The sequence below is a fragment of the Paenibacillus sp. CR_12 genome, from assembly GCF_041953985.1.
GTDB lineage: Bacteria > Bacillota > Bacilli > Paenibacillales > Paenibacillaceae > Paenibacillus_AQ > Paenibacillus_AQ lautus_A.
The window spans coordinates 519,045-576,715 of sequence record NZ_JAVFHO010000002.1; the positions used below are offsets into that span (position 1 = coordinate 519,045).

Genomic DNA, 57,671 nt, shown 5'->3' on the forward strand with positions numbered 1-57,671 from the left:
TTCGCCGTATCAAAGAAATTGATGCCAAGCTCCAATGCCTTTTTAATAATAGGACGGCTGCTCTCTTCATTTAACACCCATTGATGCACCCAGCGCTCTGCTACGCCAAATCCCATGCACCCAAGACAGATGCGGGAAACATCGAGACCGGTGTTCCCTAGTTTCGCATACTCCATCATAATCCCTCCTTAGACTTAAGTTTATCACTTGGAGTTAACTCCAGGTCAATACGCAATTAACACTCATGATGTTCCGTTTGACGCTAACCTGCAAAAACAAAAACTCCGCGTTCATCACGGAGTTTTTGCTGCAGGATTGTGTATTGCCAACTTATGAATCGCTTTGAACCGTGGATAACGAAACGAGGACTGGACCGGCAAAGTCCGAAGCTTCCTCGCCTTAATCGTTAATCCCTTTATCGCTTGAGGCTTGAAGATATAGCTCGGCGGAGCCCAGCGGATGCTTGACGAGTTCTCCACTGTAATCGGAAACTTCGCCGGACTCCTCCAGTTCTTTCTTTCCTGCCGACTCAAGCTGCGTCAGGTCATAATTGGCAGGCAGTGCTTCAATGGTGACCTCGTATTCCGGATTGTCGCTTAGAAACAGGCATCCTTCGGCAGCGTCAAAATTGAACTTTTCAAATACGTATAAGGAAAAGCCATCGCCTCCGACTCTACATGGTAGAGTCGGGTTCGCGTTAGAAAGAGATGGATTTTTCATTTTTATCCTGACCTTGCCATAGCATAACCGGGATCAGCAGCAGGGCGAGTATGCTCCCGGCAAAGGAAAGTGCGGCAAAACTGGAATGAGCAACCACCATACCTGAAAGGGCCCCACCTGATGCCCCCGCGAGGGCAATCAATACGTCAACAGACCCTTGCACTTTCGCGCGGTTTGTTGAGGTTGTTGCATCTACGATCAATGCCGTTCCGCTGATCAAGCCAAAATTCCATCCCAACCCTAGAAGAGATAGGGCGACAATCAATACGGTCATGGAATCAGCCGGTGCCATGGCGGCAATGACCCCTGCAAGCAAAAGCGTAACTCCAGAAGCCATTGCCATTGCCTTACGTCCGATTTTATCGACCAGGATACCGGTTATCAGGGATGGAAGATACATCGATCCGATATGAAAACCAATGACAAGCCCCACTTCGCTTAGCCCATGACCATGATGTCTCATATGTACGGGCGTCATGGTCATAATAGTTACCATTATAATTTGCGTTAAGATCATAACCACAGCGCCGATTGCGATTCCACGCTTTCCTGATCCTGCAGTATCCATTTCTTTTGCAGAACCGGCATGCTCATCCGAATTTCCCTGCATGGCTATAGCATTCGCTACCAGCAAAGGATCGGGACGTAGAAAAATTAGCAAAACGATGCCTGCGAGAATATATGCCGCAGCTGCCAATAAAAAGGGTCCGGCCAAACTCGGTATCCCCACCGACAGCGCGAAATCGCCAGTGACGTTGACTAAATTCGGGCCTGCTACTGCACCAAAGGTAGTGAATACCATGGCCGTACTGGCTGCGGTTGCTCGTTGCTTAGAGTTGGCCAGGTCCGTCCCGGCATAGCGTGCCTGCAAATTCGTTGCGGTGCCTGCACCATATATCAATAGTGAGAGTAAGAGCAGAGTCAGGCTATTCAACACGGCTGCTAACACGACTCCAATCGCTCCTATGCCTCCCGCCAGAAAACCGAGTCCCAATCCCAAACTGCGTCCATATCGCTGGGAAAGACGGCCAACCAGCAAGGCCGCGCCTGCTGAGCCTAACGTAAACAGTGCCGTTGGTATACCCGTAAAGTTGTCGGTTCCCAGCATATCCTGAGCCAAAAGCGCCCCTACGGTAATGCCTGCCGCAAGACCAGCGCCCCCGAAAATTTGTGAAACAACAACGATGTTTAGTGTCCGCCGGTACAATTTACGTTGTTTTTCGGGTGAATCCACATAGCCTTGCAGCGAAGCCGGCAGCTTCGTCATGCCTTTTTTCGAATACATTCAAATGACATCCTTCCGTAGGAATACGATAGTTGCCCGTCTGATTACCTTGAATCGCGGCCGGTTCCACAGACCTTAAGCTCTCGTCGTCGTATACCTTCATGATTGGGTGAATTGATAAATTGAAGGAAACTTGTTTCACGAAATGGCCTGCTCTTCGCTGTTTCGCTTATTCGCAAATGCTTCCCAGTCCTGAACCCTCTTGCTTAAGCGAGCCGCATCGATTCCTTTGGACTTTAGCATCTTGATGGCTTGGATAGACATTAAACAGTGAGGACCCCGGCAATAGGCTACGACTTTGGCCTTCGCTGGCAACGCATGTAGCTGTTCGGCCAGCTCTCCTATAGGTATCGAGATAGCGCCAGGAATATGTGCAGCTTCATATTCGTCCTTTGGACGAACATCGATCAGCGTTACTTCCCCTGCTTCCATGCGGCTCATGAGTTCTTCAAACGATACTTCTTCTATATCCGATAGCTGACCCAGGAATTCATTTTTAATATGCTGGACTTCAATAAGTTGTTTTTCAGATAAACCATACAGAGAATCTAAAAAGTGCAAGACTGCGGGATCGGCGATTTCATAAATAACGAAATTCCCTCGTTTCTTATAATCGACTAGCTTGGCATGATGGAGGGTCTGCAAGTGTTGAGAGACATTCGCTATAGACATGGATGTGATTTTCGATATATTTTCTACGCATTTTGGTCCTTGTGTCAAAACATCCAGAATTTCTAAACGTTTTGGGCTGGAGAGGCATTTTCCAATTCGTGTATATTCCTTGTACAATTCGTCTTTAAGCTCTCTTTCGTTCATCGATTCGCCCCCTGAAATAAACTATTCAATTGATATATTGAATAGTTTAAGTGGCATTCTGGTTTGCGTCAATATTCTTTTGGCAAAGAAAACAAGCTGCCGGTTGAATGAACCAGCAGCCTGTTGCCTTGTCGTGTATTCTTGTTTGGAAGAACTCCGCGGTTAGCGCAGCGTGTAATCCCCAATATGTAAAAACAACTAATCGTTTAATCCCTTTCCATTCAGGATATGCGGGATATATTTTTCAACCCTGGACTCTCGTGTTTTGGCTTGCTTGGGTGCGGAGAAATGCAGAATATACGCTCTTTGCCGACCTGGCGTCAATGCTTCAAAAGCCTCTTTTAGGTTAGGCATTTCCTCGAACTTATTTTCCAGCTCTACAGGTATGGTGTAATCCGTATTCTTTTTAAAATTTACTTGCAGACCGGCTTTCTCCACTTCAATGGCTTCCGTAATATAGGCTCTCACGATCAGTTGCATTTCATCTATATCTTGAGCATTGGTAAACCGAATCTGGCGTGCGGCCTGAACGTTCTCCGTTTGCTGGATCAGGATCCCATGGGGATCTTTTAACAATGCGCCTTTGTGAAACAGAAGCGCACAGTAATCCTTAAAACCGTGGATCAACACGATATTTTTACCGTCGAACGTGTAACAAGGATGCATCCACTTAAAATCCTCGGTCAGCCCGCAGTCCAGCGCAATTTCTCTCAATAGCCCGAACTCTTCCTTCCACTTTTTAAGCTTATTAAAATACGGATCAATCTTTGTATTCCTTTCACCTTTTGTCATCAAGGTGCCTCCTCTGCTTTTGGTGGTTCTGGCTTGCTCGTTTGCGGTTCGATATATCTGATCAGTACAATACGGATTCTAATGTACTGGCACAAGCCCCTTTGATCTAAGTAACTCTAATTTCACTAGAGGTATACTTTTTTCAAGTTCGCCATTTGTTACATCCAAGCCCTCACGGTCGACAAACACAATAAAGTCTTCAGTAAGTATGGAGTTGTCGGACCAATTCGTTTCATTTAATGAATAGGCCACTTCCTGCCACAACTTCATACCTTCCTCCCACCAATCATCTGTATTATGCCAAAACATAATAAGATTTCTAAGTTTCTGAATTAGTTCTTGATCTGTAAGTTCTTGTTGGTACTTCCCAGGGTGCTCTCCCGAATTCCAGATGGTCCCATAGTCCTTTTTGTTATCCACTTGCTCATCTCGTATATTTTGCAAGCCAGGTTGGAAAATCGGCGAGTATACCGTGTGAGCTTCATCATGTAGAAAGATGGCAAGAAAACAACAGCTTCTTCTATCTACTAATACTCGGGACACATTACCAATTATCTCTCTTAAAGCTGCTATTAGTCCTTTTTTAACTTCCTCTCGGAGAAGCGCCACGTCTTCAGCCAACATCATCACATAAATTACACCTTTTGTGCCATCTAATACTCGACTGAGAATGCCTTTCTCATCATACTCAAAATAGGTTCGGACCAAGTGATCAAAATAACCTGAATTACTTTCGTATTGAGGCTGATATACTTGGATCAACCGTTCACCCTCATATATGTAATCCTCGTACTGTAATTTATCATTCCGAGCAGAATATTCTATGCATCGCTTGATGAAACCATCGTATATCAAATATTCCTTTATAGAGTCCAATACTCCACGGACATATAATCTAGTGATGATTCGATTGTCTTCGTAGACGGTATAAGCGTATCCATCAATTAATTCATCACAAGCCGAAATGCGAAGTCTATCATGATTATCGAATTCATAATAAGTGTCCGTCTCCTCTTCAGTAATTTCCCCTGGAACCGTACTTTGTCGCCCATACCAATACGGAGAAATATCATAACGTTTGCTTATGGTGTATTCTCTCCTACAAATTGAAGACTCAGCCTCTTCTTTATATAATTTATAATTATCTTGCGCTTCCTTACTTAATTTCAAATAATATTCTTTATCAACCATTTTGGGCTCCTCTTTACATTATGATTGACAAGCAATTCGACACAAAGCTAAATTTCACCTTTTTTGTCCTCTTGCCCTACAGTGATTATTCACAATCTTTTTTTGCTTGATTGTCATAACAAAAAAATAACCTTGGCCAACATAAAGGCCAAGGTTATTGACATACGAGCAATTCGGAGACGATTCACGACGAGCGGAGGCTGCATCGTCCCTTCGGCTCCGATCGGTTTGTTTTTGCGTAAAGGGCTTGCGTTTCTCCCTTACCTACTTCTACTGCTCTCATCGTAATCTAGACGGACAAATAGCCTGGTTAAAGAGCAAATTATGTTGTTTTCTCATACAAATGCTCAGGCACTGCTTGCACGAACGGAGACCACTCGCCAGTCGCGTAAAGATACAGTCGGTGCATGGCCCGCGTACAGGCCGTATAAAGAAGCTTGCGTTCGTTTTCCCTGCCGTAGGTTTCGGACGAAGCATCATAGACCAAGACCGCATCGAACTCGATGCCCTTTGCGAGATATACGGGGACAACCATCACCCCGTTTTGATAGGTGACGGTCTCCTTCGTAATGAGCTGCAAGGCTTCGAATCCCTCCAACTGTAATGATTCCAATGCTTGGCGGCTTTCGGCCGCAGTCTTCGTAATGATGGCAATAGAGTCGATGCCGTCGGCTTTAAGTGCCGCGATGTCTTTAAGCAACTGCGCATCACGTCTCTCTCTGCCTTCAAACCTAGCAAGAACAGGCTTCGGTCCGCTCCTCTCAAAGGGTACGATGTCCGACTCATCGGTAAGCAGTTCTTTCGTGAATTCCACGATCTCCCGTGTAGAACGATAACTGCGCACTAGACGAATCAAGCTTGTATCGCCTTCACCATAAAGCCGAAGCAGAGGCGAATCGTCCCCTTGCAGCTTTGTGGACTGCATGAAGATCGCCTGCCCGAAATCGCCGAGTACCGTCATGCGGGCACGAGGGAATAGTTTCTTGAGATACTCGTATTGAAACGGCGAGTAATCCTGTCCCTCATCGACGAAGACATGCCGAATCTCTGTGTTCGTCCGAACGCCTTCGATCAATTCTTTTAAATACAAATAAGGAGTCGCATCCTCATAGAATAATTCGAGCCGATCCAGCTTTTCTTTGGTTTGCTTGCAGATTTCAGGCCACATAGCAGGGACATCGGATTCCTTCGTTTTTTCCCGATATGCAGCTACATCGCCGAATAATTGGACGTATAAGCCGTGGGCATCGATAAACGATAATTTCCTCACGGTTTGCCTCAGCGGTTTGAAGCTCTTCTTCACGATCCGCTGGCTGAGCAATTCCTCTTCCCGTCCGGCGAAATCAAAGTCGCCTTCATCTCCCCGGCGTTTATTGCTTTTTATCTCGTTCACTACGGCGTAATGCTCGGCAATGTCAAAGACTTCCCGATCCTTGTGCAGCTCGCCGAACACTTCCGCATAGAGCTCCGTATCGAGGTAACTCAGCTCCTCGACTACCCAGGACGCCTTAAGCTCCTTGCGTTCCAGTAGCGATAGCTCCTTCAGCAGCCATTTCTGTAGCTGCTCGACCCGATTGGCCAAGCTCAAGGAAGGGTCGAAGCTGTAAAATTGGGTCCTCATTTCCTCCGCCGTAATCAGATCACGCTCCCGGAAGCGAATGCCTTTGAATAGCATCCCTTCCCGGCCCAGCCACTGCGCATAATTCTGCAAGGCTTTCATGAAAGACTCCGATGCCTTGTATTGAATTCCCTGCAGACGTGTCTCGTAATTCGGGGTTGATTGTGCGGTCAGCACATATTCGATCTGATCAAAGGGATCCTCCAGTCGCAAGGATGGACCCAGCCAGTATTCGAGATATTCCTGCAGCGTCGTCTGCTGCATGTTCTCCTCGCCGAGCTCGGGAAGAACAGAGGATACATAGCTGTTAAAAATCGGATTGGGCGAGAAAAGAACAATCTGGTCAGCCTTCAGCGAATCGCGGTTTTTGTACAGCAAGTACGCCACACGCTGCAAGGCCGCAGAGGTCTTCCCGCTGCCGGCCGCGCCTTGTACGATCAGAAGCCGGCTGCGATCGTTTCGGATGATGGCGTTTTGCTCCCGCTGAATAGTGGATACGATGCTTTTCATCTGTGAATCTGCGCCCTTGGCTAGCATTTGCTGGAGCAGCTCGTCGCCGATCGTCAGGTTCGCATCAAACATATTTCGAATTTGACCGTTGTGAATCTGATACTGACGTTTCAGCTCCATCCTTCCCGAAATCTGCCCCATCGGCGTGATGTATGAGGCCTCGCCTGGGGAGTGGTCGTAGTAAAGACTTGCGATGGGAGTACGCCAATCATACACCAGAAAGTTCATTCCATCTTCATCGATGAAGGATGATACGCCGATATAAATCTGCTCGCTCAGGTTCATGCCGTCTTCCAGAAAATCGACGCGCCCGAAATAGGGAGAAGGCAGCAACTGATTGAAGTTCTTCCATTGCTGGGTCAGAAGCCGCTGCCGGCGTTCCCGTTCGGATAATATCGCGGCCTGTTGTTTGATCGTATAGAATGTTTCTTCGAATTCTTCATCCGTGCTTGTATTGACCGTTACTTCTTCCCAGAATCGTCTGCGAATCTCAGCAGCCTGGTCGCTTAGCCCGGTAACCACAGGTTCCAACTCGCCAATCCTTGCTTTCAGCTTTTCCCTGACCTGTTCCAGCCGTTCTTGTTCTGTCTGCCATTCATTTGCTTCCATGATGTTCTGACACACTCCTTTTACCATTTTATGGGGATAAAAAAGAGCATTGACAAATCAGAGGTCACTGGTGTACAATCAAATTAGGAATAGTAATGATAATGCCAGTTAACTTGATTTTTTTCAATTGCGCTATTGATTATAACATAGCGTCTTTTTCATGTTCAATTATTTTTTATTGTCGCTTGGCTTTTCGGCCAAGCTTTTTTTTATTTCTGCATAAACCGAACTTCTCCGCTCTCCCTCATGATTCCTTGTCCCTTCGCGTATCCACTTCTCACCTACGATCCATCCGTCCGTTTCATCAAGGGAATTTAATAGTACTTAACAAAAAAGCAGCCGATTACGCGTCGGCTGCCTTCTCAATATGGATCTATCGGATTTCTTGCTGTTCATTCACTTGCCTGTGAATAAGTTATTATCATACCCGGTATACATATGAACAATGCGATTAGCCGGTTACGCGATTCACGATTTTCAGTACGGCATCCCTCGTTAATTTGCTTCCGCCAGCAGATATGAGATTTACTGTGGCATGGGCTAAAGTTAATGGAATTTTGCAAAATTTCAATGCCGGACCATCCTTCAAATCGGCAATATATGAATCGGCAATTTGTAAATTGCGGCGTGTGTATTGCTGCATCTCCTTAAATCCCCAACCATCCGGATAGAAGTCGACGCCGCGATGAAGATCCTCTTCTCTATTGCGAAGGATATTTACCGCTTGCAGTCCTCTTCCGAAGGCAATTGCTTTGGTTGAATCAGACTGCGTCCCGTCATGCCAGAGCCAAAGCTCGGATAACATTTCTCCAACCATCCCAGCCACGCTATAAGTATATCTGTCCAAATCCTCTTCCGTGTGGATATTCCACCCGCTTTGAACCCACTGCGCCATATGTAACGACATCTTCGCGATGTAACGATATACGATCGGGGCGCCGGATGACGGACAAAGAAGCGCCCAGTCATCGATCTGCATCGTAACGTCCGGTAATATTTCTTGGTAAGGTGAGAGCAAATGTTGTGTGCGGGTTACCATCATATCCTCGGATTTGAATATATCATGAATGCCCAGCAGCAGTTTCACTTTCAATTCGTCCGTGAGTTCTTTATGGTCCTCGATTTCGTCAATTGCCCTCATGCATAGATAGGCAGATGTAACAGCCTCCTTTAATCCCAGTTCCAAATAACTGATGGGTATATAAAAAGTCCGGCTCGTCTTCTTTAACATGATCATCGCTTCATTCAGGGTAACGTTACTAATGAGTATTCCCTCCAAGTATCAGGCTCAACTTTATATTAATTATTACTATGATAACATACATAGATATGGTTAAAGCAAATTTGCTGACGTCCATCGTTAAAACAAAAAAAGCCGCGATTTCCACGGCTTTCTATGCATGTATAATCTTATCCTATTTAAACACGGCGAACTTAGCAGCTTAGCGGATTCCGTTCTTCTTGTCTTGTTATGCAAATAGCTCCAGGCCAAGAAAGAGCAGCAAACCGCTAACACTCGCATAAGCACTGAGGAAATGTTGATTGGTATCCTTCATATAGCGTCTTTCTACAACGGAACGGAACGCATGCAGAATAGCAACAACAAGAATAATATCCTGATGAGCCCACACTCTCCATTCCAATACATATCTCATAACGAAAATGGCAATGAGGGCAGCGACTACAAGGACGAGCTCTCCAATTAAATGAAATCGATTGATATGCTTATACAGCAGTCCGTCTGACGTGGAGGATACCTTCAGCTTTTTTTTGATCCAAACATACCCGCAAATGAAGATGATTACATACAACATGATTGTCATGAGGAACATTCTTGAGGTCCCCCTTTCAAAAAGTAGCAGTCATTATCAGCTTAACATCTTCATGATAGGTTTTCCACAATTACATGATTATGGAATAAGTTTGATTGTATTGCTGAACACCAGATGTCAAAAAAACCGGCCATGATCCTGGCCGGTTCTTCCGCATGAAAATGTTAAAGCTTAGGTTTGTTGTGCAAGATGTCCGTGATCCGGCGCTTTTTGATTCATGATCGGCACCATGACCAGTGAGCCAAGAAGGAATAATAGTCCTGCCCCGCTATAGATCGTGCTCAGTGAGAAGGCATCCTTTAACGCACCGGCGAAAGACATCGAAATGACCATCATGCCAACGAACATCGGATTCAAAACCCCATTTACCCGTCCGACGATGGAGGCATTGGACCATTTCAGAATCATCGTGCTGATCCCGATATGAATGCAAGGGAACACGAGTCCATTGAGAAATTGAACGGTCAGTGTCAGCGGAATGCTCGTCGAGTACCCGACAATTGTCGTGCAGACAGCGCCAGACAGCATGCCTATGGCAAGAAGTAATTGCGGCGGTACCCTCTTCGCAAAGACGGCTACGATCCCGCCGCCGATCAGCATGGCTGCGCCATTCACCATCAGCAGATATTGCAGGAACTCCTCGCTCCTGCCCAACCGCTCGGTTACGATAAACAGGTTGAGGGCTTGAGCTACGCCAACCGCGAGTCCCGCGAGAATAAACGCGAGTCCAAGCATTCGCAGCACCTGGCTTTGCCACACATAGCGGAAGCCCTCAACGAAATCTCTGCGGAACTGGCCTTTAGCGGCGATGGTCTGCGGCTTCATATTATCCTCCGGCAGACGAACAAGGACGAGTGCGGACAGCAGAAATACCGCGCCCATGATCGCAATCGATGTTTCAAGGCCGAACGTGCTGTAAACGAAGGTGCCAAGCATAGGGCCGAGCACCATGAAGATGGCCATCAGCGATTGGAATAAAGCCATCCCTTGCTGCAGTTGTTCTTCTGCCACATGATACTTAAACAAACGCATGCTTGACGGCTGCGAGAATTGTGAAAGGATAGCCGAGATAAACGCAACGAGGTAGACGGAATGCCAAGAACCGTAATGTATGGTCAGAAGGACAACGAATACCGATACCGCGGATAACAAGTCGCACCAGATCATTGTTCGCTTAGGCCGCCAACGGTCGGCAAATGTACCTCCGATGAACGAAAAAACAAAAATAGGAGCGAATTCTGCTACGCTGATTAACGAGATCGCATATGGATCATTATTCGTTCGATCCGCAACGTACAGGAGAATCGCAAAATTACGTACCCAGATCCCGATCTGCAGGAGCACGCTAGATAATAAAATCGTCTGCAGGAACCGATTGCGAAGCAGGCTTGGTGCTTGGGTGCTTTTATCGTGCCTAGTCAATCTTTTCTACCTCCAATTTGTCAATGAAAATGCATTTCTTGTGTAATGGAATGACTCTCCTTTCATGATCTAATTATACGGACCGCATCATCGTTCACCTCCTACTTAAGACTGAATTTTTACTTATGTAGTTCCGCTGAATTCCGTTCAATTCCAGCTTTTTTTTATATCCATTCTCTCCCTTGTACCCGTTCGGAATCGGGAATTATAATGATGGTACCACGACAGCTCGTTGAATAAACTCCGTAAGCTTGCTTGCATCGATCGGCAGCTTCGGTGAATGGATGCCAACGGAATCCAGAATCTGAAACGGTGTGTATTGAATAAACCAACTGCAGCTTTTATTAAAAATTCACCCCAGGAGGCGTTGAACGTATGATTGAAATTACCACCGAACTTGTACGCCGGTTAATCCATAGTCAATTCCCCCAATGGAAGGATTTAACCATCAACCCAGTGGAAAAAAGCGGACACGATAATCGCACCTATCGGCTGGGTAACGATATGACCGTTCGTCTGCCAAGTCACGAACGCTACGCTTCGGCTGTCGAGAAAGAGCTGACATGGCTCCCGGTCTTCAAACCCCATTTGTCCTTGCCCATTCCGGCTCCGGTTGCAAAAGGAGAGCCAACGGAAGAGTATCCTCTTCCATGGTCGATCAATCGTTGGATTGAAGGCGAAACCGTAACGCATGCCAACATTCGGGATGTTAACGAATTTGCCGAAGACCTCGCTGCATTTTTGAAGGAGCTGGAGGCGATCGACGCAAGCGGCGGCGTGCCGGCGGGCACCCAAAATTTTCATCGCGGAGGAAACCTTGCCGTCTACGACAATGAGACCAGATCCATCATCGAAACGCTTTCCGACGAATACGATCAAGCGCTTTTAACGGAAATTTGGGAACTCTCCCTTACGACAAAATATCAATCCGCACCGATGTGGCTGCACGGCGATGTGGCGGTAGGCAATCTGCTCGTAAAGGATGGACGGCTGTGCGGCGTTATCGACTTCGGGACGATGGGTGTCGGCGATCCTTCAAGCGACCTCGTGATGGCATGGAACTTTTTTGACGACGTCAGCCGCCGGATTTTCCTAAACCGTATGAATTTTGATGATAACACCGTTCATCGTGCACGAGGATGGGCCTTGTGGAAAGCACTCATCACCTTCGCTTGGAACGAGCATGGCTCGGAAGCCTCGGTTTGGGGGAAGCACGTGATGGATGTCATAATCCGAGACTATAAAAACCACGGTTTATGATGATGCTTTCAACGCATACAGCTGCGAAACCGTCCTGTCGAGCCGCTCTTTGATGAGGATCGCTTCCGCATATCGGGCTGGTATGCCTTCATACCCGTAGTAAATACCCGCCAGCCCGCCGGCGATGGCGCCGATCGTATCGGAATCATTCCCTAGATTGGCCGCCTTCTGTACGACTCCTGCAAAATCTGGCGTGTTGAGCAAAATATGCAGTACCCAGCGGAAGGTATGCACCACAAAACCGCTTGCCGGACAATCGGGCTCGGCTTCAATCAAGTGTTCGTATTCGCTTCCCGCCACCTCGGCCATGACGGCAGCCCTTAAGTTTTCACCCTGCAAAAGGCGCCGCGCGATTCGGTTGTACATGAGGCAGGCATCGGCGCACCTTGGATCGTAATGCGTCATCCTCGACTGCAGAATCGTCACTCGTTCCATGTCCGCCGGATCCTTATAGGCCAGAGCCGCCGGCAGGCAGCGCATGAGGGATCCATTCCCGCCGCTTTGCCCCATATCCATATGCGCAACAAAAGCCGCTTCGAGCCAATCCCCCTCGTAGGTTTGAAAAACATGACGGATGATATTCCCGATGTCTTTGGGACGCGATCGATACCATTCCATAAAGAAACGCCCGATCGCTTCCATCGGCTCTGCAGGATTCTCGATAATGCCTGCCGCGACGCAAAGCGTCATCATCGTATCGTCGGTCACTTCTCCCGGTTCCAGATTCCAGACCCCGCCGCCGATGATTTCCGTCAAATAACCGTACTGTGCTTCGATCTCCCGCGTACTCATAAACTCCGTCGTCCCGCCCAAAGCGTCGCCCACGGCCACCCCGTATAGTCCGCCCTTGATGCGATCGAAATATTTGTTGTCCATGCAAACACCTCACATTCTGTCCGTGTAAAACCACTCGCAGCATTATATCAAAGTTATAGAGGCGAATGTCTTCCCACACAAGCGATACTCTGTAAAAAGCAGTAAACCCAGCCTCGGTAACGGACTAGGTTTAGTACTTAAAGTCAGTTTCGCAGTTCATGAAAAGGCTTTAATCCTCAGTATAAATCTGGAAGGTCACGCCGAATTTATCGGTTACATCGCCAAAGCCTGGGCTAAAAGGCGCTTCCTCGAACGGCATATTCACTTGACCCTCTTGCTCCAAGGCTTCAAAAAATCGTTTGGATGTCTCCACGCTGTTCGTTGAAATGCAGATGGTGACCTGTTTGCCTTTCGGAATCGAGGTGCCGGTCGGTGCATCCGAGAACATGAGTTCAGCTTCGCCAATCCGCAGCTTCGCATGTGCGACAAGCTGATTTAATGCATCCGTGTATGTGTTCGGCATTTCCGGCATGTCTCCGTAAGTAATGATGGAAAGGACTTCGGCATCTAAAGCTTGTTCATAGAAGCGGATAGCTTCCCTTGCATTCCCTTCCATATTTAAATAAGGGGTAAGTTTGACTGTCATCCTCAATCAACTCCTTTTTTTCAATCATAGCAAAACAACCAAGAATGGATTTCTTATGGATTGCTATCTTGAAAATCAGGCTAGCCATCCCCTTTATAAAAGCAACCCAAGCGAATAGGCTTGGGTTGCATCGTTTTTTTCAGCATGGATATTAAGCCGTGCACTTTATGAAACCGAAATTTCCTTTTCCATAATATAATCGTCCATCACGAATCCATTCCCGATATCCGCGATTTGTTCCCTCACGGTCCGATAGCCTTTTTTCTCATATACGGCGATGCTGGATTCATTATGTCGATTGACAGTCAGCCAAATATGGCTCAAGCTTCGGTCTTTACACAGCTCTTCCAGGAACACCATCGCTTGACTGGCATAGCCGCGTCCGCGGTGCTCCTTGCTAATGTAAAACTTGCTCAGGAAGAGCTTGTCCTCTTCTTGTCTGACCGACATATAACCGACGGTGGAGGAGTCAGCCGAATGGATCAAGTAATATTCGTAGTCCTGATGCCGGATCTGATCCGTAATCGCCGGGACAGCTTGATATTTGCCGATCATATATTCGATCTGCTCCATAGAAATGATGGATACGTAATATTCGCGCCAAATTTCTGCCGCCAGCCTGGCAACCTCTGCGATTTCTTCCACCGTTTTCACTTGTGTAAATTTCAGTTTCATGACATCTTCCCGCCTCTCCCGGATCGTTGGTTCACGCTCTACTAACATATCATCCGATCCCCGGCAGGTTCAATAACGGTTGGTTAAGCCGGGAAAGATTGTTATCGTAATACTCATCAGGATGATACCTTAAGTCCGTTCTCCCGAGTACATGCTTTCATCCTGCAATCGAACCAATACCTTGCCGTAACGCCCACTCTGCCGGATCGTGACGTTGCCGGACGGATAAGCTTGCTCTAAATAATCCGTTATCAATTTACGCTTCTGATCATCTGGGGCTTGACCATGACCGCGAAGCCAGTTCATGATTTCCTGCAGCGCAGCTTCGCTTGAGACTTCCGTCGTTTTCGTTTCCCGCGTTACAAGGGACTCGTAGGAATATCCTTTGAGGTATAGCAGGTGAAGCAAATACCCGAATTCCATATGTTTCGATCGGTAAGGCTGATCGGTGATGAGCGGCCAGATTTCATTCATCAGGCTGATCTCGGTGGAACCTGCGGGCATACTGATATAACAAAACTCCCGGGCGCATTGCAGTACCTTCTCTACGCTCTGCCAATCCACGATGACCGGGCACATCGAGAGAAAAACGAGATCGAACGCCTGGCTCCACCCTTTGGCCTGTACGTCAATATCTTCAAAACGTTCGGGAACGATCTTCACCTGATCCTGTGGAAAATTTGTTATATTCTCTTTCAGCAGATCGATCAAGGGCTGCGAAGACTCCACGGCCGTTACATCAGCCCCGCGCTCCGCAAACGGAACCGAAAACACGCCCGAAGCGGCCCCGATATCCAGAACGGAGGCATTATCGAATCGAACGCCTTGCCCTTCAAGCCAGTTCATGATGCGCGAAGTCCTTTTTCTCCCTTCTTCATTAAATGATTGCTCATTGAAAGTCCGGGCCTTATGATCAAATGCTCGGGCCGGTTCGATTCCGGCTTTTTTCATTTTGTTGATGACGCTGTCGCCATGTTCCTTCCAAGCTTGTTCCCATATGGCTTCATTAAAAAAATCGTTCAAGACATCCCTCTCGCTTTCCGTTATGGTTTATGGTGCATGGTATTACAATTTTGGATATTACATATCCATAATTGTCGCGCACGAAAAGTATATTACTTCCCGTTTCAGCATACTGACAAAAAGTTAATTACGGATCTACGTTATCCATAATATATGATTCATTCCCCATTTGCAATGCCCTTTTTTGATTAATCTGCGGTTGGCACACTGCCGCTGGCAACATAGCTTGAATAAACCCGCACATAAAAAATGCTCTCCTATTCCACCCATCGTCAGAAATCAATATAGATGTAAAGTTATACAGCCGATCTTCCTCCGGAGGAAAATCGGCTGTGCCTCTGATATTTACTTAGGGATCTTGCGTTGTTGTACTTTGCTAGCCTTACATGTCGGTGACGCGAAGGTAGGAATTCATCCGACACTTCAATGGCAAGATCAGGCTTCGCTTATCATTTGCCGCTCAATTTGCTTCAGTTCATAGAAGTAGCCCTTTTGCTCCATCAGCTCCGAATACGTGCCTGCTTCCATGATTCTGCCTTGATCCATGACCACGATCCGGTCCATTTCTTCCAAACCGGTCAGCCGATGGCATATGAGAATAAGCGTATCATCCTGCGCTTGCGCCAGCAATTGTCTGAAAACGCGCTGCTCGGTGATGTAATCCAGTGAAGACGTCGGTTCGTCTAATAGCCACAAACGCCCTTTCCGGAGCATGGCCCGTGCCAAGGCCAGCCGTTGCTTTTCTCCGTCGGACAAGTTCTCGCCCTTCTCATATACCGCAGCCTCCAGAGATAGATTCGGCAGCTGGACTTTATCCAGTATCGCGGACAACTCATGGTCGTCATGATGTTCGGCATCCAGCAGCAGGTTGTCTCGAATGGTTCCCCGGAAGAAATGACTGTGCTGCAGCACTACATTCGACGCTTGCCAAATGCCCGCTTCATCCAATTCCTGAATCGAAACATCATGCAAACGAATCTCGCCGCTCGTCGGGGTACGCAGCTTGAGCAGCAATTCGACGATCGTTGTTTTCCCTGACCCGCTCGGCCCGACAATGGCCGTTTTGGAACCAGCGGGAAAATGGAGGGATACGTTTTGGAGTGCAGGACGCCATTCATCTTCATATTGGAACGTAACCCTGCGCAGCTCCACCGAAACGGCTTGATTGACGGGTAGAATGCCGCTCGGCTGCGGCGCCATCACATCGGCAGCATGAACGATTTCCGCGAGCCGCTTGGCCGCGTGCTCGCTGTCCTGCTTATAAGCCGGCAGCGTGGCCATTGGCGCCGCCTCTTCGAACACCGTAAGCGAAGCCATGACCAGCATGGCGAGAAACACGCCGGCAAGGGAGCCGTCCATGATCAGATAAGCACCGAGAATCAGCACGCCCCAAGAAATGAGATACGTCACAAAAGTATGCAGCGATTGCCCTCGCAGCAGATGCACGGCAGATGCCTGCTGCTCCGCTGATAAAACTGCCGAGGCATGCTGCAGCAGCTCCTCTCGCTGCTTCAACTGCCCATATACTTTTAAATCACGGAAACCGTAGAGCAGTTCGGTCACTTCCGTGGAAAATGCCGCCCGCTGCCGGCGAACGCGACCATGAATTCTTCTCTGTCCAAGCAATACCAGCGCTGGAACCACAAAAGCCGTTGCCAGCATCCCAACCACAAACAAACAGGCAATCCAGATCGAGAAAGCGGAAGTAAACAACACCGTCGCCAAAAACACCATGACCACGATGATAGGGGGATAAGCAACGCGCAAAAAATAATGCTGCAAGCTTTCTACATCCCCGACGATCCGCGCGAGCAGCTCACCGCTCCGCTTCTTGCCCAGTATCCCTGGCGTTAACGGAACAAGCTTGGCAAAAAAAGACGTGCGCAAACGGCTGAGCAGAGAAAACGTCGCCCGATGGGAATACAAGCGTTCTGCATAGCGGCTGCCCGCCCGCAGCAGACCCAGGATTTTCACCAGAGACGTCAGCACGATCAAGGTATAGAGCGGCGGGGCAAAAACCGTCTGCGAAATGAGGTATCCGCTAAGTGAAAAGAGACATACACCTGCGATGCCGGCTAAGAATCCGCCGATGACGGCCATGGCAATATCCTTGCGTTCCTCAATCATCGCTTTTGTTAGAATAGCCAGCTCATTCATGCGAACCTCCCTTTCCGATGGGCATCCACCATTTCGGCGTATTGCGGCAGCCGAGCAAGAAGCTCTTCATGGCGCCCGCATCCAAGCAGGGCTCCGTTGTCCATAAACAGGATCTTGTCGGCATCTTTTATCGTATACAAGCGGTGCGCAACGGTAATCATCGTCGCTTGGCTTGCAAGCTCGGCAATGGACAGCTGCAGGACGCGTTCGGTCTGGAGATCCAATCCCACGGTGGGCTCGTCAAACAAAATGACGGCAGGCCGCTTCAAAAAAGCGCGCGCCAGCGCAAGCCGCTGCTTTTCGCCGCCTGACAACCCCCTGCCCCCTTCGCCGACGAAGGTGTCATAGCCATGCTCGAGCTCGGCCGCAACCGCGGCAAGTCCGGCAGCTTCCGCCGCCTGCTCGACGTCAGTCCTAGAGACGTCCCTGCCCGCGCCAATCGCAATATTCTCGGCAAACGTGCCGGCAAAGATATATGGATGCTGGGTAATGTAGCTGACATGATCAAACCATGAAGCCTCATCGTCTGAATTAAGCGCCCTTCCGTTCACCAGCACTTCACCTGATACCGGCTTCAGCAGCCCGGCCACGAGATGCAGCAAGGTTGTTTTGCCGGACCCGCTTTTACCGACAATCGCTATATGCTCTCCTGGCTCAAACGATATGGAACCCACCGCAAGCTCGAAGGAATCCGGCGCATACTGAAACCGGACATCTCTCAGCTCGATGGACGGGGGCATTTGAATGAACCCCCCACCGGCTGTCCCCGGCTTGTCCAACGCAATCGTCCAATCTAACTCGCCTGTTCCATCCCTATGATCAGCACCCTCACGTCGAGTGCTTAACGCTTCTTCATCTTGCGTTTCCTCAAGCATCTCTTCCACCTTACGGATCGCCCCCATACTGGTGCGGCCCCCGTGAAAGGCGGTTCCCGTGTTTTTTAACAAACTGTAAAACTCGGGTACCAGCAGCAGGATCAAAAAGGCGGTGTGGAAGGAAAGCGATTTGAAGACCAGGAGCTGAAGCGCCAGCTCAAGCGCAACGATGCCAATGCCCAGCATGACGATGGATTCCAGCATGAAGGTATTGGTGAACGCAATTCGCAAAATGTCCATCGTCGCATCCCGGTACCCCAGGCTGCTGCGTTCGATGTCCTGCTGATGATGGCGAGCACGGCCGAAGAGCTTCAACGAAACGAGTCCTTGCAGAGAGTCGAGAAACGTGCCGGAAAATTCAGCCAACCGCGCGAATTTCTCCTCCGATTTGTTCTTCGTTTTGAGCCCCACCAATACCATGAATATCGGAATAAAGGGAGCGGTAACCAGCATAATGAACCCGGAATTCATATGCTGCGTAAATACTACGGCCAAGATCAGAATAGGAATGATGGCAGCTTCCATCATTCGCGGCACATACTGGCTGAAATAACTGTCCGCCTCATCCACGGCATCCAGCGCCACGCTCACCTTTCCGCCTGTTTGCCCGCGAAGCGCCATCGGCATGGAAGCCTTGGTCAGCTTTCGCAGCACGGCCGCTCGCATATCCGTTTTGGCCCGGGCAGCCATCTGCAAACCGATTCGTCCATTGCCATACGACAGCAGCGTACGCGCAGCCATGACGCCCAGCAGAATAACAAGAATGACGGCAACCGACGATAACGAAGCACGCTGCACAAATATCTTCTCCACCGATTCTGCGAGCAGCACGGCCTGGCCCACGATGGCGGCACCGAGCGCAAGCGACACGCCACCCAGGAGAACAAGGTGTCTTCTTTGCGCGGACATTTGCTGGGAGATCAGTCCCGTTTTTTTCTTCATGATGACGTCCCTCCTTCATGCCGACCTCTGTATGTGATTTCACAACGCATCGGTTTATTTTTTGCCTTTTACATAATCCGCATCAAACAGGAATAGCCTGAAGACCAGGATAAGGGACGGAATCAGCAGACACAGTCCGCCGATAAAGGCGATCACCAGCGCAACGCCCATCGACTCGTGCGTGGCACCGCTTTGAATGGTAATATACGGATCCAGAATATACGGATATTGTCCGATGCCATAAGCAAAAAAGGCACAGAAAAACTGAAGCATCACGCAAATAAAGGCTAGTCCGTAGCGCCGCCCGCTGTACAGAAGCCATACGGATATCATGAAAAAACCAACGGAAAGCGCCAGCAGCCACCATAAGTCCATCATGTTTTGAAAATGCCGCTCATTATGCTGAGAGAGATAAATGAATGCCGTTAGCGCGGCAATGATGGTTGGCATGCTCCAGAACAGAGCATAAGTCCGCATCAGCTTGAGCGCAGGCTGGTCGTCCGCCCGGGAAGCGTAATAAGACAAGAACGAACCACTGATAAACAGCACCGATACAATGGCCAATGCGACGATGCTCCACGACAACGGGCTTGTCATCAGCGACAAGTACTCTAAAGAAACGGCCCCGCCTTCCTCCACGATAAAGCCGCCCTCGGAAAGGGTCAGTGCCACCGACAACGATGCCGGGATCAGCAATCCCGTGGCCCCGTATAAAAACAGATACACGATGTTTTCTTTGGAGCCATAGTTCTCAAATGCGTAAAAGGACCCTCGAATGGCCAGCAAAATGACGGCGATGCTTCCCGGCACAAGCAGCGCAGAACCATAATAATAGGCCGTATCGGGAAAGAACCCGACGATGCCAACGAAGAAAAAGACAAAGAACACGTTCGTGATCTCCCAGACCGGCGACAAATAACGAGAGATCAAACGATTGAGCAGATGGTCCTGCTTCGTCAAGCGGGCATAGAAGGCAAAAAATCCGGCGCCGTAATCGATGGAGGCCACGATCAAATAGCCGTACAAAAACAGCCAAAGCACGGAAATGCCTATCAACTCGTAACTGATCATAACGGCTCACCCTTTTTCCATGGAATGAATTTGCTTCTCTTTGGACAGTTCTTCAAGCTCGGCTTCTGCCGGCTTGTTACGGAATAAGCGCCGCAGCACAAAAATACACATGACGCCCAGCACGATATACAGAAGGAGGAAAAGGAAAAAGAGAACCCTCACATTCGGCGAGGAGGTGGCAGCTTCCTCAACCCGCATGTATCCGCGGATAATCCACGGCTGTCTACCGACTTCGGCATAGAACCAGCCCAGCTCTACCCCTAAGAACGCCAGCGGCGCGCTAAGAACGATGGCCCGAAGCAGCCACTTGTTGAGCTCGTTCCGTTTCTTCCACATCACGAACAAGAAATACAAGAACGCAACGCCGAGCATCACAAAGCCGATGCCGGCCATCATATCAAACAAATAATGCACGAGCAGCGGAGGGCGCTCATCGAGCGGAAACTCCTCCAGCCCCTTCACCTCGGCATTAAAGTCGCCAAAGGCCAGGAAGCTGAGCGCCTTCGGAATGTGAAGAGCCCCCATGACCTTCTGCTCGGCGTTCAGCCATCCCAACAGGATCAAATCCGCGCCGCGTTCCGTTTCAAAATGCCACTCTGCGGCCGCCAGCTTCTCCGGTTGATGCTCCGCCAAAAACTTTGCGGACATATCGCCGGCAATAGTGGTCAGCATACTGAAGACCAGCACCGCGCCCATCATCAGCTTCAACGCTTTTTTGTAATACGCCGACGCTCCTTTTCTAAGGATAATATAAGCCGCAATGCCCGCCAGCAGGGCTGCCCCCGTCAAGTAGGCCGAGGATAATACATGGAACACCTTGGAGGGCGTTGCCGCATTAAACATCGCCTGCAGCGGATTAACCGCCGTAAAGTGACCGGCTTCCATAACAAAGCCTTCAGGCTGATTCATAAAACCGTTCACCGACGTGATAAAAAAAGCGGACATGCTTGCGCCAGCTACAATGGGTAACGTTAGCAGCCAGTGAACATACGGATTGCGGAAGCGATCCCACGTGTACAAATAAATGCCGAGGAAAATGGCTTCAAAAAAGAAAGCAAAAACCTCCATGAATAATGGAAGAGCGATCACGTTTCCTGCCAACTGCATAAAGTTCGGCCATACCAATGCCAGCTGCAGGGCAATCGCCGTTCCGGTTACCACGCCGACGGCCACGGAAATGACAAATCCTCTCGTCCATCTCTTGGCCATCAGAATGTAGTGCGAATCCTTCTTTCGTATGCCGACGAATTCGGCAATTGCAATCATTAATGGAACACCGACGCCGACCGTGGCGAATATGACATGAAATGCCAAGGTTAACCCTGTTAACCATCTGCTCCACAGCACCGTATCTACGACCATGCCAGAATGTCTCCTTTCAAACGCAATTCATTCGAATCGGGTCAGACCCTAAACTATACTTACCCGATATTCAAAGGCTATTATAACGAAGCATGATCACAAATGAATCACGACTGCGCTCCGTTCATGAAAGGATCGAATCTTTCTGACATCTCGGTGAAAAACAAGAAAACCACTCGTTCGAGCCATTGCATTGTCAGACGATACATGATATCCGCGGCAGTGGTAAATTACTTAAAAAGAACCCCATTTCCAGCCCATGAGCGGGTAAAGAAACGGGGTTCTTACAACTACAATTCTATTTGTGATGACGGATAACCATCCACCTGTTGATGTTACAAATTCACGCTTGAGCGGCTTCTTGTTTCTGCGAACGCTTAGCCTGCAACAGTGCAAAGGTTATGAGTATAAATGCTGCGAGTGCCAGCATCGGGATGGTCAACCAACCGAACCAATTCAAGTAGTCGTCCATACAGGACACCGGCCCGCATGCCGCCGCGCTCAAATCGTGCGGAAGTTTTTGGATGACGATATGGTAAGTCGATATCCCTCCCCCAATGAGGATCAGTGGCAGGACGTACGGGACGATATCTGTCTTTTGCCGGTACGCTGCGATTCCCAGCACAATGACTAACGGATACATGAAAATCCTTTGGTACCAGCATAAGACGCACGGCGTAAAATGCCAAACTTCACTTAGAAACAAACTTCCGCTAGTAGCCACTGTGGCGACCGTCCATGCAAAAAACAACCAGACTCCGGTTTTGTTCATGGTTTCAAACTTCGTCCCTTCTATTGGTGTTTCGACATCATATCGAAATGGATGTATCTTATGGTCTGCGACTCGGTCCCACTCTTCATTCGAGCTGATGACATTTCTCATTTTCGCTTAATTATAAATATAATTAAATGGCTCCTTTGGGCTATAAGCTGCTCTGGCCCAGCTTGTTCTGCGAACGGACTCATCATGTAACGTATCAAATAAACCAGCGAATAAAAAAAGATTTTGCCGCTGATAGGGACAAAATCTTTTTTGGTTTGTACACTCCATTGATGAATACCCACTTTGCATGTTCTGAGCTTTTGTTACATACCTATGAGGGAAACCTATGCTTTCAGGTGAAGGAAGGGATAGAATGAAGACCAGATGGGGGATTGCTCTGCTGCTGATCTGCACGATCGCGGCCATCCTGATGTTTCGACAGGTTCAGGATCGTACTCCAACGGAGGATCTTTATACCGATGGACAGCTGCGTATGGAAATACAAACCGTTTCGTCTGCTGCTGAACCCATGCAGGAAACCGTTTTTGAGCTCTTCGTGACCGAGCTTCCCGAGAAGCCGATTACCGATGCTGACATTGAACTTCACATCGCGATGCCGGATATGTTTTGCGGCGTGTTCCCCGCGGAGGTCGTCGAATCCAAGCCAGGCGTTTACAGCGCGACGGCAACCCCTGTGATGCAAGGCCTCTGGGAAGCCGAAGCCGTTCTGCGTTGGGAAGATCGCCATGTCGAAGTAAGGACGTTGTTCAAAGTTCGCTGAGCCCCTGTTACCATAGCCACGGGTGAATGCCCGGTATCCATCCATTGGCGCTTAGTCCTTTTAAAATAGACAGGATTCCCATCAGAAAAGCTAGAAATCCGCCGAATTTCCGCATGCCCCTGCGCCATTTTTTCGTCAGGCTGCCGGCAGACATCGCCACCACGAACAGGATCGGAAATGTTGCAAGTCCAAACACCAGCATAATCATAATACCTTCCAGGCCGGAACCGGATGCCGCTGCATTCATCTGCATCGCATAGGTTAAGCCGCATGGAAGAAAACCAAGCAGAATGCCGGTTAAAAAAGTCGCAAGCATCTCATAACGCTGACCAAGCCGTGCCAGTTTCGCTTGAAAAAATGGATGTCTCGGCAGATGAGCGTTATATATGGGCAATGTGTAGCGGCGAATGGTCCAGAGCAGAATGAGCATTCCTCCAATGATGCTGGCTGCTCCTTGGAAACCGACAAAGCTGCCGGCCACATCCAGGAAGGAGCCCACCACTCCCATAAAACCGCCAATGGCCGTATAGGTGATAACTCTGCCCGCATTGTAGGCCAATACGGATTTCAGCGGAGAGCCTTGGTTTCCAAGTGCCAGAGAAGAAACGATTCCCCCGCACATGACCAGACAATGCGGCGCACCCATTAATCCCGCCAATGCCACTAACGGTAATCCGCTTCCGGTCAAGGCCATGCTCTCGCCCCCCGTTTTCCCCACAGTTGGAGCCGCAGCGAGTTGCCGACAACCAGCAGCGAGCTTGCCGCCATTCCAATACATGCAATGCGCGGGTCCAAATAACCGAATGCAGCCAAAGGTACGGTCAGGACGTTATATAATAGTGCAAAGAGTAGATTCTGATGAACATTCCGCATCGTATAACGACTCCAGGTGTAGGCTTCCGGAATTCGGGATAGCCTGCTTCCGATCAGGACGACGTCTCCTGCCTGTTTGGCTGCATCCGTTCCACCGCCCATGGCGATGCCAACATCGGCGGCGGCCAGCGCAGCCGCATCATTAATGCCGTCGCCGACCATGGCCACGGAACGACCTTGCTGCTGAAGCTCGCGTATGAACGCAAGCTTCTGTTCAGGAAGCATGCCGGCGCGTACCAGCTCAATGCCTGTCGCGGCAGCCACGGTCAGCGCCGTTCGCTCCTCATCGCCAGTTACCATCCACACTTCGGCTTTTTGCTTCAGCTCTTGTACGACGCCTCGCGCATCCCGCCTGAGTTTGTCAGCCATATCAAACGTACCGATACACGTCCCGTTCACGGCTATATAAAGTCTTATATGACCGGAGGCCGCTTCCTGATGAAATCCAAACCTTTTATCCTCCGAAAAGCGTATGCCCATTTCCTCCAGCCATTTCCGGTTCCCCACGCATACGTTGTTTCCTTCCACATCGCCTTCCATTCCCTTTCCCGGCCGTTCGTGGAACGAGGCTGCTTCCGGAATGGGGACCTGTTGGTCTTTCGCCGCTTTCACAATGGCTTGCGCCAGTGGATGCATGGACAGAGAAGCTAGAGCCGAGGTCAGGCGAAGTACGTCTGCGTCACGTTGTCCAGCCGCTTGGATGGCAACAAGCTGCGGCAAGCCTTCGGTCAGCGTTCCCGTCTTATCCAGCAATACGACATCGATTTGCCGCAGCCTTTCCAGGGAGCGCGCCTCTTTGAACAAAATGCCCTTTTGGGCAGATGATCCGGTTGCAATCAGGATGGAAATCGGGGTTGCCAGTCCAAGCGCACAAGGGCAAGCGACCAGTAAAACAGATAACGCGTGACGCATCGCGGTTTCAGAGAGATCAGGGCCATGGGAAAACAATAGCCATCCTGCAAATGTTATCGCCGCACAGCCCAGCATAACCGGTACAAAAACCGCCGCAATGCGGTCAACCGTTCTTTGAATGGCCGGTTTGCTCTGCTGCGCGGCTTCGATCAGTGCAATCATCTGGGAAAGTCGGGTTTCCTTATGCTTCTTATCGACCATGATATGCAGACTCCCGACCAAACAACGGGTTCCGGCATATACGCGGTCTCCGCTGCATTTGGTCACCGCCGTGCTTTCGCCTGTCATCATCGATTCATCCGCATCCGCCGTTCCCGAATGAACCACACCGTCAACGGATATCCATTCTCCGCTCTTCACCACAATGCGGTCCCCTGTTTGTGCCTGATCTGCCGTAATCCATTCTTCGCCATGCTGTCGCAACACCCGCACCAGCTTCACCTGAAGCGAATATAAGGCACTCAGTTGTTTCAGCGCTTTTCCCTTGGCAATGGTCTCCAGCCACTTGCCTAACAAAACCACGGTCATAATCATGGCAATCGTATCGAAATACAGGGTGGGGTGAGAGGTATCGTGTGCGGCATGAAACATCGCGTAGTGGCTGTAGAAGTAAGCAACGGACGTGCTGATGGCAACCAAGGTATCCATGTTTGCGCTGCGATGGATGAAGGCTTGATAAGCGCCGTAATAAAATGGATAGCCCACGCCAAACTGAAGAAACGTCGCAATCAGGAATTGAAACATGGGCTCCATGAATAAATTCGGCGTCCATGGTTGAAACCACACGAACATATGGGCCAGCATCGCCCACAAAAGCGGAATGGACAAACACGCAGCGATCGCGAACCGGGTGCGATAGGCGCGAGTTTCGGCTTCTATTCCTGCTTGGGGATGCGAGAGCTTGCCCGTTGCCTTATAGCCGAGCTTAGCAATTTTGGCGGTGATCGCCTGCATTCCAATTTCCCTCGGTTCGTAGTGAACGGTAGCCCGAGACAAAGCCAAACTGACATGAACAGCTTGAACCCCCTTCTCCTTGCGAAGCGCTTTTTCGATTCGGGTTGCGCAAGCCGCGCATGTCATACCACTTACTTGTAGTTGCTCCAGTTTCATATTCGCTCACCTCCGGCGCTCGTTCATGGGATCGCTCGTCCATAAATTGTATGAAGGTGTTCGAATATTAAGAATAGCTATAAAGAGCCATGCAGCTTCCACTATAATGGCTGCATCCGGAAAAAAGCAAAAACCCCCTTTTTTCAAGGGGATTTTCTAAGGGCTGCTATTTTTCTGCTATCGCCAAAACGTCGTACAGTTTGCCTTATCCAGCATATTAAACTCGATCATTCTCTCCAGCAATGAGAAATCAACCGGACGATCCCACCGAATGCGGACTAGCTCCTTGGTGTGATCATAGCCGGCCTTGACGATTTCATCCGAAAACTGATGTATCCCTGCCTTTTCAGGGGCAACCGCCAAGTGAGGTTTGGCTACGCTAAAGCCAATGATAAATGTGCCGTGGTCGGTGAACATTGGCTGATTCCACGCCATTTTCGGCATCAGATTCGGAAATTTTTCGGCGACCCACCCCAAAACCTCTTCGGTTCTCGCCCGATGCTGCGGGTTTTCGATTTTCGCTAAAAAATCTGCAAAAACCTCCATGTTGTTTCCTCCTTCTAAGACGCCAGCTTATGCGGCGTTCATGCTTAAGCTAATTCTCTATCCATGATTTCTCTATAATCCATGGATTCCGCTCTTTACGATCAGTAAAAATCAATTGCTAATATCCAAAAAAAGCATCCTTTTTGATATTCCGCTTGGATACACCCTTACTTTGCAAGTACGCAGTAACCGACTCCACCATGGATTTCGGCCCAGCGACCAAATACTTGCCATGATCCTTATGCCGGGCGATGAACTTATCGATTTCCTGATCTAAATCATTTCTTGAATCAAGATAAGATACCTGGATCGAAGGATGGCTGGCTATTGCATCAAGTTCATCTTTATAAAGATAGGACTTCTTGCTATCCATATAGAGAAGTTGTATGGGTTTCAACTCATTTCCGGCTGCCGTTATTTGTTTTAAAATTGACCGAAAAGGCGTCATTCCGATTCCGGCCGCGATCAGGAGCGAGGGACTTTGAGGATCCAAATGAAAGGACCCTACAGGACCGCTCATTTTCATATGCATGCCTGGTTTTAATTCCAGCAGAGCCTTCTTGAATTCGCTTGGGTTATCCCCGATGCGCGTTGTTATGTTAACGATGTTTTCTGAGGAAACAGAACTGATGCTGAATGGCTTTGTAGCATTCTTCATGGTTTTATGCGTAATGCTGAACAATCCGTATTGCCCTGCTTTCCATGTTAAATCTGGTCCTTTTTCGAATGAAAAAGTGTACACGTCTTCCGATTCTTTGCTGCTCTCTATAAATATCAATTTCCGCTTTTGGAATATAGATAGAAAATCTTTAATAAAACCCATGATCTCCCCCCTGTTACATCAAATATCTTCCCGTAATCGACAGCTCCGCCTGAGTGATCTGCGCCGGCGTGCCCTCAAACACCACTTGCCCGCCCTTGCTGCCTCCGTCCGGTCCCATGTCGATGATCCAGTCCGCTTGGCTGATCACCTCGAGGTTATGCTCGATGACAATTACCGTATTGCCTGCGTCCACAAGACGGTTCATGATCTCCAGCAGGTGGCCGATATCCGACATATGCAGACCGGTGGTCGGCTCGTCCATCACGTAAATGCTGCCTTTCTTATGCAGCTCGCTTGCCAGCTTGATGCGCTGGCACTCCCCGCCCGAGAGCGTGCTGAGCGGCTGGCCGAGCGTAATATAGTTCAATCCCACATCGCTCATGGCCTGAAGCTTGCGAACAACCTCTTTGAGTTCAAAAAAGTCCAGTGCCTGCTCCACCGTCATCTCCAGCACTTCGGCAATCGACTTGCCGTTCAGTTTGTACTCGAGTACCTCATCCTTGAAGCGTCTCCCCCCGCACACATCGCATGGCAGCTTTACGCTGTCGAGGAAGGAAAGGTCCGTATACAATACGCCAAGCCCTTGGCAGTTCTCGCAGGCTCCCTTCGAGTTGAAGCTGAACAAACCCTGGTTCACCTTGTTCGCCGAAGCAAATGCTTTACGAACATCATCCATTATGCCCGTGTACGTGGCTGGATTCGAGCGCGTGGATACGCCTACCGCCGATTGATCGATGACGATTGCATCCGGATGCTGGCTGAGAAATACTTCGTTGATCAGGGTGCTTTTGCCCGAGCCGGCGACACCCGTAACAACGGTCAGCACTCCGGTCGGAATATCGACGCTCACGTTCATTAGATTGTGCAGCGTGGCCTCCTTGATGGACAGCTTGCCGGATGGCTGCCTGCAGTCGTGCTTCAGCTGGAGCGGCCGCTTCATATGGGTCCCTGTTAAAGTAGCAGACTCCAGAAGTCCGGAGTAGCTTCCCTCATATACGATGGTACCGCCGCGGCTGCCGGCGTACGGCCCAACGTCGACGATATGGTCCGCCACCTTGATCACATCGGGATCATGCTCAACGACAATAACGGTGTTGCCCTTGTCGCGCAGCTTCTGAAGCAGTTCATTTAACCTGTGTACATCGCGGGGATGCAAGCCAACGCTGGGCTCATCGAAGATGTAAGTGACGTCCACGAGGCTGCCGCTCAGATGCTTGACCATTTTGACGCGCTGCGACTCGCCGCCCGACAAGGTATCCGTCTCGCGGTCCAGCGTCAAGTAATCCAAGCCGATATCCACCAGATGCTGCAGACGCTCCGTTAACGATTTGATGATCGGTGCGGCGATCGGATCATCGATCTCGCGTATAACGCGGATCAGCTGGCCCACTTCCATGGCGGACATCTCCGCAATGTGGAGTCCATTGATTTTGCAGCTCAGCGTCGCTTGGCTGAGTCTTGCGCCGCGGCAGCTGGGGCACGGACCCTCCGTGATAAATGGCATCACGGCTTTCTGCGTGCGTTCGGACTTCGTTTTCACATCCTGCTTGATGTATTTGTTGGTGAACTTCTCAATGACGCCTTCCACCGTAATGTTCGTTGCCTTACCGGCGAAATCCATCTTTACTTTTCTTGCCTTGGCATACAGGAGATGCTCCAATTCCTCATCGGAATAATCGCTCAGCTTTTTGTCCGGATCAAAATCGCCCGATTGCAGTATCATGTTCCACTCCCAGCCGTTTACCGAATAGTCCGGCAGCATCAGAGCGCCTTCATTCAGCGACTTGGTCATGTCCACCGCCTTGCTCATGTCGACGCCAAGCTTGCGACCGATTCCGTTGCACTCCGGGCACATGCCTTGCGGATCGTTGAAGGAGAATAAATGCGCGGGTCCGATATGGGGCTGACCCACTCGGGAGAATAAAAGTCGGAGAATGGGAGAAATATCGGTAATGGTGCCCATCGTGGAATGGGAACCGCCGCCAAGCCGCTTCTGATCCACGATAACGGCCATGCTCAGATTCTCGATTGCGTCCGTATCCGGCTGGGGAACGCGGGGCAGGAACGTACGAACGAACATGCTGAAGTTCTCATTCAGCAGTCGCGTGGATTCTGCGGCGATCGTATCGAAGACAATCGACGATTTGCCGGATCCGGATACACCGGTGAAGATCGTGATCTTCCGCTTGGGAATGCGCAGGGATACGTTCTTAAGATTGTTTTCCCTCGCACCCGAGAGCACGATATACTCCTGATTTGTTTCGCTCATGCATAACATCCTTCCGATATGGGTGATTTAAGCAATTTTTCAAATGAATCGTCCAAGGCTTAAACCGGCTGCAAGCAGCATGCAGCCGGTTATATCGATGCGGGCCGGCAGGTTCAATCAACGTCCTCTATTCATTTAGCGCTTGGGTGCGGAACGTTAATATGGATGCGGTTAATCTGCCAATGCCTTTTCAAGCTTGGCGACCCATGCACTCCATCCATGCTTAGCCCCCTCGAGCCCATGAACGTTGGAAAATCCGATTTGTTCGAGATGGAGGTTAACCTTTCCGCCTCCTAAATCCTGCAGCGTCAAGGTAACCGTATGTCTTTCCTCACCGGTGGCCCAGGTATAGGATAGAAGATTAGGCTCGTCCACGATAAGCACTTCGCCTTCAACAATCCCATCCCACCATTCTGATGGCTCATGGCGAAACTGAAATCGGTGCCCTACGACGGGTTTAAAATCATTTTCCGTAATCCACTTGGCAAGCTGGTTTGAATCGGTGATGGCTAACCACAGCTTCTCGATCGATGTCTTGAACGGAAAATCCATAGACAATGATAAGCTCATTCATCTTCCTCCTCTAATAGCTGGCTTAAACGCAGCATGTTGGCATTCCAGTACTTGTTGTAAAAAGCCACCCAATCTTGAACTTCTCGGAGTGGCGAAGCGTTAAGCCTGAAACGCGTTTCTCTGCCGACTTTTCGGTCATGTACCAGATCGGCTTCCTTAAGAATCGTTAAATGTTTGGACACCGCAGTACGGCCCATGGGAAACTGTGCCGTTAACTCATGCAGCGGCAGCTCATCGGCTTCCGCCAACAGATGGATCAGTTGGCGCCTGGTCGGGTCTGCAATGGCGTTAAACACATCGCGAGACTGGTAGTTCTCGTTCACAACACCCTCTCCTCCATATTACTGCCGAGGGACAGCCGTTCATTTTCCATCCCTATAGAGTGCGGCCCTGCGGACGAGCGTTCGCGGGGCATGTCCTTGCGAATCGAAGCAGCAAATAAACGGCAAATTTAAAGCCCCGTATCCTGCCACGCGTCCATGAAATGGAGTTGTGTCCGTCTGATCAAAGTGTAACCCTATCATTGATAAGCTGCTCCTCGGTGCTGAATTTCTACATATTCGATATTTTTGATAATCGGACACCATTTAGTGACATTTCGATTATAGGTCACCATTTGGTGTCATGTCAATCCATCGGGCTCGGGATTTTTATGAACGAAAAAGTATAAAACGAGGCAGTGGAATTCGATTCCACTGCCTCGTTTACTTAGGTCAACCTAAAGCGGATCAGGTTGAGTGTGCCTTTTATTCGAGGGGGCAAACCAACCGAGAAGGGCGATGGCGACCAAGACCCCGTAGAAAACGATGGTCCAACCTGTGCTGTGCGGGAAATGATGAGCCAATACGCCAATATCTTCATGGGCCAGGGTGATCACAGCGAGCTTGACGCCGACCCATGCCACGATGGCATATGCCGTGGTCTCCAGTGCCGGCCGTTGAGCAAGCAGCTTCACAAACCATGTGGCCGCGAATTTGATCAGGACAAGCCCTGCGATCCCGCCAAGCACGACAACCAGGAATTGTCCTCCGTCCATCCCGCCGAAATCCGGTAGCGGCGAATCCGGGAGGCCCAGTGCCAGAGCCACAGCAGCAAGAATGGAATCAATCGCAAACGCGAGATCCGCAACCGCAATCTTTCCAACGGTCGACCAAAAGCCTTTTCCCGCGGCATCTTTCTTTATGTCCTCGCGAATATTTTTGTTTTCCTTGCCAAAACGGGCTTTGATGATGTGCTTTAATCCGAGGTATAGGAGATAAGCCGCTCCAATCGCCTGTATTTGCCAGACGTTCGCGATAAACGATATCGCAAACAGGGCGGCGAAGCGAAATACAAAGGCCATGATGATTCCGTAATTGATGGCTTTCTTCTTTTGTTCCTCCGGTAAGTGCTTCGCGATAACCGCCAGCACAAGGGCATTATCCGCCGATAATAAACCTTCCAAACCGATAAGAATCAGTAATGCCCAGGCATACTCCAACCAAAGTGATTCCAACGGTACTTCCCCTCTCTTATGTTAGAATGTTCAGGACCCATTTGTTGCTTCAAGCTCCACGTTTCAGCTCTTGAATTTGATTGCACCGCTGCTCCCTGTCGTTATTACGTTGTCGAGTAATGTCTCGTTTCATTCATTAGGCATCATAATGAAAAAAATTTTATAGGTTATGCTATTTTGAAACAAAACGCTTCGCATTATTCGGCGGGCCAAAACATCAAACCACATTTTGGGCTGATGGTAACATCACTTGATCGAACATGGATCGATATGCTCGGGGTTATTACAACTGCACCCTATGGCTAATAACTACAGCCGGCCTTTGGGCCGGCTGCTGTGCAATGATTGATTTTATGAAAGAATACTGGAATCATGTTCAACAAAATCCACAGACCTCTCTCGATATGGTTATCTTTCGCTAGCGCTTACTTGATAGTAGCGTCGAATCCTTTAGCCCTTTTGGTTTCATTCTAATGCCCAAGAGGATGAAGATGACATAAATTACGATGGCAACCGAATCGACTACCGTGTCCGTTAATGCCGAAACATTTTGAACTGCAGTTATGCCTAGAATGACCATCAGTCGTACGATCAGCAGCGATACGATCATCCATGCAACGGCCCGGATTTTCGATCGTTCGCCTTGGAATGCCATGCAAATGAACGCGATACCGAAGACCAGATTCTCCGCCGTGATGATATGCCAGACATACGTGAATATGATCTCGGAATCCAAGGCGATCTCGCTCGCGCGAAGTATCGGCAGTACAGCGGATTGCCCGTTCCAAGCATGCGTAATGGCAAAAAGCACGGCAAGGATACCGGCAATTAAATAATATGGATTCTTAATCTTCATGTCCAAAACATCCCTCCTCGGGTATACCATTCTCCTTCCTGCGAATCGTTTGGTATATCTCGCGAACGAACGCTGCCAGCCGCTGGTCGCTTTCATGATTAAGGTCCCTTAGCGTTTCGGCTGCTAGCTCAAGCAATTGACTGACCTTTTCCAGACGAGCAATCTTCTCGCGCGTTTCCGCATTCTTGGCATCAAGGAACGAAGCTACCTTCAGGCATTCTGCTGGGTCAACCTCCTCCATTCTGTGGAATCCAAACTTCCCCTTGATTTCGTTAAGCGACAAGTCAGCAAACTGCAGGATTTGAATATTCATTAAATCCATGAGGTCACTCCTCGAATACCTGCGGTACCGATTGTCTTCCCGGGCCGGCGATACGATTCCAATTCGGTCATAGTAGCGAAGTGTATCCTTGGGAATTCCAAGGATCTGCGAAACTTCTTGTATTGAATATAATGGTTTCATGCATTCAAAATAACATTGGAGTAAACTCCAGTGTCAAGTCGCTTTTTTACGAGATCACCATTACCTTATGTCATATCTCATTTAGACCTACTAGTGCCACCATGATTAGAAGAACAAACAAACGTCGCGGAAAAGAGTGTTGAGGATAAAAAAGACTGCCGGTACCTTTCACCGGGCAGTCTTTTGATTTCCAAGTAGTATGCTCTCCAACCTATTCGCTGGACAGTTCCTTGAGCGATTTGATTTTACCATGGGGATGCTGTTCTTGCTTACGCGACTTCCAGGCAGCTTCTTTCCTTCTCTTCTGGTGAGCCATGACAGATATCCTCCTTTGGAAACAGAGATGTATACTACCATCTTATATTGTCATTCCCCGGCTTGGTTCATTCATGAAAATAGGATGCACAACACCACGCGTTATACTCGCGTGAAGCCCAGGACCTTCAAGGCATTATGAAGCTCATTGGATCGCTCATCTCTCGCTCAATTCCTGCTTGGTCCTTTAAGCGCATGTCCTACGCTGCTTGTTCCGTTTATAATGGAATAATGACAACCCGTCGTTACCGGAAGAACGGATGCAACCCGCGTCGAATGAAAGGAGCAATCCATGGACAACAAACAAATGCGCATGTTGAAAAAGCTGTATCACCATACCAATTACAACTATGACCGGGAGCGTGAGGTAAGCGTATATAATACAGAAACGCTTACTGCGGCAGAGCAGGAGCTGCTGGAGGCCAGCGGATGGGTCGTAAACGATCTGCAGTATATTCGGCATGACGAAATCATAGGCCGACTGATCGAGCTGCGTTCGAACGTTCGCTTGACCTGGTCCAGCATAGGCAAGGCCTTTGTTGCTGGGGTGGGTGGAAGCTGGCCCCGAGGCATATCCACGCTGGCCAGTTATCACGCCATGATTCATGCACGCCCCCACGCTTACGAGGAACCCGAATGGCTTCGGGCTTGCAAGGTCTGTGGCTTCAGCCACAGCCATGAAGGCTGGGACAATCTGTCTTACATACGTTACGCGATGCATTTGGGCAACAATTACAGCGGATCAAGCTTCGGCGCATACGTGGATATGGCCGAGTTGGTCGAACTGCTGGAGCAAGAGCCCGTTGAGGCAACGGACAATGACAAGCACGCCTTCAGACAGCTGCTGCAGAGCTTGGACCGGGCCGAGGCTGGCGAAACGCCAGGGCAGTATGAAAAGCGGTTAACCGGCGAAAAAATCTTGAAGGGTCATGCGGGCATTCGCCGTGGCATGCTCCAGGCGCTAGCCAGGGTCGGCGTGCTACCCAACCGCATCCTGGAGCTCTCTCAGGACCGCTGGACGGACACGGCAACCATCATACATGCCGAGTTTGAACTGGACAACACCAAGGGCCGTTCCGACATGGAGATGCCTTGGGCTGGCTGGCAAGGCAGCTTGGGCGTCGATTGGAACAAAGCCCGCACGATTTTCGGCGATTGGGTTTGAATGTCGGTTCAGGAGGTTTCCTATTAAGTTTCGCAGGAAGATCATGGCGACTTCTGTCCCGTATGATCCATCTATGATAAAACGGTTTATGGCTTTTAGTTATTTAAAATAGGCATCTCGCCCAGCAGTTTCTTCAAATAGATAGAATCCCATGGCAGATGCTCCGTGATCCCTAAACCCACGACATCGGTCTCTTCAGACAGTTCCTTCAGCAGATGAAGCAGTTGGGGCAATTGCATGGTTCCCTGAGGAGATAAATTAAAGGGTTCTTCAGGGTTCGCGAACAGCAAAGACCGGAATGCCTTGGGATCAAGCACGTCCAGATCGAGGTGAATCGCCAGGTGCTTAATGCCGCGTTCTTTAATCCACGCTTTAATAGGCGAAGTACTGTTCTTCAACTCCTCGGTGCCAGCAGTACGAATGCCCAGCCTCTGAATCATGTCCGTGTCCTGCTCCGCAAAACCGATGGCTAGCTTTTGGAATCCTTCCGAGATCACCTTGGCTTCTTGTTCGGTAGGCGTTGCTAATCCTGCAATAAAGACGTTTTCGGGTTTTAGAGGGATGTTCACATGTTTGGCAAACTCCTCATCCCCTTCTCCCAACAGATTCCCAAGCGGTACCGTATGCCCGTTGTCATAGCCTACATACCTCACCAAATCACTGTGAGCATCGATCCAGATTAAACCTAACTCCCCGTCGTATCGTTCGTTCAAATAGGCAAAAGGAGCTTGTTCGACCAAGCAGTCGCCGCCAAACATGACAATGCGATCCGGCTTATGTGCATGGATAAGATGATGAGCCGCCTTTAACTGTTCGAGCAGCTGTGTTCTGCCATTCATACCGTTCTCGTTTTCAGGAGGCGTTCCATCATAGGTTTGGACGGGAACATGGATAAGGGGTTGATCATTATCCGGAGCCAGCCAAGCAAGCAGTTCGGCTCCAAAAGAGTAGTTGGGGTTGTTCCCCCCTTGCCATTGCGGCATTAACAGGCGTATCGTTTTCGTTTTTTTAGTCATGCTGTCGTCTCCTTTACTTCAAAGTAAGGTTAGTATAGACTGAGCACAAATAAAAAAGTAGTACGCACTTATTTGAAAGGTACTACCCGAAAGGATAGTGTAAATATGAGCATGGCTGAATTTAAAGGTAAAGTTAAGAATATTCAAGATACGCCTTTTGGTTATACGGTGTCCGTGATCGGCGGCAAATGGAAAATGGTCATTATCTACCTTCTTGCAGAAAACCAAACGGTCCGCTTCAATGATCTGAAAAGACAGATCGGCGCCATTACTTACAAAACATTGAGTTCGCAGCTTAAGGAATTGGAGGCGGACGGACTCGTGAAACGGAAAGAATACCCTCAAGTTCCCCCTAAAGTCGAGTATAGCCTCACGGATAAAGCGGTAACGCTATTACCCGTTTTGGAAGGGTTATGCGAATGGGGAGTAAAGAATCAATACGAATAAAATCGGAACGGCTGGCTCCTTGACTACGCTCCGCGAACGACCCGAAACCCTTGATCCGGGCCAAAGCCATTGGCATCGAATTTGCCTCGGAACGAGATCTCGTTGTTGCTGACGTCGCCGATCCAGCCGCCGCCCTTCACCACCCGAAAGATGCCGCTCTGGCTGTTCGAGTCGCCGTACCAGTCCCAGCACCACTCCCTAACGTTGCCTGACATATCGTATATGCCTAACTCGTTGGGCTTCTGGGTGCCGATCGGTTTGGTTTGATTATGGTTGTTCTCGATGACGGGCCAGTTCCAATCTCCGGTTAAGTATTGATCTCCGGCGTTTCTCCAATACCATGCAACCTCGTCGGCATTATGGCTTCCGCTGTATGCGTAACCCTTGCTAGCCTGGCCACCGCTTGCAGCATATTCCCACTCCGCTTCAGTAGGCAGCCGGTAGCCGTCAGCTCCCTCATTGATCGTGACGGTCCATTTGATATGATCATTATCATTCTTATTATTTGCGTCTTTTTCATCCTTGTGGATGTTGTAATACGGTTCGAATCCTTCCTGTATGCTTCTTCGATTGCAGTACTCCACAACGTCATACCAACTCACCATTTCAACCGGCAATTGATCCCCTACGAATTCCGAGGGATTGCTCCCCATGACTTCTTCCCACTCTTTTTGAGTGACCTCATATTTGCCGATATAAAAGCTCGATAACGACACGCTTTGTCCAGCGTAGTTGGACTTGTCGTTCTTAATAGGCCCGCCTTCTACGAACACAAGATCTTCCTTCTTATCAGGTTTATCCTGCGAACAGGCGCCGATCACAAGCATTGCTGCTATGAAAAGAAACATGCATAGCTTTCTCATGGATAGATCTCCTTTAAGCTGATAGAAGAACCGATAAGTCATGCCCCGGTCTGCAACTCGCCTCCGGCAACGTCGAGGCCGCTGCTCAGACAGAGAACGGCCTGCAACGCATCCGGATAACGGTTTGGTTAGGATGACGGCTTACTTATGATTGATGGTCAGGAAGTTACCACACCGTTACGTTGGAGCTCCCGCTGCTTTGATAGCCCTCTGTCGCTAACACCTGGTAAGACCAGCTGCTTCCCAAATTCATTCCTTTGCTTGCCCATGCGTTCACGTGGTTGCTGAACGTGATGCTGGAGTTTACGCCTGTAGCTCTCTTCGATTGCCGAACGCTCCAATACTGGGCAAATGTTTGTGTGCCGTCAATCGAGGGCGCGTTGTATCGCATCGTTGTATAGATGTCATAGGTGCCCCCATCGCTGGTTACGGTGCCTTTATGCGTTCCTGTAGGCCGGTAAGTCCCCCAGCTGTCAACGACGTAATATTCGATGAGTGAGTTTCTCGTCCAGCCGTAGAGCGTCAAATACCCGTTGCCGGACGGCGCCCAGACGCCGGCATTGTAGTTAATCGTCCGGTTCGGCGATCCGGTATTCCAGCCTTTGCCGACAACGAAATTCCCGGTATTTTGCCACGTTACGCTGTAATTGCCTCCGGAGCCGTTAACGGCATTGACCGTGCCGCCGCCATCGGTCCAATTCTGCCAGTAGTCCGTCGCTGCGTTTGAGGTTGTTGCAAACAAACCAAAACTCATGGAAGCTGCCAGCACCAGCGTCATTACCTTTTTACTAAACTTAATCATAATCTACCTCCTCTTTTGTGTTGGCTCTGTACAACCGAATGTCGAACGATTCTCTTTTTTTTACTTTTACCTCCTTTCTAAACAAATTATAGGATGATAGCGGTTACATTAAAATTAACAAATTAAATATGATGTCTAGATTATCTTGGTAATTATAGTAAGTAATGGGGCGATCAGGATTCGTTGATAACTTGCCGCTAACCTTGCCGATACCATAAACAAAAAAAAGCCGCGTTTCCCGCGACTTATGCATGCTTATATTTTGTCCCTATTCGATTGAGCTCGATTCTTCCTATTGCAGACGTTCCTAACACCTTACATATTTGCGTTTAAATCCGATCTTCCCTCTCTCGATCTCTTTTTGAATATTGTCGGAAGCCAGCAGGATGCTGCTCTTCTTCTTGTCCCTTTTGATTTCGACTGGTCCGACGGCCTTCGCGATTTCTACCGCCTTATCATGGCTTGGCAAATAAGAAACCCCTACGGTGTATATAAAATTGTTCATAGCGGATTTCGTTCGTTCAGGGGAGGCGTGGATCGTGTTTTTCACCTGTTCGAGCATGCTCTCGATCTTGACGGTATCAAATGCAGCGTCCGCACGGTTACCCAAAAGCCAGCAGTAGCAGCTCCAGCCTGCCGACATTTTAAGCTCTTCACCGCTAGCGATCCACTTATCGGCAACAGCTTGCGCAATTTCCGTTTCGGCCAAAGTCACGGCAACCACATAATCTGACAACATATAAAAATAAGCGCGATCCATCCAACGATCGAAATCGGCTTCCGTCATGATCATGGGGTCTGCAATAATGCCGGCAAAATACATCGCATCATAATTGCCGGTGGCGTAAAGCTGCTCTGCTAAAGGTTGATTTTTCTTGATTTGCTTTGCTAATGGCTTCATTGCGCCAGTAGCGACCCCAAAAAGAGGCTCCTGCGCACCATTGCTCATATAGGTTTTTTTAATCCGTTCCTTGCCGAGTGCCTCCAGTTCCTGCATAACCACGTCGAATTCCAATATAACCCACTTCCTTTTTTGTACAGTATTCATTCACAAATCACGTAGATATCCGGGTAAGGATGGAAATATATTAATTACGAAGAATTATATCATAAGTCGGCTTGTGCAGCCTTACCACCAAAGTTAACCATGTTGCGTCTTTCTCTTTAAAAACACCCCGCTTCTCCTTATGGTGGACTGACCCATCTTCATTGACAGGTATAGCCGTCAATGTTAGAATTCAACGTATCATTGATGAGGAGGCTCGTGATCTATGTTACATTCCATGCGTATAAGATAAGCTGGCAATCAAAAAAGCGGATGTTCCAACCACAAATGTGGGCTTTTTTTGAGCTGCTTATTTCCTGCGTATGTAGACATAGATTGCGACACGGTTAGCTTTTTTGCTATGCCTTTGTGTCGCCATCTTCTCTCGTTATCCATGCAGATTTAAGCCCCGTTGTGGACTCGGATCTGCATTTTTTATTGCCAAAAAACGGCCGAACATCGGACATGGTACAATCCAACCTCATGGGAAACGACATCCCTGCGATTTGGGCTGGACAGGTGTTTTCTTCTCTATCAGGCGTATGGTCAATAAAAACGTAAAGGGGCAAATCTTATGAGATCCATGCATTGGTTCTTCTTTATTTAATCCTCTCTTCTTCAATCGCAGGCGATCCTGCGAACAGAAACTGCGATTTTTGAAGGAGGAATCCATATGGGATTTTTGATAAAAGCAAAAGATATGGTTGTGGAATATTCGGGGCGCGATGTACTGGACATTGATGGACTGGAGCTTTACGACTATGACCGAATCGGTCTCGTAGGCGCGAACGGAGCAGGTAAAAGCACACTGCTAAAAGCCTTGCTGGGGGAAATTCCTTTGTCCCAAGGTACTGTCATTCGGGAAGGCAACTTCCGTTATATTCCCCAATTGGATGATGTCATTGTACAGGAGATTCAAGATTACGCTTTAATCGGCAAGCTGGGAATTGAGAGCTGTGAAGCGGAATATATGAGCGGCGGTGAAGAAACACGTCTAAAAATAGCACAGGCCCTCTCCGGAGAGGTGCACGGAATTTTTGCCGATGAGCCGACATGTCACCTGGATCGGGATGGCATAGACTTTCTGATCCACCAGCTTAAATATTATTCCGGCGCCTTGCTCATCATCAGTCACGACCGTTATTTCCTTGACCAAGTCGTCGATAAGATCTGGGAGTTGAATGAGGGGAAAATCACGGAGTACTGGGGCGGATATTCCGATTTCCTGCGCCAAAAAGAAGAGGAGCGGCATAGTCAGGCTGAAAAATACAAGCAATTTACTGCGGAACGGGAGCGGCTGGAGAAAGCCATTACCGAAAAGCTTAGCCAGGCTCGAAAAGTGGATCAAAAGGCCAAAGGCGCTTCACGAAAAAACAGCTCCGAAGGCGGCGGCCGCCTGGCTCATCAAAAATCGACGGGAAGCAAACAGAAAAAGCTCCATAATGCCGCTAAAAATATGGAGCATCGAATCGAAGCGCTTGGTGAGGTGAAACCTCCTGAAGCCATGCGATCCATCCGTTTTCGGCAAAGCAAAGCCTTGGAGCTTCATCATCCGTTTCCGATTACAGGGAAAGACATTTGCAAACAGTTTGAGGGCAAGGAAATTTTCGAGGAGGCCTCCTTCCAGTTTCCATTGGGCGCCAAGATCGCGGTCACCGGCGCGAATGGATCCGGGAAAACGACGCTTTTCAAGATGATACTCCATCGTGAGCATGGTATTTCCGTATCCCCTAAAGCGGAAATCGGCTATTTTGCCCAAACGGGTTACAAGTTTGACCGTGATCAAGGGGTTATGGAGTTCATGTTGGAAGACAGTGATTATGAAGTGTCGGACACCCGAGCCGTTCTGGCATCGATGGGATTTTCTCAACAGGACGTAAGAAAGTCTTTATCCGTGTTGAGCGGCGGAGAAATCATGAAATTGCAGCTTGCCAAAATGCTGTTAGGACGGTACAACATCCTGCTGATGGATGAACCCAGCAATTTTCTTGATCTTCCTGCGGTGGAAGCGCTTGAACAATTGATGAAGCACTATGCGGGAACGATCATATTCATATCGCACGATGTCCGTTTGATCGAGAATGTAGCCGATACCGTATATGTAATCGAGGACAAAAAAATCATTCAGAGGGCTTAATCACCGTTCGGGTCTTCAAGCGGATGATAGGGTATGTTGTTTCGCTGTGTAAACCTTTTGGCTTAGGGCAGCCTTTTATGGCGGGTCCTAAGCCTTTCTGCGTTTAATTAGGATGCTCCATTTTTATTCCAGCTGGTCCTCGTCCATTCGATATTCTAAAATATCTCCGGGCTGACATTCCAAAGCCTTACAAATCGCCTCTAATGTCGATAATCGAATCGCTTTCGCCTTTCCGTTCTTCAATATGGAGAGATTGGCCATCGTTATTCCAACCTTCTCCGAAAGCTCCGTAACGCTCATTTTTCGTTTAGCCAGCATCACATCGATATTGATTATTATGGCCATGTCGTTTCACCTCAGATTATTAAGTCGTTTTCCGATTTGATATCAATCGCTTCTTGTAACAGCCTTTGAAGGACGGCGGCAAAAACGGCAATCACCATGGAGGCGAAAATCAAGACCAATCCGATCAAGATGATGCCCGGGGCATCGTCTTTCTCCGCGACAAGATAGAACAGCGGCAGGCCAACCACGAACAAGCTGCTGATTGTGATTGCACAGTATTTTATACGCTTTAAAGCTCGTACAGACCATTCCGAGAACGCCTTGTTCTTATCAATATAACTTAAAAGCTTAAAGGCTTGATACAGCGCATAGTAAAACGGGATCGCCGCGGCATAAAAATCGATGAATACCAGATATTTAATATAACTCATATCCGGATACAGCTCGGCAGCAAAATTCGCGATCTCCGGCACCAAAAAGATGCACAAAGCAAGAATCGGAATACCGATAAGAATAACAGCCACCTTTAAAAAGAGCGTTGAAACTTGTTTCATTAAGAGCACCTCACTTCGATATTTTCATTTTTGACTTTAACATATAATTTATCGATTTACAATAAATCATTATTGTTTTTGATTATATTATTACTGTTACTCGATTATACCTTGTATTCTGCAAAAGAAAAAAAGCATTCTTCAATACGAAGAATGCTTTCATCCAACAATTTGTCACCGGAACAGGGATTCAAGGATGCCTGGAGCAAAATCGCTCACGATTTTATACTCCTTGCCGTATCTTTTATGCTTGCTCGAATGGTTATAAATCAGTATATGGTCCGGACTATAAACGACTAGCGTGAAGGTCGGCCCGTTTTCGGTACTCAACAGGATCTCATATTCGTCGCCGCTGTGATCCCTTACGCTGTTCTTACGCAGTTTGAGATCCGAGAAGCCGTTCACGATGCGATCAATCTCCGCTTGATCCGTCATTTTCAGCTGCTGCTCGTCCGGGCGGTTCCGGTTTCTTACAATGTCCAGCTCACGGATCGAGCCGGACTCCTTCAGCTGATCAAGGACCAGCTCCTTGAACGAGGTGCGGTTTTGACTTGCCGAATATACCGTCGCGCTAAGCAGCATCAGGACGCAAATTGCCAAAAAGACATACCAAAAGCGCTTGCTCATCCGCATCGCCTCCCTGGTGGCGGGTCATAAAATTACAAGATTGTTTTCGAGTGTTCGCGGCAGCTTCTTCCATAACTATACCAAAATGCAAGGCATATCGTTAGGCAAAACGACTGAAACAATGGCTCATGATAAGCAGTTATTGAACCTGTGCGTATTGTCACGATGCATCATGCCGAGTTGGGGTACCAGTGCAATGCTTTATAGGAAAAACAAAATAACAGACGGAGGGAAGTCGTAAGACTTCGCCCCCGTCTGTTAGAGGATGTGAATTGTACTCCTGCAACCGAAATAAATAACCGTATCTCCAGTTAATAGCAATGATCTGCCGAAGTATCGATTTACTCCGGCGTTCCTTGGGTCACGCCATGGATATAGGTGAGCCAAGGGGTATCCAGGGCTCCTTGTCCCGGGTTATAGGTGAAAAAGTACTCGACGGTGTCCCCTTGCTTGAGATTGTTTACAGGGTAAGTATAGTTGCCGTTCCCCGTTGGGGTCATGGCTACGTTCAGTTGCCCGCCGTTATTGATCTTGTAATGCAGATCGGCAAAGGTTGCGCCGTTGATATAGAACAGCAGGTCATTGCCGATTTTTTTCAGTCCCCTCACCTCATCGCCGATGACAATCACGCTGGATGGCGCAGGTACCACCGTGATCGTGGAAGAAGCGGTTTTCTGGCCATCGACGCTTGTAGCCGTAACGGTTGCCGTACCCGGAGCGAGCCCCGTCACGACGCCTTCCTGACTCACAGAGGCAACACTCGCACCCGAAACGGACCAAGTGACCTGCTTATTCGTTGCATTGGAGGGCGCTATGCCGGCGTTTAACTGAAGACTCTGCCCCACTTCCACTTGTCCGGAGGTTGGATTCAGCGTGACGCCGGTAACCGGCACATTTCCGGGATTTCCGCTGCCGTTTTCTTTATAAACCCGCACATAATCGACCTGCATCGTAGCAGGAATATCGGACGGATTCGGAGAAATGCCGCCGTCAAAATTTCCGCCGAGCGCCAGATTCATGATGAGGTAGAAAGGCTGATCGAAAGGTGCGTTCGGATTGTTCGGTGCCGCCAAGGAATACCATTGATCATTCGTCACCTTGAAGAAGAACTTGCCATCCACATACCATTTGATGTTGTCCTCTTCCCATACGACGGAATAGACATGATAGTCATTGTTGATGTTCTGCCCTTCCGGGAAATGATATTCGCCAGAAATATGTTGGTTCGCCGGCCATGTTCCACCGAAGTGCACGGCACCGCTCGTCGAGCCTGGCAATCTCCCTCTCGCTTCCATCACGTCGATTTCGCCGGATGCTGCCCATGTTCCGTAAGGGCTGTCTTGCGGCAGCATCCATAGTGCCGGCCATATGCCATTTCCTGTCGGCAGTTTGGCACGGAAGTCGACTCGTCCGTACTTCAGGGTAAAATGATTCTTCGTGTTAATCTTACCGGAGGAGTATTGGGCATACCGGTTTGGATCCTGCGGGAAAGACTTGGGATCGTTCAATGCGCGGATGTTCAGCTTCCCGTCCTGCACGAACACATTTTGCGCACTATCGGTATAATGCTGCAGCTCCGCGTTGCCCCAGCCCCAGGTGTTTGGATCATCATTGAGATAATAACCTTGTTCATAGTTCCATTTGCTTGTATCCAATGTCGTGCCATTAAATTCATCCTGCCAAATGAGGTTCATGCCTTGAATGGCCGGGTCGCTTGGTGTCCCGATCGCAATATCCTCTTGGTCGCTTACATCCGGACGAGGAGCATCGGGATTGCCGATCAACGTGTAGTTGACGTAATTGCTGCCCACGCTGCCGCCTTTTTGCCCGTTCAGTGGATAGCCGATCCGGATCTGCATATCTTCCTGGATGGGCTGAAACCACAGGCCGTAAATATAATCGGCCCAATATCCCCACTGATTCGCATCGGACATGTTGTTGTAGCCATTGGCAGCGTATGTAAATCCGCTCTGGCCGGAATTCCCCAGCTCAACCCACTGCCCGTTGATGTTAATCTGGTATACGAAATTATCAAGCTCCTTGCCTATCGGCGCTCCCCCGTCAATCTTAGGCAGCGGAATGCCGATCGAACCGTTTGCATCTGCCGTAAAGGTCGTTCCCTCATAAGGCGTAATGACATATGAGTTTCGTACGGCTTCATTAAAAGTGATGGTATACACTACGTTAACCCCGGAGGTTTTCGATTCCAATTTGACGTGGATCGACTCCGTAACGTTAAACCAGTACCCGCCGCCTCCATTGGTGAATTGTCCGAAATTATGATCATAGATCCAGCCGCTTGCAGCGTTGTTGTCGATGTCGATCCAGGTGCTGCTGTTAACCGGTTTCACATACACCTTCAAATCATCAGCGACGGCTGCATAGGTCACGGCAGGATCGTTATTGAACGTAGGGTAGGTAAAACCGGCGCCACCCGTAAAGCTTGCAGTAATCTGCGGCCCCTGGGTCGGCGTCATGGCTGTGATCGTGGTTTTGTTAATGTTCTGAAACACCAGCCTGTAATCCAGGGTAACCCCATTCGCTTTCGAGTACAGCTGAATCTCTGTCGTTGCAGAAAGCGTGAACCAATAACCTGTAAATCCTCCGTCGCTCCAATGTCCCCAATTCTGATTGTAAATAAAGCTGCTCACACTATCGATATCGACCCAGTTGCCGCCCACTTTCACTTTGACGCCCACGTCTTGGGCTACATCATTCCAAGTAGCTGCGCCTCCGTTGAATATGGGCATGACAAAGCCATAGCTGGCCTGTCCGACTCCTGATTTGGAGATGACCGGTCCGTCAGCCGCCGAAAAGTAATCCATCGAGGTAACCGTGGAATCTGCTGCCTCGACCTTCGAAGCTGGCCATAATCCGACACTTGCCAGCATGACAACCGCGAAGAACAAACTCAATCCCTTTTGCAAGTACCGCCTTTCCGCCGCGTAAGATCTCTTCATGAATACCCTCCCTTGTTCATATTGTGTGCTCTCAGCATGAGCGCCTGTAAGAAAACGCTTACAGCTGAGGACGTCTTCATTCTATCGAATTCCTAATCTGATGAATAGGTACCATATTTAGGGTGAGGTCTCAATATTTTGGATAACCCAAATACAAGACTTGGCTTTCCGTCAGAAATTAACGAATCATGGTGCGTAGAGTTATTTTCCATACGACAATGAACATAAGGCTGCCTCTTCGGCAGCCTTATGTCATCTCAAGCAGTTTACATAATATTTATTGGGTAAACATTAAACTTCACGATCCCCTGAGTAGAAAATCGCTCGAACTATGTATGATTGTTATTGGCCTAACGCAAAAGGAGCCGTTGCCCTATAAGGTCACCAGCTCCTTCACGATGGATATAAGTTTTTGCCCTCCGACGCCTTTACCCCATTTTCTAACAGCTTCGTCTAAACCCGCAGCACTTTAAGGAAAAGCCGTTTTACCACCCCTATGAACCGTGGTTTCATCCATGAAGAAGACAGGAAAATGGTATGCATCCCTAACCGGTTTCCGCCCCAGAGGTCGGTAAAGATGCCATTTCCAATAACTGCAGTCTCGTTGCTGCGCGTTCCCAGCATATTCATTGCGGTTAAAAATGCTTTTTTCTTCGGTTTGCCTGCTTCATACAATGCCGGAATCTCATTAATCTGACCGTGATTATGCATGGGTGGTTTGCTGTTGGAAACGATGATCACCTTGATTCCATATCTGGATTGAACGTTTTTCAGCCACGCTTTCATCGAATCTGACATGGATTCCGCATTCTTCAACGCTACCGTATTCGTCCAGTCGAGTATGATTCCTTTAATTCCTGCCCCCTGAAGAGCGTCTCCGTCTATCTCCTGAATGGAGTGAGCAATTTGAGAAGGTTTAAAAATAGGCATAGGTTACCTCCACTATATCTATATTGATATTGGTAAGCCAATAGGGTATAGAATGCCTCTTATTGTTAAAATCATTCCCGCATGTTCACCAGAACCAAAAAAAACCGCATGAAGATGCGGCTTTTTTTCAGGTGGTGTTGCATTAATCCGGCGAGACTTCCTCTTGCAGCGGCATGCCCGCTTCAACCAATCGCTTATTGCGCATGAAGAAAACGGTAAGCACGAGCATAAACAATCCGGTACCGACCAGCAGCCATTCGATTTTGACCACGTCGGCAAGCGGACCGAATATCAACATCCCGATGGGCATCATGGAAGTCGAAATCATCCCGAAGACACCGAATATACGCCCCAGATAATTTTCATCCACCTTCTCCTGCAGCATGACGGTCGTTGGCGTATTAAATATGGGCATCGCTACTCCGAATACAGCCATGATGGCCAAATAAATCCAGAAAACAGGCACAATGCCGAGCGCAAACGTGGACACGGCCATGACGAAGCTGGCTATAGCCATCGTGTACACTTTATTATTAAAGCCGCCCCAGGAAGCAATGATCCCCCCTCCAGCCATCATGCCGACGGAAAACGCGATTTCGATTGCCGTCAAGCGCCATACATCGTCCCCGAAGCTGCGGGTAACCTGCAGCGGGGTCAGAAAGGCTGCAGGCGCCATAAGCACGAAGAAAAAGGCGAAGAAGATAAAAAACGACTTGAGAAAAGCATGCTGTTTAATGTAGGCCAAGCCCTCTTTGAAATCGTCCAGATAGCCCGTGCTTTGCGTGTCCGACGCCTTTTTGTGCAGCGGGATTTTGAGAAAGGCAAACAATGTAAAGATCGCGATCGCAGCCGTAACGACGTCGATAAAAAAAATCGCTTCGATCGTTGCTACGGTAAGCAATCCCGCGCTGACGATGGGCGCTACGAACATGATCAGCGCTTGTAGGCTGCCGTTAATACCGTTTACTTTCGTCAGCTTATCTTGCGGCACGATTTGAGGCAATATGGCACCGACCGCTGGAGTCTGAATGCCGGCCCCGAGCGCGCGTACGGCGGAAATGATAAACAGCAGCCAAACCGCCTGATAGCCAAGCATAAACGTAATGGCCAACATCAGCGTAACCACCGCGATCATGGAATCCGCGATCATAATGAGCGTTTTACGGTTGAAGCGGTCCGCCCATACCCCGGCAAAAGGCGACAGCAGGAACGTCGGAATGAATCCGCAAATAATATACAGCGTCATCATGATGCCCGACTGCGTCGTCAGCGTAATGTGCCACATAATGGCATATTGAACCAAGGCAGACCCGAACAGCGAGAGTGTTTGGCTGCTTAAAAAGAGAATGATGTTCCTTTTCCAATGGATTTTCTGGGCATCTTCGGTTTCTGACATCGTCCCACCCTTTCGTATGGTCTCGCTCACGCGAATTACACTCATTATAACGTTTAACGTTAGGCGACATTTCTTTTTAATTGCTCATTATGGATTATCTACGATACATATACCCTACATATTATTTATAATTTATCCTTTAACCGCTTGATGAAAACATGCTTCGCTTTTTCTTATTTGCTGCCGCGCTCCACCCTGCGTTCCGTCAAAAAGTAGAGCAATGCCAAGGCCGGAAAAAGAACGCCCAGCCACATCGCCGCTTTCCAGCCGCCCATAGCGTAGGCCCATCCCCCGGCTGCGGAGCCTATGGCCCCGCCGGCAAAAAAGATCGCCATATACAAGCCGTTCAGCCGGCTCCGCACCTCGGCTCCCAACGTGAAAATCGCGCGTTGTCCCAACACCAAATTGGCGGACACGCCCATATCCAGCAGGATGGCGGCAAGTACCAGGATCACGATAGAAAGCAGAGAACCGCCGGCAAACACGATCGGCAAAAGTCCGGATAGTATCACCAGTACGATGGCAATTCCGGTTGCGGGCCGGATCAGACCCTTATCCGCAAAGCGGCCGGCAAGCGGTGCGGCGGCAGCGCCTGATACTCCAGCCAAAGCAAACAACGCAACGCCTGCAGAGGAAAAGTGATACAGCGGACTTGTTAATACAAGCGGAACCGTTGTCCAGAACAGGCTGAACATCCCGAACAGAAAAGCGTGATACAGCGCCCTGCGACGTAGTATCGGCGTCGTTTTCAGCAACCCCAGCATGGATGTGATGATTGCAGGATATTTATCGGTTGTTTGCGGCTTCCTTGCCGGCAGTACTTTGATCAAAACCAGAGCCAGCACGAAGAGAATGGCGGATGACATCATAAAGATAGCATGCCAGCCGAAGTAATTTTCCACCAAACTCGAAACCGGACGGGCCAGCATGATTCCTAACAACAGTCCGCTCATGACATTACCGACATTGCGTCCTCTCGTCTCCTCCGGGGAGAGATGCGCTGCATAAGGGACCAGGATCTGGGCCGCAACGGACCCCACGCCGATAAACAAGGAGGCGGCAAGAAACAGAGCGGCGTTTCGGGCTGCGGCGGCAAAGATTAAGACGATGGCCGTCAGCATCAGCAGCGTAACCACCAGTTTGCGATTTTCAAGCAAATCTCCCAAAGGAACGATGAACAGCAAGCCGATCCCGTAACCGATTTGGGTCAGCGTGACGATAACCCCTGCGGCTCCTGAAGATAATCCTATAGATGAACTGATCGACTCAACTAAAGGCTGCGTATAGTAAAGATTGGCAACGATCAAGCCGCACGCAACAGCAAGAATCAGCATAATCCAGGGGGACGCGGAAATCTCCAACTTGCCCTTTGCATTTCCATTAACATTCATGAGAAGCACTCCTTTTATAAAAATGATAGTGTAATCATATTGGAACGTTCATTCCAATATGGGAATACGTTCCCCCTGCATGCTTAAGCAAGGGGGATCCAATCGGAATGATTGTTCCGGAATAATGAAAAAAAAAAGCTCTACAGCGACTCGATAACGGCGTTCATCATGCCGCGGACTTTATCGCTGTCGCTTTGGATCCTGGCCATCACGTTGATGCCGTGGTTGAGATTAAGCAGCAGGAACGACAGCATCTTTATGTCTTTCTCGGGGGAAATTTCGCCCGTTTCCTGGCCCTTTTTTAATTTCTCGTAGAACAGCTGCTCCAGCTCCGTAAAGCTTTGGCGAATCGTATTCTGCAAGGGCTCATCCATGGCATCCAGACCCACGGAAGCGTTCGTAATCAGACATCCGTTCGGGTAAGCTTCACCGTGCGTCGCAAACGCGTTCGTGATATGCAGTTCAAAATATTGGCGGATCCCGGCGATCGCAGAAGGGGCATGGTTCATCAGATCGCGTTTTTTTTGCGACATTTTTTTGTATTGCTGGATGGCCTCATAATAAAGCGTTTGTTTATCCTGAAATGTTTCGTACATGCTGGACCTGCTTAATTCCATCGCTTGCAATAAATCCGGTATGCTTGCCCCCTCGTACCCTTTCTCCCAAAAAACGATCATCGCTTTGCGAAGCACCTGCTCACGGTCAAATTCTTTGGTCCGTCCCATTCATACCTCCTCCTTCTCAACACGAGTATAGACTATTCGGAACGAACATTCCAGTATTTTTTTCAATCACTTATTTTCGCCGTACCTCCATTCGAAGCAAAATAGATGGGGTTTGTCACTACAGCCATCGACATGCCATCCGCCTGTCCGAACTGCCGCCAAACCTCTGCCCGTAAGAAGCATCTATGCTTTGCGTCAAACGTCAGTATAACGCCACCTTCCGAGTCGACAGCAGTTTCTGCCTCAAGACCGCGCTCGCTGTACAGGCGAATCAGATCGCCCGCCATTAAATCATCCAGTTGAACGACCACCTCGTGACTGGCTTGCTCATATGGCACTTCATCTCCAATCCCGTAATCACCGCACTGAAGGTTGGCAAAAGGGCCGTCTGGCGAAATGGTAATCACGACGCGGCCATCCTTAATACCGTTTAGAACACCCTCCACCGTTTTTTCATGGGTCCAGACCCATACGCATGGCATCGCATGCTTCACATAGGAATCCGGTCGATGCACATCGCTTCCGCCTACGGCTACCAGGCGTCTCCCTGCGACAAGTTGCTCCTGCCACCAAGAAAGCGCGCGTCTGTTGTGCTCTCTCCATGGCCCGTTCCAAATTTCTACCCCGTCGTAATCCACATCGAAATCCCACTCCCACGGGCAGTGATCACAGTGCGTATGGTTCAGCACAATCTTGGCCCCCAGCTCGCGGGCGACTCGAAACTTCTCATGAACATCGGATATGCCCGATACTCGAAAATCATCCATGGGGCTCGTCACGCCAAGGAAATTACTATGACCATAATTCGTCGTAAACTCCGTACCCGGTATCATAAGCACCGAGGTCCCGCGCGGATAGGCAAGGTTCTGGCTGCTCGTATTATGATCGGTCATGGCCATAAAATCGCAGCCCAGGCTTTCCATGATGGCCGCATTTTCTTCCAACGTATAAGACCCGTCGCTATGAACGCTGTGCGTGTGAAGATCTCCCTTCAGCCAGCGCCATGTTTTGTAGGTAAACTCGATTTCGATCGTGACCAAGCAACCCTCAGCGGGCACCTTGTAGGCATTATGGAGAATAGCCCATTCTCCTGTGGCCAATAGTCCGGGCAGATAACCCGGGGTGGCTGTATTCGGACCGATATTGAATTCCTGACGCGCCCCTCCGCTCCAGCCTCTTACTTTTTCCGCGTCCCGTATCCCTAGATCAATGACCGCTTCGGCAGGGTCCCCGCCGCGGGAATCCACCAGATAGCTTACGTGAATTTCTTCGACATCCGGTGGCATTTGGAACGGAATTTCAATGTACGAACTTTGTTCCGAATGTTCAATGTATCGTTTGTAAACCGATGTGGTCCTCCGCTCGATTTGTTGTGTCATATGAATTCCTCCTCTTCTCTGCCTATTCTTTATTTGCGCCGACAAACATTCCTTTGACAAAATACTTTTGCACATACGGATAGATGATGATGAGCGGGAGCAGGGCAATGACAATCCCCGCCATTCGGACATTGTTCGTGATCATGAAATTGCTCGAGGTCGAATCGGTATCGACGATGAGCGATTTCAGCGCGATTTGCAGCGTATATTTGGACGAGTCGTTGATGTAAAGGACGGCCGGCGTGAATTGGTTCCAGCGACTGACGAACTCAAACAGCGTAACCGTTGCCAGTCCTGCGCTCGCAAGCGGCAAGTACATCGTAAAGAAGATCCGAGGATCTCCGGCACCGTCAATCCGGGCAGATTCCGACATTTCGTAAGGAACGCTCAAAAAGAAATTTCGCATGAGGATGACACTGAATCCGGATACGAAACCTGAAAGTATTAATGAGGACAGCGTGTTAAGGAGTCCTAAATCCTGATTCACGATATAGAGCGGTATCATGATGGCCTCGCTTGGAATCATCATCGTTAGCAGGATCGCGGATAACATCCACTTTTTACCGGGAAGTCCTTTCTGTATCAGGACATAGCCCGCCATGGAACTTAGGAAGACATGACCTAAGGTACCGACAACGGTCACAATGACATTGTTCGTAAAAGGCAAATAAAGCTTCATGCGGTTCCATACGGTGGAGAATCCCTCGAAGCTGAATTCCTTGGGCCAGAGTACGATCCCCGGCTGCATGGAAGCAAAATTGGATGAGAATGCAAGCGCGAGTGTATTTATGAACGGAATAACCATGGTCAAAACGAGCAGTAGGAGGAACAGAACATTGATCGTATCAAACAAACGGCCAGGCAAGCTAAATTTATTCGTTGATTTCATATACCGACTCACCCTTCATCGTAGCGGATCACCGCTCTTGTTACATACGTCAGCGTGAATGTTGCCAAAATCACCAGGAAGCCGGCCGCCGTTGCAGGTCCAACGCTAAATTCCAATATCCCTTTTTGATAGGTGTACATCATTATGACGTCAACTTTCTTGGCAATGGCGCCATTACTCATCACGAATATTTGATCGAACAAACGAAGGATACCCAATACATTTAACATGATGACCACTTTCATGGTAGAACGAAGCATCGGAACGGTGACGTAACGGACCTTCTGCCAACGACTGGCGCCGTCCATGCTAGCAGCCTCATACAGCGAGGGATTAATGTTCACGATGGCGGCCAGGTACATAATGCAGGTATATCCCATCTCCTTCCAACCTGAAGTAAGGATCATGACGATGCGGGCATAACGATCCGAAGAGAGGAACCCGACCGACTGGCCGCCGAATAGCTGAATAATCTGGTTCACGATGCCTGTATCCGGAGACAACAGCAGAATCCACATCCCGCCTACGACCACCCAAGAGAATAAATGAGGTAAATAGACAATCATCTGGGTCATTTTTTTGAACCAGGCGGAAGCCACTTCATTTAAGGAGAGCGCAAGAATCAGCGGCAAAAAGAAGTTGATGATAAAGCCTCCCGCACCGATCACGATCGTATTTTGAAAAACTTCCCAAAACACCGGATCCTTCAGTACCCTCAGATAGTTATCGAAACCGATAAAGGGCCGGTCACCGATCAGCCGGTAATCTTGAAAGCTGATGGCAAGTCCCCGGGCCAGCGGATAAAAGGAAAAGATGAGGAAATAGGCCAGGATGGGAAGCATCATAAAATATAAGGTTTTGTATTTGAATACGGCTTTCACGGAAATTCACCACCATGATCGAAAAATAAGAGGGAGCGGCGTGATCACCGCCCCCTGCTCTTAAAGCTTTAATCGATATACCCGCCGGCTTTAAGTGCTTCCCGCATTTTCTTTACGGCGTCGGTTGCCGGCATCTCGCCCATGATCGCTTTGAAGGAATATTCATTGATGATCTTCTCGGCATCAGCCCAATGGGAAGGCGTCAATTCCAAAGCAGCGTATTGATCGACGAGATCCTGCGCTTCCTGCACGCCCGGCAGTTTACCGAAAGGCGCTTCGACATTACGGTTGTACCAGAAAGGAACGCCATGGTCGGAAGCATGCTCTTTACCGGTTTGCGTCAGCGTAAACTTGCCGTTGTCAACCGTGTAATCCACATCCTTGATGCCTAAGCTGCCCAGGGTTATCCCTTCCTCGGAATGCCACCATTCAATGAATTCGAAAGCTGTTTTCGGATGCTCCGCATTCACGGGTATAACCCATACGTCCGGATCGCCCCTGCGCAGCATGTGGTTGCCGTTCGCATCGGCTGCACCCGGCAAGCCCTTCGCTTCGAATTCCGTATTCGGGTCTTGTTCATGGCGCGTGTTGTTCAGCATGCCCACCCAAGCGTCCCAATACGTAATCATGCCGACGCGGTCGGCAAGGAACAGGTCGCGCATTTTACCGGTGTCATTCGTGGTGAAGTTCGGATCCAGAATGCCTTCCTCAAACAGCTTGTTCAGCCATTCATAAACCGGGATGGCCGCATCCGTGGAATACGGAACGTCCAGCTTGCCGTCAGCGGATTCCACGTATCGTTGTTTCAGGCCTGCGGCGCTGAAGAAGCCCTGCAATTCGTACATGCCGGCCGTGCTGAGTCCGTACGTGTCTTTTTTGCCGTTGCCGTCCGGATCTTGATCGGTGAAAGCTTTGAGGACGTTGTAATAATCGTCCAGCGTTTCAGGCTCGGGCAGATTTAATTTGTCCAGCCAGTCCTTGCGAACGATCGGCATCGTTCCTCCTTGGTACTTGGTGAACACGCCGTAGATTTCGCCATCCTTCGTCTTGACTTGTTCCCACTCCTTGGCGGGAATGACATTGGGATTCGAAAGCACCTTGGAGCCGTTCACTTGATCGGTCAAAGGTGTAAGAATTCCTTGATCAATGAAAGTGGACATTTTCTCTTTGCTGATCTGCAGCAGATCGAACTTTTCCCCGGAAGCGATGGCTGCCAGCAGCTTCTGGTCATAGTCGGCAGCCGGCTTGTTCATCGTAACCTTGATGCCGGTTAGACGCTCGATTTCCTGCTCGAACTGCGTATTCTCCTCAGGCGTTTTGCCGCCGATGACACCCGTCATGATTTTGAGCGCACGTTCTTCGGCATTCGATGCAGCTTGGGACGCGGCATTGCCGCCTTCCTGTGTACTACTGCTGCTTGCGTTCGGGGAACAACCCGCAAGCAGCCCGCCGAACAGAGATACAGCCATGATTGCACTCATGATCTTGATTCTTTTTACCAAGCTAACCACTCCTTCATTGTCGTTAAGAAAGAAATTTGCAGGATTCCCTCACAACCAGCTGCGCGGGTATGATGATTTGCCTGTGGATACGTTTATCGCTTATTTTCTCGAACAACAGCTTGGCTGCTTCCGCTCCGAGCGTCTCTGCCGACAATTCCACGGATGTCAGCTTTGGATTCATATCCTGTGCCAGAATAGCATCATTGCTGAGAGCGATGACCGACAGCTGTTCGGGCACCTCGATATCCAGCTCCCTGGCAGCCCTCAGCACGCCAAGCGCCACTCGATCCGTATCCGTAATGACTGCCGTATAATTCATGTTTCCATAAGTGTTCATGATGGACATATATCCGTATTCCGTTCCGTTGGCATGCAGCTTGTGGTCATAGTACACCACATACTCTTCGGGCATCGGCAGGCCGTGTTGGCTATAAGCCTCCGCCAAACCAAGTTGTCGATCGTAGGACACGGTCATATCGGAGGATGCATTCAGGAAGAGAAGAGTTTGATGTCCGCTCCGGAGCAAATAATCTCCAACCATTTGAGCCACGTTTGCATTGTTGTTATCCACGTAACTGATCGTATCGTCATAAGGATCCGACCGCCCCACCAGCACTAAAGGAGTGCCCATCATCAGGTACCGTTGAATTCGCAAATCATTTTTTCGCGGGTTGAGCAGAATGACGCCATCGACAGGATCCTGCGAATACAAAGTGGGATCCTCCTGCTCGGGCAAGGTGTCCAGAACTAGGCGGTACCCTTGCTTGGAGCATTCCTTGATGACACCGTTAATCAACTGAGTATCGAATGCCGTCATCGTCCCATCAGGCGGGAGAGGTATCTTGAGGCCGATGCTCATCGTCCTCTTGATCGCCAGGCTTCGGGCCAGGTGATTCGGGAAATATCCCAGCTCTTGGGCTACCTCTAATACCCGCTCCGTCACTTGTTGGCTGATCGGCCTTTTTTTGCTGAACACACTGGACACGGTTCCCTTGGATACTCCAGCCATCCTGGCAACGTCATCAATGGTAGCCATCTATCGTTGTTCCTTTCTCTAGCAGATTCTGATGGATTGCTTGATCATTAAACCGGTTTAATAACCCTACGTGATTGATTTTAAAAAAGAATAATTGAATAGAATGCAGGTTTATGTTAATTGAAAATTAAATCTTAGGTATAAAACTCGTTTCTTTTTGACAAACCAAAAAAGCCGCCTATCAGGCGACTTGGTATGCACGTATATGATAGAAAAGCTATCCCTACTGAGCTCAATTACCGTTAAAGTTTATCCTTCCCGTGCATCTCCTAGGCTTTCTTTGAGCGCATCGCTTTACATTGAGTAATGCTTTGATCGTTCATGAGTTTGAGGTATTCGTCTGACTCTACGGCGTAGATTGCGACTTTCCCTTCAGCGTCATGATGAATCCCCCAGCCATAGCGCTTGCCTAAGGACGAGGTTCGGAGACAAGGCTGCCCTTTGGAAAAAAACTTCTCGCGAGCGGCTGCTCTTTCCGTTTCCGGAATCTGATTACGCTCGGCAAACACTTCGAACAACACATCTTCTTGCGTGTATCGGTAAGGGTGGTTCGACAGCAGCTCATACTGAATCACCGGTATGGTCTTAGACTCGCCTTTTGCTTGCGGAATGACGGCCTCGCTGACAGGGCAGTCTTCGGCAATTTGAATAAAGGTGTCGTATTCATTCATGTCTTTCATATGTAAGAATAACCTCCAATTCTAATTAACATTCAGTATACATCATATCGTAGCATCATCTACAGACTAGCGCTTGAATCTTGAATCTTGAATCTCTTCCGCCTTGTATCCGAAGCAGCGGCTCCAGGCAGCGGATGCTGGCTTCGACCACTCACTTATTGGAGATCAAAACAGTTGTACGGGCAAGAACAATCCCTTTTCAATCAACGGTCCGAATATCAACATCCCGACTGACATCATGGACAGGCTTCTCTTAAATCGTAATCGCCAAAAATGAAGTGCTCATGACTTTATCCTGATAAGTTTCCTAATGTCCTGGAATAAATAACAGCCTCAATCCGTCCTTCCGGGAAATTGAGACTGTTATGTTATTGAGGCACAAGAATCCGAATCTCATTCACCCGTATAATATCTAATCAAAGCCTGCGTGCCTTTATCCTCAAGCCCCTTCTCGGCCAGCTGGCTGTACAGCGATTCGGCTAGGGACAAGCCCGGCGTAACCAAGTTCATCGCCTTAGCGGATTCCAGCGCGATTCCCATATCCTTGATGAAATGCTTGATATAGAATCCCGGCTCCAGATTCCCGGCAATCATGCGAGGAGCCAAATTGCTAAGCGACCAGCTTCCCGCCGCTCCGCTCTCGATGCTCTTGAGCACGGTTTCGGGATCCAGCCCGGCGCTCTCCGCATAGGCCATCGCCTCGCAGACTCCCATCATGTTAGAGGCAATGGCGATCTGGTTGCACATCTTCGTATGCTGTCCGGCGCCGGCTTGCCCTTGATGGACGATATTGCTTCCCATCGTCGACAGCAGCGGCTGCACCGCCTTGACGTCTCCCTCTTCCCCGCCGATCATGATGGACAGCCTCGCCTCACGTGCCCCCACGTCACCGCCGGAGACCGGAGCATCCATGGCATGGAGCCCTTTCGACGAGGCGGCTTCATAAATGCGGCGGGCTAGCAGCGGACTGGACGTCGTCATATCGATCAGATATGCCCCTTCCCTGGCATGCGCCACCAGCCCGTCCGGTTCCAAATAGAGTTCCTCGACATCCTTCGGGTAGCCCACCATCGTAATGATTACGTCGCAGGCCTGCGCCAGCTTGGCCGGGGTATCGTGCCATACGGCGCCGTCCGCCACCAGCCGCTCCGCCTTGGAGGCGGTTCGCGTGTAAACGTGCAGCGGGTAGCCGGCTTTCCGGATATGCCCTGCCATGCTGTGGCCCATTACGCCCAAGCCGATAAACCCTACGGTCGTTTGATTCGGTGCGATTGTCATCATGTGATCCTCTCCTTTTATTCTATATAAGCCTGAGTCTGTAAAAGCAGTTTTCCTATCTTACCGACAGCCGATACTGCCGTGGAGACATCTGCAGGAATCGCTGAAAGGCCCGGTTCAGGTTTCGTTCGGAATAACCGACGATTTCAGCAATCTCCGTGACCGTGTAGTCCGTATCCTTGAGCAGCTGTTTCGCCTTCTGCACTTTGAAGTTCATGACGTATTCAACAAAGGATATGCCCATCTCCTTCTTGAACAGCCGGCTGAGATACGATGGGCTCA

Annotated in this window: 55 protein-coding genes (2 of these 55 cut by a window edge); 5 read left to right on the top strand and 50 right to left on the bottom strand. The window is 49.2% G+C overall.

Going from position 1 to position 57,671, the window contains the following annotated elements:
* From RB297_RS06030 to RB297_RS06075, 10 genes are all read right to left on the bottom strand, one after another.
* On the bottom strand, nt 1-176 hold the 5' portion of the coding sequence (locus RB297_RS06030) for an aldo/keto reductase (RefSeq protein WP_213579831.1). 805 nt of this gene lie to the left of the window's left edge; the window shows 176 of its 981 coding nt (coding positions 1-176); the start codon lies at nt 174-176; the stop codon falls past the left edge of the window.
* A gap of 223 nt (nt 177-399) precedes the next feature.
* Nucleotides 400-720, bottom strand: coding sequence for a hypothetical protein (locus tag RB297_RS06035; RefSeq protein ID WP_375120029.1), 321 nt, complete (start codon nt 718-720; stop codon nt 400-402).
* Nucleotides 698-2,005, bottom strand: coding sequence for an MFS transporter (locus tag RB297_RS06040; protein ID WP_375120030.1), 1,308 nt, complete (start codon nt 2,003-2,005; stop codon nt 698-700). Before RB297_RS06040 ends, RB297_RS06035 begins: the two co-directional genes overlap by 23 nt.
* 138 nt (nt 2,006-2,143) lie before the next feature.
* A complete protein-coding gene (locus tag RB297_RS06045) occupies nt 2,144-2,821 on the bottom strand; it encodes an ArsR/SmtB family transcription factor (protein WP_375120031.1) in 678 nt (225 codons plus the stop codon).
* A gap of 198 nt (nt 2,822-3,019) precedes the next feature.
* Nucleotides 3,020-3,613: a YdeI/OmpD-associated family protein gene (locus tag RB297_RS06050; RefSeq protein ID WP_375120032.1), complete on the bottom strand. Its 594-nt coding sequence runs from the start codon at nt 3,611-3,613 to the stop codon at nt 3,020-3,022.
* A 78-nt stretch (nt 3,614-3,691) separates the two neighbouring features.
* Nucleotides 3,692-4,804, bottom strand: a complete 1,113-nt coding sequence (locus RB297_RS06055) for a hypothetical protein (protein WP_375120033.1) — start codon at nt 4,802-4,804, stop codon at nt 3,692-3,694.
* Between the two features lie 322 nt (nt 4,805-5,126).
* Nucleotides 5,127-7,541 (bottom strand): RNA polymerase recycling motor HelD, encoded by a 2,415-nt coding sequence (gene helD, locus RB297_RS06060; RefSeq protein WP_375120034.1) that lies wholly within the window; start codon nt 7,539-7,541, stop codon nt 5,127-5,129.
* Nucleotides 7,542-7,992: 451 nt separating this feature from the next.
* On the bottom strand, nt 7,993-8,778 hold the full coding sequence (locus RB297_RS06065; RefSeq protein WP_375120574.1) for a squalene/phytoene synthase family protein: 786 nt from the start codon (nt 8,776-8,778) through the stop codon (nt 7,993-7,995).
* Between the two features lie 232 nt (nt 8,779-9,010).
* Nucleotides 9,011-9,373, bottom strand: coding sequence for a DUF4181 domain-containing protein (locus tag RB297_RS06070; protein WP_375120035.1), 363 nt, complete (start codon nt 9,371-9,373; stop codon nt 9,011-9,013).
* A 171-nt stretch (nt 9,374-9,544) separates the two neighbouring features.
* Nucleotides 9,545-10,795: an MFS transporter gene (locus RB297_RS06075; protein ID WP_096774030.1), complete on the bottom strand. Its 1,251-nt coding sequence runs from the start codon at nt 10,793-10,795 to the stop codon at nt 9,545-9,547.
* A gap of 375 nt (nt 10,796-11,170) precedes the next feature.
* Here RB297_RS06075 and RB297_RS06080 point away from each other — a divergent pair, with 375 nt between their 5' ends.
* The gene (locus tag RB297_RS06080) at nt 11,171-12,055 is read left to right on the top strand and encodes an aminoglycoside phosphotransferase family protein (protein WP_375120036.1); all 885 of its coding nucleotides are present in this window, start codon (nt 11,171-11,173) and stop codon (nt 12,053-12,055) included.
* Here RB297_RS06080 and RB297_RS06085 read toward each other — a convergent pair.
* The 9 genes from RB297_RS06085 to RB297_RS06125 all read right to left on the bottom strand — a co-directional run bounded on the left by RB297_RS06085 (nt 12,050) and on the right by RB297_RS06125 (nt 22,394).
* A complete protein-coding gene (locus tag RB297_RS06085; protein ID WP_375120037.1) occupies nt 12,050-12,931 on the bottom strand; it encodes an ADP-ribosylglycohydrolase family protein in 882 nt (293 codons plus the stop codon). The genes RB297_RS06080 and RB297_RS06085 overlap by 6 nt on opposite strands.
* A gap of 169 nt (nt 12,932-13,100) precedes the next feature.
* Nucleotides 13,101-13,517 carry a VOC family protein gene (locus RB297_RS06090; protein WP_036660759.1) on the bottom strand — a complete coding sequence of 139 codons (417 nt, stop codon included), beginning with the start codon at nt 13,515-13,517 and terminating at the stop codon, nt 13,101-13,103.
* Between the two features lie 165 nt (nt 13,518-13,682).
* Nucleotides 13,683-14,192, bottom strand: coding sequence for a GNAT family N-acetyltransferase (locus RB297_RS06095; RefSeq protein WP_375120038.1), 510 nt, complete (start codon nt 14,190-14,192; stop codon nt 13,683-13,685).
* 129 nt (nt 14,193-14,321) lie between these two features.
* Nucleotides 14,322-15,215 (bottom strand): class I SAM-dependent methyltransferase, encoded by an 894-nt coding sequence (locus tag RB297_RS06100; RefSeq protein ID WP_375120039.1) that lies wholly within the window; start codon nt 15,213-15,215, stop codon nt 14,322-14,324.
* A gap of 435 nt (nt 15,216-15,650) precedes the next feature.
* Complete coding sequence (gene cydC, locus RB297_RS06105) at nt 15,651-17,372, bottom strand: thiol reductant ABC exporter subunit CydC (protein ID WP_375120040.1); 1,722 nt, start codon at nt 17,370-17,372, stop codon at nt 15,651-15,653.
* Nucleotides 17,369-19,189: a thiol reductant ABC exporter subunit CydD gene (cydD, locus tag RB297_RS06110; protein ID WP_483874347.1), complete on the bottom strand. Its 1,821-nt coding sequence runs from the start codon at nt 19,187-19,189 to the stop codon at nt 17,369-17,371. The genes cydC and cydD overlap by 4 nt, the downstream gene beginning before the upstream one ends.
* A gap of 54 nt (nt 19,190-19,243) precedes the next feature.
* Complete coding sequence (locus tag RB297_RS06115; RefSeq protein ID WP_009592515.1) at nt 19,244-20,260, bottom strand: cytochrome d ubiquinol oxidase subunit II; 1,017 nt, start codon at nt 20,258-20,260, stop codon at nt 19,244-19,246.
* A gap of 6 nt (nt 20,261-20,266) precedes the next feature.
* Entirely contained in the window at nt 20,267-21,622 is a 1,356-nt protein-coding gene (locus RB297_RS06120) for a cytochrome ubiquinol oxidase subunit I (protein WP_375120041.1), read from the bottom strand.
* A gap of 343 nt (nt 21,623-21,965) precedes the next feature.
* On the bottom strand, nt 21,966-22,394 hold the full coding sequence (locus RB297_RS06125) for a disulfide oxidoreductase (RefSeq protein ID WP_213578879.1): 429 nt from the start codon (nt 22,392-22,394) through the stop codon (nt 21,966-21,968).
* A 364-nt stretch (nt 22,395-22,758) separates the two neighbouring features.
* On the opposite strand from RB297_RS06125, the gene RB297_RS06130 reads away from it, so the two are divergent.
* A complete protein-coding gene (locus tag RB297_RS06130; protein WP_375120042.1) occupies nt 22,759-23,166 on the top strand; it encodes a FixH family protein in 408 nt (135 codons plus the stop codon).
* Nucleotides 23,167-23,173: 7 nt separating this feature from the next.
* Here the strand turns inward: RB297_RS06130 and RB297_RS06135 are convergent, their stop codons facing one another.
* The 11 genes from RB297_RS06135 to RB297_RS06185 all read right to left on the bottom strand — a co-directional run bounded on the left by RB297_RS06135 (nt 23,174) and on the right by RB297_RS06185 (nt 33,402).
* Entirely contained in the window at nt 23,174-23,860 is a 687-nt protein-coding gene (locus RB297_RS06135; protein ID WP_096774041.1) for a sulfite exporter TauE/SafE family protein, read from the bottom strand.
* Nucleotides 23,851-26,061: a heavy metal translocating P-type ATPase gene (locus RB297_RS06140; protein WP_375120043.1), complete on the bottom strand. Its 2,211-nt coding sequence runs from the start codon at nt 26,059-26,061 to the stop codon at nt 23,851-23,853. The genes RB297_RS06135 and RB297_RS06140 overlap by 10 nt, the downstream gene beginning before the upstream one ends.
* A gap of 177 nt (nt 26,062-26,238) precedes the next feature.
* The gene (locus RB297_RS06145) at nt 26,239-26,607 is read right to left on the bottom strand and encodes an iron chaperone (protein ID WP_096774043.1); all 369 of its coding nucleotides are present in this window, start codon (nt 26,605-26,607) and stop codon (nt 26,239-26,241) included.
* 118 nt (nt 26,608-26,725) lie between these two features.
* On the bottom strand, nt 26,726-27,430 hold the full coding sequence (locus RB297_RS06150; RefSeq protein WP_096774044.1) for an FAD-dependent oxidoreductase: 705 nt from the start codon (nt 27,428-27,430) through the stop codon (nt 26,726-26,728).
* A gap of 13 nt (nt 27,431-27,443) precedes the next feature.
* Nucleotides 27,444-29,699 (bottom strand): ATP-binding cassette domain-containing protein, encoded by a 2,256-nt coding sequence (locus RB297_RS06155; protein WP_375120044.1) that lies wholly within the window; start codon nt 29,697-29,699, stop codon nt 27,444-27,446.
* Between the two features lie 171 nt (nt 29,700-29,870).
* Nucleotides 29,871-30,269 (bottom strand): SRPBCC family protein, encoded by a 399-nt coding sequence (locus RB297_RS06160; RefSeq protein ID WP_096774046.1) that lies wholly within the window; start codon nt 30,267-30,269, stop codon nt 29,871-29,873.
* Nucleotides 30,266-30,595, bottom strand: a complete 330-nt coding sequence (locus tag RB297_RS06165) for an ArsR/SmtB family transcription factor (protein ID WP_009592507.1) — start codon at nt 30,593-30,595, stop codon at nt 30,266-30,268. The genes RB297_RS06160 and RB297_RS06165 overlap by 4 nt, the downstream gene beginning before the upstream one ends.
* A 395-nt stretch (nt 30,596-30,990) precedes the next feature.
* Nucleotides 30,991-31,767: a TerC family protein gene (locus RB297_RS06170; protein ID WP_375120045.1), complete on the bottom strand. Its 777-nt coding sequence runs from the start codon at nt 31,765-31,767 to the stop codon at nt 30,991-30,993.
* A gap of 418 nt (nt 31,768-32,185) precedes the next feature.
* Nucleotides 32,186-32,623 carry a hypothetical protein gene (locus RB297_RS06175; RefSeq protein WP_375120046.1) on the bottom strand — a complete coding sequence of 146 codons (438 nt, stop codon included), beginning with the start codon at nt 32,621-32,623 and terminating at the stop codon, nt 32,186-32,188.
* A complete protein-coding gene (locus tag RB297_RS06180; protein WP_277746095.1) occupies nt 32,613-33,086 on the bottom strand; it encodes a MerR family transcriptional regulator in 474 nt (157 codons plus the stop codon). The genes RB297_RS06175 and RB297_RS06180 overlap by 11 nt, the downstream gene beginning before the upstream one ends.
* Before the next feature lie 211 nt (nt 33,087-33,297).
* Complete coding sequence (locus RB297_RS06185; RefSeq protein WP_015735743.1) at nt 33,298-33,402, bottom strand: DUF6254 family protein; 105 nt, start codon at nt 33,400-33,402, stop codon at nt 33,298-33,300.
* Between the two features lie 291 nt (nt 33,403-33,693).
* On the opposite strand from RB297_RS06185, the gene RB297_RS06190 reads away from it, so the two are divergent.
* The gene (locus RB297_RS06190) at nt 33,694-34,566 is read left to right on the top strand and encodes a hypothetical protein (RefSeq protein WP_277746096.1); all 873 of its coding nucleotides are present in this window, start codon (nt 33,694-33,696) and stop codon (nt 34,564-34,566) included.
* A gap of 95 nt (nt 34,567-34,661) precedes the next feature.
* Here RB297_RS06190 and RB297_RS06195 read toward each other — a convergent pair whose 3' ends face one another.
* On the bottom strand, nt 34,662-35,582 hold the full coding sequence (locus RB297_RS06195; protein WP_375120047.1) for an arginase family protein: 921 nt from the start codon (nt 35,580-35,582) through the stop codon (nt 34,662-34,664).
* Between the two features lie 105 nt (nt 35,583-35,687).
* On the opposite strand from RB297_RS06195, the gene RB297_RS06200 reads away from it, so the two are divergent.
* On the top strand, nt 35,688-36,029 hold the full coding sequence (locus RB297_RS06200) for a winged helix-turn-helix transcriptional regulator (protein WP_096774052.1): 342 nt from the start codon (nt 35,688-35,690) through the stop codon (nt 36,027-36,029).
* A gap of 23 nt (nt 36,030-36,052) precedes the next feature.
* Here RB297_RS06200 and RB297_RS06205 read toward each other — a convergent pair whose 3' ends face one another.
* From RB297_RS06205 to RB297_RS06215, 3 genes are all read right to left on the bottom strand, one after another.
* Entirely contained in the window at nt 36,053-36,892 is an 840-nt protein-coding gene (locus tag RB297_RS06205) for a formylglycine-generating enzyme family protein (protein WP_375120048.1), read from the bottom strand.
* A gap of 166 nt (nt 36,893-37,058) precedes the next feature.
* Nucleotides 37,059-37,694 carry a glycoside hydrolase family 11 protein gene (locus RB297_RS06210; RefSeq protein ID WP_009592475.1) on the bottom strand — a complete coding sequence of 212 codons (636 nt, stop codon included), beginning with the start codon at nt 37,692-37,694 and terminating at the stop codon, nt 37,059-37,061.
* A gap of 307 nt (nt 37,695-38,001) precedes the next feature.
* Nucleotides 38,002-38,691, bottom strand: a complete 690-nt coding sequence (locus RB297_RS06215; protein ID WP_375120049.1) for a DNA alkylation repair protein — start codon at nt 38,689-38,691, stop codon at nt 38,002-38,004.
* A gap of 721 nt (nt 38,692-39,412) precedes the next feature.
* Here RB297_RS06215 and RB297_RS06220 point away from each other — a divergent pair.
* The gene (locus RB297_RS06220; protein ID WP_375120050.1) at nt 39,413-40,876 is read left to right on the top strand and encodes an Msr family ABC-F type ribosomal protection protein; all 1,464 of its coding nucleotides are present in this window, start codon (nt 39,413-39,415) and stop codon (nt 40,874-40,876) included.
* Between the two features lie 123 nt (nt 40,877-40,999).
* On the opposite strand, the gene RB297_RS06225 is transcribed toward RB297_RS06220, so the two are convergent.
* From RB297_RS06225 to RB297_RS06300, 16 genes are all read right to left on the bottom strand, one after another.
* Entirely contained in the window at nt 41,000-41,221 is a 222-nt protein-coding gene (locus RB297_RS06225; RefSeq protein WP_015735752.1) for a helix-turn-helix domain-containing protein, read from the bottom strand.
* An 11-nt stretch (nt 41,222-41,232) separates the two neighbouring features.
* Nucleotides 41,233-41,715, bottom strand: coding sequence for a DUF2975 domain-containing protein (locus RB297_RS06230; protein ID WP_096774057.1), 483 nt, complete (start codon nt 41,713-41,715; stop codon nt 41,233-41,235).
* A 174-nt stretch (nt 41,716-41,889) separates the two neighbouring features.
* A complete protein-coding gene (locus RB297_RS06235) occupies nt 41,890-42,342 on the bottom strand; it encodes a hypothetical protein (RefSeq protein ID WP_375120051.1) in 453 nt (150 codons plus the stop codon).
* A gap of 341 nt (nt 42,343-42,683) precedes the next feature.
* Nucleotides 42,684-45,302 carry a family 16 glycosylhydrolase gene (locus RB297_RS06240; RefSeq protein ID WP_375120052.1) on the bottom strand — a complete coding sequence of 873 codons (2,619 nt, stop codon included), beginning with the start codon at nt 45,300-45,302 and terminating at the stop codon, nt 42,684-42,686.
* A 453-nt stretch (nt 45,303-45,755) separates the two neighbouring features.
* Entirely contained in the window at nt 45,756-46,232 is a 477-nt protein-coding gene (locus RB297_RS06245; protein ID WP_375120053.1) for a YqeG family HAD IIIA-type phosphatase, read from the bottom strand.
* 142 nt (nt 46,233-46,374) lie between these two features.
* Nucleotides 46,375-47,628 carry an MFS transporter gene (locus RB297_RS06250; RefSeq protein WP_375120054.1) on the bottom strand — a complete coding sequence of 418 codons (1,254 nt, stop codon included), beginning with the start codon at nt 47,626-47,628 and terminating at the stop codon, nt 46,375-46,377.
* Between the two features lie 173 nt (nt 47,629-47,801).
* Entirely contained in the window at nt 47,802-49,019 is a 1,218-nt protein-coding gene (locus RB297_RS06255) for an MFS transporter (RefSeq protein WP_213578893.1), read from the bottom strand.
* A 140-nt stretch (nt 49,020-49,159) separates the two neighbouring features.
* Nucleotides 49,160-49,744 (bottom strand): TetR/AcrR family transcriptional regulator, encoded by a 585-nt coding sequence (locus RB297_RS06260; RefSeq protein ID WP_096774064.1) that lies wholly within the window; start codon nt 49,742-49,744, stop codon nt 49,160-49,162.
* 62 nt (nt 49,745-49,806) lie between these two features.
* Nucleotides 49,807-51,123, bottom strand: coding sequence for a CehA/McbA family metallohydrolase (locus RB297_RS06265; RefSeq protein WP_375120055.1), 1,317 nt, complete (start codon nt 51,121-51,123; stop codon nt 49,807-49,809).
* Nucleotides 51,124-51,145: 22 nt separating this feature from the next.
* Complete coding sequence (locus RB297_RS06270) at nt 51,146-52,012, bottom strand: carbohydrate ABC transporter permease (protein WP_375120056.1); 867 nt, start codon at nt 52,010-52,012, stop codon at nt 51,146-51,148.
* Nucleotides 52,013-52,020: 8 nt separating this feature from the next.
* Entirely contained in the window at nt 52,021-52,893 is an 873-nt protein-coding gene (locus RB297_RS06275) for an ABC transporter permease subunit (protein ID WP_096774067.1), read from the bottom strand.
* A 68-nt stretch (nt 52,894-52,961) separates the two neighbouring features.
* Nucleotides 52,962-54,404: an extracellular solute-binding protein gene (locus RB297_RS06280; protein ID WP_375120057.1), complete on the bottom strand. Its 1,443-nt coding sequence runs from the start codon at nt 54,402-54,404 to the stop codon at nt 52,962-52,964.
* Between the two features lie 13 nt (nt 54,405-54,417).
* Nucleotides 54,418-55,431, bottom strand: a complete 1,014-nt coding sequence (locus RB297_RS06285) for a LacI family DNA-binding transcriptional regulator (RefSeq protein ID WP_375120058.1) — start codon at nt 55,429-55,431, stop codon at nt 54,418-54,420.
* A gap of 269 nt (nt 55,432-55,700) precedes the next feature.
* Nucleotides 55,701-56,111, bottom strand: a complete 411-nt coding sequence (locus RB297_RS06290) for a DUF6157 family protein (RefSeq protein ID WP_096774070.1) — start codon at nt 56,109-56,111, stop codon at nt 55,701-55,703.
* Nucleotides 56,112-56,504: 393 nt separating this feature from the next.
* A complete protein-coding gene (locus RB297_RS06295; RefSeq protein WP_369682799.1) occupies nt 56,505-57,410 on the bottom strand; it encodes an NAD(P)-dependent oxidoreductase in 906 nt (301 codons plus the stop codon).
* Between the two features lie 34 nt (nt 57,411-57,444).
* Nucleotides 57,445-57,671: the 3' portion of a helix-turn-helix domain-containing protein gene (locus RB297_RS06300; protein ID WP_375120059.1), read on the bottom strand. The gene runs 2,110 nt beyond the window's last position; only the last 227 of its 2,337 coding nucleotides appear in the window; its start codon lies off the right edge, out of view — the gene reads right to left on this strand; it ends in the stop codon at nt 57,445-57,447.

Coding starts and splice junctions, on each gene's coding strand:
- RB297_RS06070 (WP_375120035.1), bottom strand. CDS start 9,373: ATGTTCCTCATGACAATCATGTTGTATGTAATCATCTTCATTTGCGGG.
- RB297_RS06255 (WP_213578893.1), bottom strand. CDS start 49,019: ATGAATGTTAATGGAAATGCAAAGGGCAAGTTGGAGATTTCCGCGTCC.
- RB297_RS06235 (WP_375120051.1), bottom strand. CDS start 42,342: ATGAGCAAGCGCTTTTGGTATGTCTTTTTGGCAATTTGCGTCCTGATG.
- RB297_RS06270 (WP_375120056.1), bottom strand. CDS start 52,012: ATGAAATCAACGAATAAATTTAGCTTGCCTGGCCGTTTGTTTGATACG.
- RB297_RS06155 (WP_375120044.1), bottom strand. CDS start 29,699: ATGAGCGAAACAAATCAGGAGTATATCGTGCTCTCGGGTGCGAGGGAA.
- RB297_RS06210 (WP_009592475.1), bottom strand. CDS start 37,694: ATGATTAAGTTTAGTAAAAAGGTAATGACGCTGGTGCTGGCAGCTTCC.
- RB297_RS06135 (WP_096774041.1), bottom strand. CDS start 23,860: ATGGCCTTGACCGGAAGCGGATTACCGTTAGTGGCATTGGCGGGATTA.
- RB297_RS06245 (WP_375120053.1), bottom strand. CDS start 46,232: ATGCCTATTTTTAAACCTTCTCAAATTGCTCACTCCATTCAGGAGATA.
- RB297_RS06195 (WP_375120047.1), bottom strand. CDS start 35,582: ATGACTAAAAAAACGAAAACGATACGCCTGTTAATGCCGCAATGGCAA.
- RB297_RS06080 (WP_375120036.1), top strand. CDS start 11,171: ATGATTGAAATTACCACCGAACTTGTACGCCGGTTAATCCATAGTCAA.
- RB297_RS06215 (WP_375120049.1), bottom strand. CDS start 38,691: ATGCAGGAACTGGAGGCACTCGGCAAGGAACGGATTAAAAAAACCTAT.
- RB297_RS06090 (WP_036660759.1), bottom strand. CDS start 13,517: ATGACAGTCAAACTTACCCCTTATTTAAATATGGAAGGGAATGCAAGG.
- RB297_RS06045 (WP_375120031.1), bottom strand. CDS start 2,821: ATGAACGAAAGAGAGCTTAAAGACGAATTGTACAAGGAATATACACGA.
- RB297_RS06120 (WP_375120041.1), bottom strand. CDS start 21,622: ATGGTCGTAGATACGGTGCTGTGGAGCAGATGGTTAACAGGGTTAACC.
- RB297_RS06285 (WP_375120058.1), bottom strand. CDS start 55,431: ATGGCTACCATTGATGACGTTGCCAGGATGGCTGGAGTATCCAAGGGA.
- RB297_RS06200 (WP_096774052.1), top strand. CDS start 35,688: ATGAGCATGGCTGAATTTAAAGGTAAAGTTAAGAATATTCAAGATACG.
- RB297_RS06035 (WP_375120029.1), bottom strand. CDS start 720: ATGAAAAATCCATCTCTTTCTAACGCGAACCCGACTCTACCATGTAGA.
- cydD (WP_483874347.1), bottom strand. CDS start 19,189: ATGAAGAAAAAAACGGGACTGATCTCCCAGCAAATGTCCGCGCAAAGA.
- RB297_RS06055 (WP_375120033.1), bottom strand. CDS start 4,804: ATGGTTGATAAAGAATATTATTTGAAATTAAGTAAGGAAGCGCAAGAT.
- RB297_RS06125 (WP_213578879.1), bottom strand. CDS start 22,394: ATGAACAAAACCGGAGTCTGGTTGTTTTTTGCATGGACGGTCGCCACA.
- RB297_RS06095 (WP_375120038.1), bottom strand. CDS start 14,192: ATGAAACTGAAATTTACACAAGTGAAAACGGTGGAAGAAATCGCAGAG.
- RB297_RS06240 (WP_375120052.1), bottom strand. CDS start 45,302: ATGAAGAGATCTTACGCGGCGGAAAGGCGGTACTTGCAAAAGGGATTG.
- RB297_RS06140 (WP_375120043.1), bottom strand. CDS start 26,061: ATGAAACTGGAGCAACTACAAGTAAGTGGTATGACATGCGCGGCTTGC.
- RB297_RS06050 (WP_375120032.1), bottom strand. CDS start 3,613: ATGACAAAAGGTGAAAGGAATACAAAGATTGATCCGTATTTTAATAAG.
- RB297_RS06250 (WP_375120054.1), bottom strand. CDS start 47,628: ATGTCAGAAACCGAAGATGCCCAGAAAATCCATTGGAAAAGGAACATC.
- RB297_RS06230 (WP_096774057.1), bottom strand. CDS start 41,715: ATGAAACAAGTTTCAACGCTCTTTTTAAAGGTGGCTGTTATTCTTATC.
- RB297_RS06175 (WP_375120046.1), bottom strand. CDS start 32,623: ATGAAGATTAAGAATCCATATTATTTAATTGCCGGTATCCTTGCCGTG.
- RB297_RS06265 (WP_375120055.1), bottom strand. CDS start 51,123: ATGACACAACAAATCGAGCGGAGGACCACATCGGTTTACAAACGATAC.
- RB297_RS06040 (WP_375120030.1), bottom strand. CDS start 2,005: ATGTATTCGAAAAAAGGCATGACGAAGCTGCCGGCTTCGCTGCAAGGC.
- RB297_RS06290 (WP_096774070.1), bottom strand. CDS start 56,111: ATGAAAGACATGAATGAATACGACACCTTTATTCAAATTGCCGAAGAC.
- RB297_RS06185 (WP_015735743.1), bottom strand. CDS start 33,402: ATGGCTCACCAGAAGAGAAGGAAAGAAGCTGCCTGGAAGTCGCGTAAG.
- RB297_RS06130 (WP_375120042.1), top strand. CDS start 22,759: ATGAAGACCAGATGGGGGATTGCTCTGCTGCTGATCTGCACGATCGCG.
- RB297_RS06085 (WP_375120037.1), bottom strand. CDS start 12,931: ATGGACAACAAATATTTCGATCGCATCAAGGGCGGACTATACGGGGTG.
- RB297_RS06220 (WP_375120050.1), top strand. CDS start 39,413: ATGGGATTTTTGATAAAAGCAAAAGATATGGTTGTGGAATATTCGGGG.
- RB297_RS06160 (WP_096774046.1), bottom strand. CDS start 30,269: ATGAGCTTATCATTGTCTATGGATTTTCCGTTCAAGACATCGATCGAG.
- RB297_RS06150 (WP_096774044.1), bottom strand. CDS start 27,430: ATGGGTTTTATTAAAGATTTTCTATCTATATTCCAAAAGCGGAAATTG.
- RB297_RS06145 (WP_096774043.1), bottom strand. CDS start 26,607: ATGGAGGTTTTTGCAGATTTTTTAGCGAAAATCGAAAACCCGCAGCAT.
- RB297_RS06260 (WP_096774064.1), bottom strand. CDS start 49,744: ATGGGACGGACCAAAGAATTTGACCGTGAGCAGGTGCTTCGCAAAGCG.
- RB297_RS06180 (WP_277746095.1), bottom strand. CDS start 33,086: ATGAAACCATTATATTCAATACAAGAAGTTTCGCAGATCCTTGGAATT.
- RB297_RS06115 (WP_009592515.1), bottom strand. CDS start 20,260: ATGATCAGTTACGAGTTGATAGGCATTTCCGTGCTTTGGCTGTTTTTG.
- RB297_RS06065 (WP_375120574.1), bottom strand. CDS start 8,778: ATGATCATGTTAAAGAAGACGAGCCGGACTTTTTATATACCCATCAGT.
- RB297_RS06225 (WP_015735752.1), bottom strand. CDS start 41,221: ATGGCCATAATAATCAATATCGATGTGATGCTGGCTAAACGAAAAATG.
- RB297_RS06190 (WP_277746096.1), top strand. CDS start 33,694: ATGGACAACAAACAAATGCGCATGTTGAAAAAGCTGTATCACCATACC.
- RB297_RS06205 (WP_375120048.1), bottom strand. CDS start 36,892: ATGAGAAAGCTATGCATGTTTCTTTTCATAGCAGCAATGCTTGTGATC.
- helD (WP_375120034.1), bottom strand. CDS start 7,541: ATGGAAGCAAATGAATGGCAGACAGAACAAGAACGGCTGGAACAGGTC.
- cydC (WP_375120040.1), bottom strand. CDS start 17,372: ATGAATGAGCTGGCTATTCTAACAAAAGCGATGATTGAGGAACGCAAG.